Origin of the sequence: Methanococcus maripaludis (assembly GCF_013760955.1) — an archaeon.
Classification (GTDB): Archaea; AGJL01; Methanococci; order Methanococcales; family Methanococcaceae; genus Methanococcus; species Methanococcus maripaludis_A.
Genome location: NZ_JACDUL010000001.1, coordinates 252,340 through 307,208, shown reverse-complemented (window position 1 = coordinate 307,208; position 54,869 = coordinate 252,340). Strand labels below are relative to the sequence as shown.

At 34.2% G+C, this 54,869-nt stretch carries 68 protein-coding genes, 1 tRNA gene and 1 other RNA gene (1 of these 70 running past the window's edge); 18 read left to right on the top strand and 52 right to left on the bottom strand.

All coding sequences use genetic code 11. From position 1 onward, the window contains the following. The 4 genes in view from porA to HNP90_RS01680 are tightly spaced (at most 24 nt apart) and all read left to right on the top strand, a layout consistent with a single transcriptional unit that may run on beyond the window. Positions 1-66, top strand: partial view of a pyruvate synthase subunit PorA gene (gene porA / locus HNP90_RS01695; protein ID WP_011977136.1) — the 3' end only. The gene continues 1,098 nt to the left of window position 1, outside the view; only the last 66 of its 1,164 coding nucleotides appear in the window; the start codon falls outside the window, past its left edge; the stop codon is at positions 64-66. Positions 67-82: 16 nt separating this feature from the next. Then, a complete protein-coding gene (gene porB, locus HNP90_RS01690) occupies positions 83-979 on the top strand; it encodes a pyruvate synthase subunit PorB (protein WP_011977135.1) in 897 nt (298 codons plus the stop codon). 24 nt (positions 980-1,003) lie between these two features. Continuing rightward, positions 1,004-1,507 carry a 4Fe-4S dicluster domain-containing protein gene (locus HNP90_RS01685; protein WP_011977134.1) on the top strand — a complete coding sequence of 168 codons (504 nt, stop codon included), beginning with the start codon at positions 1,004-1,006 and terminating at the stop codon, positions 1,505-1,507. Between the two features lie 17 nt (positions 1,508-1,524). After that, a complete protein-coding gene (locus HNP90_RS01680; RefSeq protein WP_011977133.1) occupies positions 1,525-1,941 on the top strand; it encodes a 4Fe-4S dicluster domain-containing protein in 417 nt (138 codons plus the stop codon). Positions 1,942-1,951: 10 nt separating this feature from the next. Here HNP90_RS01680 and HNP90_RS01675 read toward each other — a convergent pair whose 3' ends face one another. Further along, a complete protein-coding gene (locus HNP90_RS01675; protein ID WP_011977132.1) occupies positions 1,952-2,443 on the bottom strand; it encodes a YfcE family phosphodiesterase in 492 nt (163 codons plus the stop codon). Between the two features lie 55 nt (positions 2,444-2,498). After that, positions 2,499-2,813, bottom strand: an RNA gene (gene ffs / locus HNP90_RS01670) — signal recognition particle sRNA. Positions 2,814-3,005: 192 nt separating this feature from the next. On the opposite strand from ffs, the gene ftsZ reads away from it, so the two are divergent. Continuing rightward, positions 3,006-4,103, top strand: a complete 1,098-nt coding sequence (ftsZ, locus tag HNP90_RS01665) for a cell division protein FtsZ (RefSeq protein WP_011977131.1) — start codon at positions 3,006-3,008, stop codon at positions 4,101-4,103. A gap of 39 nt (positions 4,104-4,142) precedes the next feature. Then, positions 4,143-4,655, top strand: coding sequence for a transcriptional regulator (locus tag HNP90_RS01660; RefSeq protein ID WP_011977130.1), 513 nt, complete (start codon positions 4,143-4,145; stop codon positions 4,653-4,655). 7 nt (positions 4,656-4,662) lie between these two features. Here the strand turns inward: HNP90_RS01660 and HNP90_RS01655 are convergent, their stop codons facing one another. The 3 genes from HNP90_RS01655 to pheS are packed head-to-tail and all read right to left on the bottom strand — an operon-like array spanning position 4,663 to position 7,451. Beyond that, positions 4,663-5,445 (bottom strand): DUF1188 domain-containing protein, encoded by a 783-nt coding sequence (locus HNP90_RS01655; RefSeq protein WP_011977129.1) that lies wholly within the window; start codon positions 5,443-5,445, stop codon positions 4,663-4,665. Then, a complete protein-coding gene (locus tag HNP90_RS01650) occupies positions 5,442-5,921 on the bottom strand; it encodes a DUF3236 domain-containing protein (RefSeq protein ID WP_011977128.1) in 480 nt (159 codons plus the stop codon). Before HNP90_RS01650 ends, HNP90_RS01655 begins: the two co-directional genes overlap by 4 nt. A 24-nt stretch (positions 5,922-5,945) precedes the next feature. Next, positions 5,946-7,451, bottom strand: coding sequence for a phenylalanine--tRNA ligase subunit alpha (gene pheS / locus HNP90_RS01645; RefSeq protein WP_011977127.1), 1,506 nt, complete (start codon positions 7,449-7,451; stop codon positions 5,946-5,948). A gap of 79 nt (positions 7,452-7,530) precedes the next feature. Here pheS and mnmL point away from each other — a divergent pair, with 79 nt between their 5' ends. Beyond that, entirely contained in the window at positions 7,531-8,529 is a 999-nt protein-coding gene (mnmL, locus tag HNP90_RS01640; RefSeq protein WP_011977126.1) for a tRNA modification radical SAM protein MnmL/YtqA, read from the top strand. A gap of 17 nt (positions 8,530-8,546) precedes the next feature. Here the strand turns inward: mnmL and HNP90_RS01635 are convergent, their stop codons facing one another. Beyond that, positions 8,547-9,149 (bottom strand): DUF366 family protein, encoded by a 603-nt coding sequence (locus tag HNP90_RS01635; protein ID WP_011977125.1) that lies wholly within the window; start codon positions 9,147-9,149, stop codon positions 8,547-8,549. 97 nt (positions 9,150-9,246) lie between these two features. Then, the gene (locus HNP90_RS01630; RefSeq protein ID WP_011977124.1) at positions 9,247-10,590 is read right to left on the bottom strand and encodes an S-layer protein; all 1,344 of its coding nucleotides are present in this window, start codon (positions 10,588-10,590) and stop codon (positions 9,247-9,249) included. A gap of 106 nt (positions 10,591-10,696) precedes the next feature. Here HNP90_RS01630 and pyrE point away from each other — a divergent pair, with 106 nt between their 5' ends. Together pyrE and HNP90_RS01620 are read left to right on the top strand one after the other, a co-directional pair. Further along, entirely contained in the window at positions 10,697-11,254 is a 558-nt protein-coding gene (gene pyrE / locus HNP90_RS01625) for an orotate phosphoribosyltransferase (RefSeq protein ID WP_011977123.1), read from the top strand. Between the two features lie 35 nt (positions 11,255-11,289). Beyond that, positions 11,290-12,558 carry an amidohydrolase gene (locus HNP90_RS01620; protein WP_011977122.1) on the top strand — a complete coding sequence of 423 codons (1,269 nt, stop codon included), beginning with the start codon at positions 11,290-11,292 and terminating at the stop codon, positions 12,556-12,558. 8 nt (positions 12,559-12,566) lie between these two features. Here the strand turns inward: HNP90_RS01620 and pstK are convergent, their stop codons facing one another. Continuing rightward, positions 12,567-13,340, bottom strand: a complete 774-nt coding sequence (pstK, locus tag HNP90_RS01615; protein ID WP_011977121.1) for an L-seryl-tRNA(Sec) kinase — start codon at positions 13,338-13,340, stop codon at positions 12,567-12,569. An 88-nt stretch (positions 13,341-13,428) separates the two neighbouring features. On the opposite strand from pstK, the gene HNP90_RS01610 reads away from it, so the two are divergent. After that, complete coding sequence (locus HNP90_RS01610) at positions 13,429-15,129, top strand: bifunctional NADP phosphatase/NAD kinase (protein WP_011977120.1); 1,701 nt, start codon at positions 13,429-13,431, stop codon at positions 15,127-15,129. 20 nt (positions 15,130-15,149) lie between these two features. Here the strand turns inward: HNP90_RS01610 and HNP90_RS01605 are convergent, their stop codons facing one another. Genes HNP90_RS01605 through HNP90_RS01595 form a run of 3 tightly spaced genes read right to left on the bottom strand, consistent with a single transcriptional unit; the run spans position 15,150 to position 18,139 of the window. Next, positions 15,150-15,308, bottom strand: coding sequence for a hypothetical protein (locus HNP90_RS01605; RefSeq protein WP_155810740.1), 159 nt, complete (start codon positions 15,306-15,308; stop codon positions 15,150-15,152). Between the two features lie 12 nt (positions 15,309-15,320). Beyond that, positions 15,321-16,697 carry a TldD/PmbA family protein gene (locus HNP90_RS01600; RefSeq protein WP_011977119.1) on the bottom strand — a complete coding sequence of 459 codons (1,377 nt, stop codon included), beginning with the start codon at positions 16,695-16,697 and terminating at the stop codon, positions 15,321-15,323. Positions 16,698-16,741: 44 nt separating this feature from the next. Continuing rightward, positions 16,742-18,139 (bottom strand): lactaldehyde dehydrogenase, encoded by a 1,398-nt coding sequence (locus tag HNP90_RS01595; protein ID WP_011977118.1) that lies wholly within the window; start codon positions 18,137-18,139, stop codon positions 16,742-16,744. A gap of 136 nt (positions 18,140-18,275) precedes the next feature. Here HNP90_RS01595 and HNP90_RS01590 point away from each other — a divergent pair, with 136 nt between their 5' ends. After that, positions 18,276-19,079 (top strand): mechanosensitive ion channel family protein, encoded by an 804-nt coding sequence (locus HNP90_RS01590; RefSeq protein WP_011977117.1) that lies wholly within the window; start codon positions 18,276-18,278, stop codon positions 19,077-19,079. 21 nt (positions 19,080-19,100) lie between these two features. On the opposite strand, the gene HNP90_RS01585 is transcribed toward HNP90_RS01590, so the two are convergent. The 8 genes from HNP90_RS01585 to cfbB form a co-directional block, all read right to left on the bottom strand. Then, positions 19,101-19,586, bottom strand: a complete 486-nt coding sequence (locus HNP90_RS01585) for a MogA/MoaB family molybdenum cofactor biosynthesis protein (RefSeq protein ID WP_011977116.1) — start codon at positions 19,584-19,586, stop codon at positions 19,101-19,103. Further along, complete coding sequence (locus HNP90_RS01580; RefSeq protein WP_011977115.1) at positions 19,579-20,424, bottom strand: ATP-binding cassette domain-containing protein; 846 nt, start codon at positions 20,422-20,424, stop codon at positions 19,579-19,581. The genes HNP90_RS01585 and HNP90_RS01580 overlap by 8 nt, the downstream gene beginning before the upstream one ends. Positions 20,425-20,486: 62 nt before the next feature. Continuing rightward, complete coding sequence (gene cbiQ / locus HNP90_RS01575) at positions 20,487-21,260, bottom strand: cobalt ECF transporter T component CbiQ (protein ID WP_011977114.1); 774 nt, start codon at positions 21,258-21,260, stop codon at positions 20,487-20,489. Positions 21,261-21,273: 13 nt separating this feature from the next. Then, a complete protein-coding gene (locus HNP90_RS01570) occupies positions 21,274-21,567 on the bottom strand; it encodes an energy-coupling factor ABC transporter substrate-binding protein (protein ID WP_011977113.1) in 294 nt (97 codons plus the stop codon). After that, on the bottom strand, positions 21,567-22,244 hold the full coding sequence (locus HNP90_RS01565) for an energy-coupling factor ABC transporter permease (RefSeq protein ID WP_011977112.1): 678 nt from the start codon (positions 22,242-22,244) through the stop codon (positions 21,567-21,569). The genes HNP90_RS01570 and HNP90_RS01565 overlap by 1 nt, the downstream gene beginning before the upstream one ends. 192 nt (positions 22,245-22,436) lie before the next feature. After that, positions 22,437-23,693, bottom strand: coding sequence for a homoaconitase large subunit (hacA, locus tag HNP90_RS01560; protein ID WP_011977111.1), 1,257 nt, complete (start codon positions 23,691-23,693; stop codon positions 22,437-22,439). Positions 23,694-23,803: 110 nt separating this feature from the next. Further along, positions 23,804-24,736 carry a diadenylate cyclase gene (locus HNP90_RS01555; RefSeq protein WP_011977110.1) on the bottom strand — a complete coding sequence of 311 codons (933 nt, stop codon included), beginning with the start codon at positions 24,734-24,736 and terminating at the stop codon, positions 23,804-23,806. Positions 24,737-24,750: 14 nt separating this feature from the next. Next, on the bottom strand, positions 24,751-26,094 hold the full coding sequence (gene cfbB / locus HNP90_RS01550; protein WP_011977109.1) for a Ni-sirohydrochlorin a,c-diamide synthase: 1,344 nt from the start codon (positions 26,092-26,094) through the stop codon (positions 24,751-24,753). A gap of 115 nt (positions 26,095-26,209) precedes the next feature. Between cfbB and HNP90_RS01545 the strand changes: the two genes are divergently transcribed. Both HNP90_RS01545 and HNP90_RS01540 read left to right on the top strand, forming a co-directional pair. Beyond that, entirely contained in the window at positions 26,210-26,947 is a 738-nt protein-coding gene (locus HNP90_RS01545; RefSeq protein ID WP_011977108.1) for a hypothetical protein, read from the top strand. Between the two features lie 108 nt (positions 26,948-27,055). After that, complete coding sequence (locus HNP90_RS01540) at positions 27,056-27,886, top strand: hypothetical protein (RefSeq protein WP_011977107.1); 831 nt, start codon at positions 27,056-27,058, stop codon at positions 27,884-27,886. Positions 27,887-27,921: 35 nt separating this feature from the next. Here HNP90_RS01540 and ileS read toward each other — a convergent pair whose 3' ends face one another. Genes ileS through HNP90_RS01520 form a run of 4 tightly spaced genes read right to left on the bottom strand, consistent with a single transcriptional unit; the run spans position 27,922 to position 33,242 of the window. Further along, a complete protein-coding gene (ileS, locus tag HNP90_RS01535) occupies positions 27,922-31,026 on the bottom strand; it encodes an isoleucine--tRNA ligase (RefSeq protein ID WP_011977106.1) in 3,105 nt (1,034 codons plus the stop codon). Positions 31,027-31,065: 39 nt separating this feature from the next. Then, positions 31,066-31,449, bottom strand: coding sequence for a DUF356 domain-containing protein (locus tag HNP90_RS01530; RefSeq protein WP_011977105.1), 384 nt, complete (start codon positions 31,447-31,449; stop codon positions 31,066-31,068). A 56-nt stretch (positions 31,450-31,505) separates the two neighbouring features. Further along, the gene (locus HNP90_RS01525) at positions 31,506-32,177 is read right to left on the bottom strand and encodes an RNA ligase partner protein (RefSeq protein WP_011977104.1); all 672 of its coding nucleotides are present in this window, start codon (positions 32,175-32,177) and stop codon (positions 31,506-31,508) included. Between the two features lie 15 nt (positions 32,178-32,192). After that, the gene (locus HNP90_RS01520) at positions 32,193-33,242 is read right to left on the bottom strand and encodes a nucleotidyltransferase family protein (RefSeq protein WP_011977103.1); all 1,050 of its coding nucleotides are present in this window, start codon (positions 33,240-33,242) and stop codon (positions 32,193-32,195) included. Between the two features lie 101 nt (positions 33,243-33,343). Here HNP90_RS01520 and HNP90_RS01515 point away from each other — a divergent pair. Further along, a tRNA-Val gene (locus HNP90_RS01515) sits at positions 33,344-33,420 on the top strand. Positions 33,421-33,548: 128 nt separating this feature from the next. Here HNP90_RS01515 and pfdA read toward each other — a convergent pair. Beyond that, positions 33,549-33,983 carry a prefoldin subunit alpha gene (gene pfdA / locus HNP90_RS01510; protein ID WP_011977102.1) on the bottom strand — a complete coding sequence of 145 codons (435 nt, stop codon included), beginning with the start codon at positions 33,981-33,983 and terminating at the stop codon, positions 33,549-33,551. Positions 33,984-34,047: 64 nt separating this feature from the next. On the opposite strand from pfdA, the gene HNP90_RS01505 reads away from it, so the two are divergent. Further along, positions 34,048-34,479, top strand: a complete 432-nt coding sequence (locus HNP90_RS01505) for a monovalent cation/H+ antiporter subunit E (protein ID WP_309500980.1) — start codon at positions 34,048-34,050, stop codon at positions 34,477-34,479. A 50-nt stretch (positions 34,480-34,529) separates the two neighbouring features. Further along, complete coding sequence (locus tag HNP90_RS01500; RefSeq protein WP_011977100.1) at positions 34,530-35,723, top strand: L-serine ammonia-lyase, iron-sulfur-dependent, subunit alpha; 1,194 nt, start codon at positions 34,530-34,532, stop codon at positions 35,721-35,723. 11 nt (positions 35,724-35,734) lie between these two features. Here HNP90_RS01500 and HNP90_RS01495 read toward each other — a convergent pair whose 3' ends face one another. From HNP90_RS01495 to HNP90_RS01395, 21 genes are read right to left on the bottom strand one after another with little or no spacing between them, the layout of a single operon-like run. Then, positions 35,735-36,130 carry an HTH domain-containing protein gene (locus HNP90_RS01495; protein ID WP_011977099.1) on the bottom strand — a complete coding sequence of 132 codons (396 nt, stop codon included), beginning with the start codon at positions 36,128-36,130 and terminating at the stop codon, positions 35,735-35,737. A 20-nt stretch (positions 36,131-36,150) separates the two neighbouring features. Beyond that, positions 36,151-36,792, bottom strand: coding sequence for a CBS domain-containing protein (locus HNP90_RS01490; protein ID WP_011977098.1), 642 nt, complete (start codon positions 36,790-36,792; stop codon positions 36,151-36,153). 15 nt (positions 36,793-36,807) lie between these two features. Further along, on the bottom strand, positions 36,808-37,566 hold the full coding sequence (locus HNP90_RS01485) for a 4Fe-4S binding protein (RefSeq protein ID WP_011977097.1): 759 nt from the start codon (positions 37,564-37,566) through the stop codon (positions 36,808-36,810). A 20-nt stretch (positions 37,567-37,586) separates the two neighbouring features. Further along, positions 37,587-38,072 (bottom strand): 4Fe-4S binding protein, encoded by a 486-nt coding sequence (locus HNP90_RS01480; protein ID WP_011977096.1) that lies wholly within the window; start codon positions 38,070-38,072, stop codon positions 37,587-37,589. Then, positions 38,065-39,246 carry a 4Fe-4S binding protein gene (locus tag HNP90_RS01475; protein WP_011977095.1) on the bottom strand — a complete coding sequence of 394 codons (1,182 nt, stop codon included), beginning with the start codon at positions 39,244-39,246 and terminating at the stop codon, positions 38,065-38,067. The genes HNP90_RS01480 and HNP90_RS01475 overlap by 8 nt, the downstream gene beginning before the upstream one ends. Before the next feature lie 28 nt (positions 39,247-39,274). Next, entirely contained in the window at positions 39,275-40,402 is a 1,128-nt protein-coding gene (locus tag HNP90_RS01470) for a hydrogenase large subunit (protein ID WP_011977094.1), read from the bottom strand. A 14-nt stretch (positions 40,403-40,416) separates the two neighbouring features. Continuing rightward, positions 40,417-40,887, bottom strand: coding sequence for an NADH-quinone oxidoreductase subunit B family protein (locus HNP90_RS01465; protein ID WP_011977093.1), 471 nt, complete (start codon positions 40,885-40,887; stop codon positions 40,417-40,419). Between the two features lie 21 nt (positions 40,888-40,908). Further along, positions 40,909-41,319 (bottom strand): DUF1959 domain-containing protein, encoded by a 411-nt coding sequence (locus tag HNP90_RS01460; protein WP_011977092.1) that lies wholly within the window; start codon positions 41,317-41,319, stop codon positions 40,909-40,911. 15 nt (positions 41,320-41,334) lie between these two features. Next, positions 41,335-41,634 (bottom strand): DUF2104 domain-containing protein, encoded by a 300-nt coding sequence (locus HNP90_RS01455; RefSeq protein ID WP_011977091.1) that lies wholly within the window; start codon positions 41,632-41,634, stop codon positions 41,335-41,337. A gap of 4 nt (positions 41,635-41,638) precedes the next feature. Continuing rightward, a complete protein-coding gene (locus HNP90_RS01450; RefSeq protein ID WP_011977090.1) occupies positions 41,639-41,890 on the bottom strand; it encodes a hypothetical protein in 252 nt (83 codons plus the stop codon). An 8-nt stretch (positions 41,891-41,898) separates the two neighbouring features. Further along, complete coding sequence (locus tag HNP90_RS01445) at positions 41,899-42,759, bottom strand: respiratory chain complex I subunit 1 family protein (protein ID WP_011977089.1); 861 nt, start codon at positions 42,757-42,759, stop codon at positions 41,899-41,901. 19 nt (positions 42,760-42,778) lie between these two features. Further along, complete coding sequence (locus tag HNP90_RS01440; RefSeq protein WP_011867899.1) at positions 42,779-42,988, bottom strand: hypothetical protein; 210 nt, start codon at positions 42,986-42,988, stop codon at positions 42,779-42,781. A 9-nt stretch (positions 42,989-42,997) separates the two neighbouring features. Further along, positions 42,998-43,660, bottom strand: coding sequence for a proton-conducting transporter transmembrane domain-containing protein (locus tag HNP90_RS01435; RefSeq protein WP_011977088.1), 663 nt, complete (start codon positions 43,658-43,660; stop codon positions 42,998-43,000). Positions 43,661-43,681: 21 nt separating this feature from the next. Continuing rightward, complete coding sequence (locus HNP90_RS01430) at positions 43,682-44,368, bottom strand: EhaG family protein (RefSeq protein ID WP_011977087.1); 687 nt, start codon at positions 44,366-44,368, stop codon at positions 43,682-43,684. Further along, positions 44,368-44,838: an EhaF family protein gene (locus HNP90_RS01425; RefSeq protein ID WP_011977086.1), complete on the bottom strand. Its 471-nt coding sequence runs from the start codon at positions 44,836-44,838 to the stop codon at positions 44,368-44,370. Before HNP90_RS01425 ends, HNP90_RS01430 begins: the two co-directional genes overlap by 1 nt. Position 44,839: 1 nt before the next feature. Further along, the gene (locus HNP90_RS01420; protein ID WP_011977085.1) at positions 44,840-45,094 is read right to left on the bottom strand and encodes an EhaE family protein; all 255 of its coding nucleotides are present in this window, start codon (positions 45,092-45,094) and stop codon (positions 44,840-44,842) included. 8 nt (positions 45,095-45,102) lie between these two features. Continuing rightward, entirely contained in the window at positions 45,103-45,381 is a 279-nt protein-coding gene (locus HNP90_RS01415; RefSeq protein ID WP_011977084.1) for an EhaD family protein, read from the bottom strand. Between the two features lie 5 nt (positions 45,382-45,386). Further along, entirely contained in the window at positions 45,387-45,656 is a 270-nt protein-coding gene (locus tag HNP90_RS01410; RefSeq protein WP_011977083.1) for a DUF2109 domain-containing protein, read from the bottom strand. Then, positions 45,656-46,147, bottom strand: a complete 492-nt coding sequence (locus HNP90_RS01405) for a hypothetical protein (protein ID WP_011977082.1) — start codon at positions 46,145-46,147, stop codon at positions 45,656-45,658. Before HNP90_RS01405 ends, HNP90_RS01410 begins: the two co-directional genes overlap by 1 nt. Continuing rightward, the gene (ehaA, locus tag HNP90_RS01400) at positions 46,134-46,400 is read right to left on the bottom strand and encodes an energy-converting NiFe hydrogenase A subunit EhaA (protein WP_011977081.1); all 267 of its coding nucleotides are present in this window, start codon (positions 46,398-46,400) and stop codon (positions 46,134-46,136) included. The genes HNP90_RS01405 and ehaA overlap by 14 nt, the downstream gene beginning before the upstream one ends. A 6-nt stretch (positions 46,401-46,406) precedes the next feature. After that, the gene (locus HNP90_RS01395) at positions 46,407-47,045 is read right to left on the bottom strand and encodes a helix-turn-helix domain-containing protein (protein ID WP_048060418.1); all 639 of its coding nucleotides are present in this window, start codon (positions 47,043-47,045) and stop codon (positions 46,407-46,409) included. A 346-nt stretch (positions 47,046-47,391) separates the two neighbouring features. On the opposite strand from HNP90_RS01395, the gene HNP90_RS01390 reads away from it, so the two are divergent. Then, positions 47,392-47,964 carry a ZPR1 zinc finger domain-containing protein gene (locus HNP90_RS01390; RefSeq protein WP_011977079.1) on the top strand — a complete coding sequence of 191 codons (573 nt, stop codon included), beginning with the start codon at positions 47,392-47,394 and terminating at the stop codon, positions 47,962-47,964. 31 nt (positions 47,965-47,995) lie between these two features. Here HNP90_RS01390 and HNP90_RS01385 read toward each other — a convergent pair whose 3' ends face one another. From HNP90_RS01385 to HNP90_RS01365, 5 genes are all read right to left on the bottom strand, one after another. Beyond that, positions 47,996-48,565 (bottom strand): GMP synthase subunit A, encoded by a 570-nt coding sequence (locus HNP90_RS01385; RefSeq protein ID WP_011977078.1) that lies wholly within the window; start codon positions 48,563-48,565, stop codon positions 47,996-47,998. A 21-nt stretch (positions 48,566-48,586) separates the two neighbouring features. After that, entirely contained in the window at positions 48,587-49,489 is a 903-nt protein-coding gene (gene map / locus HNP90_RS01380) for a type II methionyl aminopeptidase (RefSeq protein ID WP_011977077.1), read from the bottom strand. Further along, complete coding sequence (locus tag HNP90_RS01375) at positions 49,489-50,598, bottom strand: OBG GTPase family GTP-binding protein (RefSeq protein WP_011977076.1); 1,110 nt, start codon at positions 50,596-50,598, stop codon at positions 49,489-49,491. Before HNP90_RS01375 ends, map begins: the two co-directional genes overlap by 1 nt. A 194-nt stretch (positions 50,599-50,792) precedes the next feature. Beyond that, on the bottom strand, positions 50,793-51,080 hold the full coding sequence (locus tag HNP90_RS01370; protein ID WP_011867913.1) for an ArsR/SmtB family transcription factor: 288 nt from the start codon (positions 51,078-51,080) through the stop codon (positions 50,793-50,795). Positions 51,081-51,193: 113 nt separating this feature from the next. After that, positions 51,194-51,883, bottom strand: coding sequence for a molybdopterin-guanine dinucleotide biosynthesis protein MobB (locus HNP90_RS01365; protein ID WP_011977075.1), 690 nt, complete (start codon positions 51,881-51,883; stop codon positions 51,194-51,196). Positions 51,884-51,988: 105 nt separating this feature from the next. Here HNP90_RS01365 and twy1 point away from each other — a divergent pair, with 105 nt between their 5' ends. Further along, positions 51,989-52,930, top strand: a complete 942-nt coding sequence (gene twy1 / locus HNP90_RS01360) for a 4-demethylwyosine synthase TYW1 (RefSeq protein ID WP_011977074.1) — start codon at positions 51,989-51,991, stop codon at positions 52,928-52,930. Between the two features lies 1 nt (position 52,931). Here the strand turns inward: twy1 and HNP90_RS01355 are convergent, their stop codons facing one another. Next, positions 52,932-54,152, bottom strand: coding sequence for a 2,3-bisphosphoglycerate-independent phosphoglycerate mutase (locus HNP90_RS01355; RefSeq protein ID WP_011977073.1), 1,221 nt, complete (start codon positions 54,150-54,152; stop codon positions 52,932-52,934). A gap of 148 nt (positions 54,153-54,300) precedes the next feature. Then, positions 54,301-54,780: a CAP domain-containing protein gene (locus HNP90_RS01350; RefSeq protein ID WP_309500979.1), complete on the bottom strand. Its 480-nt coding sequence runs from the start codon at positions 54,778-54,780 to the stop codon at positions 54,301-54,303. Positions 54,781-54,869: the final 89 nt, after the last annotated feature.

Below are 54,869 nucleotides of genomic sequence, written 5' to 3'. Positions count from 1 at the left end.
ATTTATGCGGATGTAGAAACATCTGAAGACGGAAAAACAAACTGGGTCGGATTGAAGGAAGAATAATTTATTTGGTGATATTATGACTGGAAGCCAATTTCCAAGAGAAGAATTATTTGCTCCAGGACACAGGGGCTGTGCAGGTTGTGGTGCAGCAATTGTCGCAAGACTCGCTTTAAAAGCTGCTGGAAAAAATACCATCGTTGCAAATGCTACAGGCTGTCTTGAGGTTATGACAACGCCCTATCCTGAAACTGCGTGGAGAGTTCCTTGGGTTCACGTTGCATTTGAAAATGCTGCTGCAGTAGCAAGCGGTATTGAAGGAGCTGTGGCTGCTTTAAAAAGAAAGAAAGGAAAATACGGTGAAGAAAAAGTAAACGTCATTGCATTTGGTGGTGACGGCGGTACTGCAGATATCGGCTTTCAAGCACTCAGTGGTGCAATGGAAAGGGGACACGATATGGTCTACATAATGTATGATAACGAAGCTTACATGAACACGGGGGTTCAAAGAAGTGGTTCAACACCGTTCATGGCTTCAACAACGACTTCGCCTGCTGGAAGCCATATCCGTGGAGAAAACAGACCTAAAAAAGACATGCCAATGATCATGGCTGCTCACGGAATTCCTTACGTTGCAACAGCATCAATAAGCTACCCAGAAGACTTCATGAAGAAAGTTAAAAAAGCATGTGAAGTAAATGGTCCAGCATTTATACAGGTACTTCAGCCGTGTACTACCGGTTGGGGATACCCTGCTGAAAACACAATTGAAATGGGCAGACTTGCAGTTGAAACTGGTGTTTGGCCACTTTTCGAGATTGAAAATGGCGAATTTAAGTTAAACTACAGGCCATTGAAAAGAAAACCAATTGAAGAATATTTAAAAGTTCAGAAAAGATATAGACACTTAAAACCCGAAGATATTTCAGTAATTCAAAAGACCATCGACATGAAATGCGACGAATACGGTCTTTAATAATATATTTTTTAAGGTGCGATCATGAAGAAAGTAATGATGGTTAACGAAGCTTGTGATAACTGCGGGGATTGTGTTAAAGCATGTTCTGAAGTTCACGAAGTTAGTGGAATCAGCATTTGGGAGCACGAAGGAAGATACTTGCCAGTAGTATGCCAGCACTGTACCTCATCACCATGCATGGAAGTATGTCCTGTTTCTGCCATCGAATCAAAAGATGGCGTAATTTACCTCGATAAAGAATCCTGCATTGGATGTGGACTCTGTGCAATGGCATGTCCTTTTGGTGCAATATATATCAGCGGAAAGACTGCACACAAGTGCGATTTGTGTTATGGTAGAGATGAACAGGCATGTGTTAAAGCATGCAGTAAAAGATGTCTCGAAGTTGTAAATGTTGATGAATTAGTAATGGATAAGAAATTGAAAAATATTGAAAATTTAACAGTTTTAGGTCCTAAAGGAAAATCCAAAAATAAAAAAGGACTTCTTTCTTTAGTTACTGCATCATCAAGATGTAATCCTTAAAATAATCTGGTGAAGTTATGAAGGTAATGCCAAATATTGACTTATGCGTAGATTGCAAAAAGTGTGAAAGGGCATGTCCTATAAATGCAATTCATGTGTTTGATGGAATTCCAATTAGATGCATGCATTGTGAAGACGCGCCATGTCTTAATGCATGTCCTGAAGATGCAATCAAAAAAATAGACGATAAGGTTATAATAGAACCTGAAAAATGTATTGGATGTGCATTATGTGCTGAAGTATGCCCTGTTGGAGCAATACAAATTGATAAATGCACAAAAGTTGCAGTAAAATGTGATGGTTGTATTGAAAGAGGCAGTGAGATATGCCTTGAAGTATGCCCTACAAAGGCACTCGATTACTACGAAAATACAATTGAAAACAAAAGAGCGGAACTTGTTTCAAAACTTAAGAAATTAACTTCAAGAAAATAAATTTATTTTTTTATTTTATGGGAATTAACTCTGCATCAACTTTTTTATCTTCTATTTTTAATTTCATAATGGTTTTTAACGGATATCGTGGAACAGTTGGGCTTCCAGGATTTAAAAGCAGTATTTTTTTATTTTCAACAGTTATTTCTTTGATCATTGGAACGTGAGTATGTCCAGAAATTAAAATATCCCAATTTTTTTCAAGGCACAGATATTTCATTTTTAAAGTATCGCCTCTTGGATGGATCTGGTTTCCATGTATTATTCCTATTTTAAAGTTTTCAATGATTAATTCACGTTCTTTTGGATAATTCATAGAATCCATATTGCCAGAAACAACTGAAATTTTACTAATTTTTTCTAAATCTTTTAAAACAGATTCAGACGTTACATCACCGCAGTGTATTATCAAATCTACATCTGAAAAATGTTCAAAAATTTCTTTTGGAAGTTTTTTAGCTCTTTCTGGAATGTGCGTATCTGAAATGAGTCCGATAATCATTGTGTACCTTAAAAAAACTTGAAAAATTGAATAATTATAAAAATCTCTTAAAATAAAAGTGGCTTCCTTGAGGTGGGTAATAAACCCTGAAACCCATTTTACCCCAAGTCCTGCTCGATTCCGCAACCCTCTGAGCGTTGAAGTTCTCTCTACCGCTGCTCCCTTCCGGGCCTGACGGGGTTCGAAAGATAAGGGAGGTTTGTCTTTTTCTTCCAAAAAAGGTTCCTCCTCCATCTTACCCCAAAGGACGAAATGTCTACACAAAACTTGAGAATGAATGACAGAATTTAAAACCGCCCTCAAGTTTTCGGCTCTCGCAAAGGCGATTTCGAGTTACAGGAAACGCCTAACTTCCCAGCCTAGCCACATCAAGGTTTAAGTGTTTAGGTTTATATACCTTACGATAATATTTAATAATATTAATAATGAGAGGGATGTAAAAACCATATAAAAACTATTATATAGCATAAAAGAGGGTATATATTTAGTAAAAACAATTTTTTGACTGTTAATATACTAAAAGTAATTTACACAACCATCTTCACCGCTTTGGAGGATTAATATGAGACTTGTTAAAGAAGCTTTGGCCAAAAATAATGATGAACTTTACAATACCCAAATGTCAAAAGACGATTTTGGAAATGCAAAAATTCTTGTTGTTGGATGTGGTGGTGCTGGAAACAATACAATTCACAGGTTAAGTGAGATTGGTATTGAGGGTGCGGAAACCATTGCAATTAACACGGATAAACAGCATTTAGAGCACATAAATGCTGACAAAAAAATATTAATTGGTTCAACCCTTACAAGAGGTCTCGGTGCAGGTGGATATCCAGAAATCGGAAAAAAATCCGCTGAACTAGCTAAAAACGTTCTTGAAGATGTTATAAAAAGTGCAGATTTAATATTCGTTTCAGCAGGAATGGGTGGTGGAACAGGTACGGGTTCCGCTCCAGTTGTAGCTGAAATTGCAAAAGAAAATGGTGCTGTAGTTATCGGAGTTGTAACTTATCCATTCAAAATTGAAAGAGCAAGACTTAAAAAAGCTGATGAAGGTCTCAGAAGACTTACCGAAAGCTGTGATACTGTTATCGTAATTGACAACAACAGACTTGTTGATTTTGTTCCAAACTTACCTATGAACGAGGCTTTCAGGGTAGCTGATGAAATCATTGCTCAAGCGGTCAAAGGAATTACTGAAACAATTTCATTAAAGAGCTTGATTAATATTGACTACGCAGATGTCAAAGCGGTTATGACAAACGGTGGGGTCGCAATGATTGGTGTTGGTGAAGTTGACTTTGATACCAAAGGTGACAGGGTAGACAAAGTTGTAAAAGACACATTACAGTGCCCACTTTTAGATATCGACTACAAAGGAGCAACCGGTGCGTTAATACACATAACGGGTGGCCCCGATTTAACTCTTGGTGAAGCTAACAGAATCGGTGAAGGAATCACAAGCAGCATGGATATAAATGCTAACGTTATCTGGGGTGCAAGACTTGATCCTTCAATGGATGGTGCAATAAGAGTAATGGCAATCATTACAGGAGTTAGATCTCCAAATATAATTGGCGGTGGAAGATCCCCTCAAAAAATAATTCCAAGTTCGGCCAATAGGTCCAAAGGATCCCTTGGAATTGATTACATAGTATAATTTTAAAAATTTTTCTTTTTTATTTTTTAGGTGGGACCTATGCGGGCGCATGAACGACTTTTATTGAGTGTGGGTTCAGATAAGTTTACGGATGAATTTAAAAAGGTTCTTCTTGAACTGGATGTTCCATTAAAGGAATTTTCTGAAATATCTGATATACCTTACAGTACACTTTATAAAATCACGAATGAAAAGGATTTTCGAGTATCAACTCTTAAAAAAATTATAAATACTGTAAAAAGCTTTGAAGAAGAAGATTCTTCGGAAGATAAAATAGCCCTGATTGCAGCAAGGCCATCACTTAATAAAATAAGCACAAAAAGGATAGCAGTAAATGGAAAAACCTATCTTTTAAAAGAATACCCTGCAAGCACGCTCGAAGAATGTATAGTTTCGGCAATATATGCAGAAAGAGAGGGTGTAAAAGCAATAGTTTGTGCCCCAATTGTAAGTACGAGCATTGAAAAGGTTGTAAGAATTCCGGTTGCAGTTATCATTGCAGAAAAAAATGCATTTATGGAAGCGCTAGAAATTGTTGTGTCAAAGATTTAAAAAAGAATTAAATTTCTTTTACAAAAGAGTTTACTCTTGAAATATTTTTGGAAAGTGTTTCTTCAAGTTCGTATTCGACGTGGTCTATCGAGCTTACTGTTATTGCAGGCATGTTCAATTCAGTTAAAAACTTTTTTACGTTTTTTTCATGGAAAACGGTTCCTTCAAAGTATTTTAAATTTGGAATCGTGTACAAAACACCATCTATTTCATTAATTTCCCTGCAAGAATCCATAATTATATCGACAACAAGTGTCATGGTTCCAGAAGTTTTTGAAAATTTAGATGACCTGTAAGTTTTTAGAATTCCCTTTTTAGTTCCAACACAGAGTCTTTTATTGGTATTGTCTATTTTTGAGATTCCTTTATCGTGGTTTCCTTTTGGATCTTCAACGATCAATACTTTTGGATTGAATTTTGAAAGTAAATCTGGAGATAATCCTCCAAGTCCGGTTAAATCAATTACTAAATCTGGATTTATTGAATTTCCGTTTCTCAATTCAAGCTGTAATTTGTTTAAGTCCATAAATTTTATTCCTTCGTTAATCAATATATCTTTTAAATGGGGCTGGATATCAACAATAATTACTTCATCACAGTCTTTTAAAAGGGTGTATGCAATATAACTTCCTGAAAGATAAGCACCGAAAACAATGGCCTTTTTAAACTCTTCTCCTTCTAAGAAGTATTTAATTGCATTTGCCTTTTTTTCAACAACATCTGAAACAATATCTTTTATCTTTATTTTTGATCTAGTGGTTTTTACGCTTTCGGTAATTCCGTAATTCATTTTTTCACCATAATACCGATTCTTTCAAGAGCATTAATTAATTCCAACTCGACTGTTTTTTCTATCGGATTTTTATGAATAATAGATGAAGGGGAAACAGATCCTGTTAAAATTCTTCCCTTTTTATCCAGGATAATAAGAAGAGATCCAGAACCTGGAATTCCAAGCCTTCCTCTTGATACTACAATGTCTGCATTTGAAGAATCTACAGCAATTAGTCCCTTGTTTAATGCAGGCATTCTGGTTAAATCTGCAGAATTTGTTGGAATTTCAATCATTGATATATCTGCATCTGTAATCTTTGAGATAATATCGGATACTACTTTAAATTTCTTTTCATTTCGCGTTGCAACAACAACGCTTTTTGCACTTTTGATGGTGCTTTGTATGGCTTCAATTTCTTCAAATTTATCTCCAAAGCGTGCATTGTTTATGGATTCATCATAAGCACATTTAATTGTTTTTTCTATATTCATGGAGATCCTCTTAAAATATTATAACTATTTTTCACTAACTGCAGTTTTTTTAAGCCATTCTATGTCGTTTTTGTGAAGTTCACGAATATCTGTAAGGCCAAGTCTTAACATTGCAAGCCTGCTTAGCCCAATTCCCCATGCAAGAACTGGTTTTTTAATTCCAAAGGGCTCTAAAACCTCAGGTCTGAATACTCCCGCACCTAAAAGTTCAAGCCAGCCTTTCCCTTCCATGTAAACTTCAGCTTCAAGCGAAGGTTCCGTAAATGGGAAGTATGCAGGCCTTATTCTTACTTTTTCAAATCCTAATTTTCTCAAAAATTCTTTTAAAACTCCAACAAGGTTGTCAAAGTTAACATCCTCTGCCATTACGATTCCTTCGCACTGATAAAATTCAGGCAAGTGTTTGTAGTCGATTGTTTCGTTTCTAAATACTCTATCGATACAGAATACTTTTTGAGGGTTTTCTCTTTCAGTTTCAGAAAGTGACGCTAGATATTTTATTGATGAAACAGTCGTGTGGGTTCTTAAAACTGTTCTTTCAGAAACTTTTTCATCAAATTTGTAGCACCAGCCCTTTGAAATTTTTTCGCTGCCAATGGTTCCACATTCGTGAATTCCTTTTACCTTTTCAAGCAGATCTTTTGGAACAATGCCTGTGTTTGGGTATTTTACAAAGAATGTATCTTGCATATCTCTTGCAGGGTGGTCTTGAGGTTCAAACAAGGTATCAAAGTTCCAAAATTCCGTTTGGACAATCTGGCTTTTTACTTCTTTAAAACCCATTGATATCAAAACTTCATTCACTTCCTGAATTATTTTTGACATCGGGTGCGCTTTTACAGGATAAATTTCTTCAGTTGGAATTTTTGCATCATATGGCCTAATTGTATAGTCATTCCATTTTCCACTTACAATCATTTCTCTTGTAAGCTGGGTGATTTCTTCTTTTATTTCGATTGGATTTTTAATAAAATCAATTCCTGCACTTTTAAGTTCAAAACTTCTATCGACTACTTCGTTTATTTTTAAAAAACCTCTTTTTTTCAGGTTTTCAATTATTTTAACTTCATCTTCAGAATAATTTGATAAATTGAAATCTTCTGAAACTTTTTTCAATACTTCTTCTTCATTATCTTTGTAATCTAAATTTTTAAATACGATATTTCCTTTATCGATTGTAACTAATTCCTTTTTCTTTAAATTACCAAGTGCGGCCCCTGTTTCATCCTTTTCTAAAATTTTTGAAAGGTCTTTTATTGGGATTGATTCTAAATTATTTTCTTTGATATAATTTGCAACTTTTCTCTCAGGAATTTCAGAATCTAGGGAATTTTTACCAAGTTCGGTTAATTCACACACTCTGGTTTTATTTTCAATAATTTCAAGAAAATCTCGTCCAGAAAGCCAAAACGCTGCTCTCATGACTTTTTCTTTTTCAATATATTCTGAAAGCTCTTCTAAATTCATTATTTTTTTATTCGAGTCCTGAAATGCTTTTAATAATCTTTTCTCATCATTGTGAAGTTCCATAATTTTCACCCTTATAAACATATAACAATATAAACACCAATTATTTAATATATCCTATAATTTAGTTTTCGGTGGTTTCATGAACACGGGCGCTCAAATCTACAGAAATAGTAGTGGTTCAATAGATAAAAATATTGTAGATAGAATTTACGAAGAGGGTTTTTTAATAGCCCAGTACGGACTTTACATGAAAAGAGAAAGAGATTATAAAACATTCAAAGTTCCAGTTGATGCAGGATTTTCGTGCCCAAATAAAGATGGTACAATCGATACAAGGGGATGTATTTTCTGTCCAAAAATGGGTCGTTCGATAAGTGTTGAATATTGCAATGTTAAATATTCGTTAAAAGATCAGATTGAGGCCCAGATAAAACAAAATAAGGAAAAGGGAATTGGAAAATTTTATGTTTATTTTTACCCTGGAACCAATACTCACGGAACGCCTGAAAAACTAAAAGAACTTTGGGATTTTGCACTTTCTTTTGAAGATGTTATTGGAATTTCAATTGGAACAAGACCTGACTGTCTCGAAGACGAAAAACTCGATATTTTAGAAAATTATGTAAAACAGGGATATGAAATCTGGATAGATCTTGGAGTCCAGACTATGCATGATAAAACTCTTGATTTTTTAAATAGAAAACATTCTTCAGATGATATAAGGCGAGCTGTTATAGAATGTAAAAAAAGGGGGATTTTGGTGTGCGGACATATTATTTTGGCGCTTCCAAATGAGAATTGGGATATGATGATGGAAACAGCAAAAGTTTTATCTGATTTAGAAATAGATGCACTAAAAATATACCCGTTAGTGGTTATTGAAAATACGGAACTCGAAAAAATATACTGGAAAGGGGAATACAAATCACTTGATGAAAAACAGTATATTCATTTAGTTGCAGATTTTTTAGAACATTTATCCCCTTATGTAATTATTCAGAGAGTTTCAAAAGATAAAGTACCTGATGAAATAAAAATATCTCCGGAATGGTCTTTAAAGAGACTCAGAATCTTAAATGAAGTTTCAAAAGAGCTCGCAAGAAGAAATTCAAAACAGGGTTCAAAATACAAAAAATAAAAACAATCAAATTTAAATTAAAACAAAGGAAGCGTTTTTCGAATATCTTTTTCAATTTTTGACATTTCTTTTGCATATTCTTTGGCAATTTCTTCCATAACTTCAAAAGCATTTTCAATTCCAATATCATTCAACCCAACTGCAGAAACGTGGGGTGGAACACCATCACTTTTTACATTTATTCCAAGGTGGATTTTTCCAGAACTAATTCCCCTACATGCAATACATACAGATAACTTTTTTTCGTTAAAATAAAGGTCGTCTCCAGATTTTTTCAGTTTTAAATTGGATTTATTTTCAATTATGTCTTTTGCAATTGATACGAGAATCCGCTGTCTTAAATAAGTCATTTTCAAATCCGGATTATCAAAATGTTCGACAATAAAGTTGATGGCTTCTGATGATTGTATCGGAGTTTCTATATCTTTTTCTTCTTTAACATCTTTTAAATCTTTCATATTTTCTATTTTAACATTCATTGGACCAATAAATCCAACAATGCTATCTTTTTGAACATCAAATGTTTTAAATGCCCAGAGAGGTTCAATTTCTTCTCCAGTATAGGTTTTAAATTCTTCTAAAATAATTGCAGAAATTGTATCAAAATCGATTTTTTTCATAAAACCACCGCGAAATCTTTCTTTTGAGATTTATTTAAGAAAGAATAAAAAATAATAGTTATGTTAAGGGAAGTCAAGAAACCGTTAGGTTTTTGGATTAGATAACACTCACGCTATCGTCACCAGTTAATTTCACAACTAAATTGCCAGATCCAGAATAAAGACCTTGATTAAGTGCTAAAACACAGGCTTTTGTTCCATCCCTATCAGATCCTGCAAGAACGAGAATTGTACTTTCTGAGTTATCTGGATTGGTAATAGTTTGAATTACTCCTTTTCCTTCTCCGGGATAGTCATTTGAAACTTCAACATTTAAACTATCTTGGATGCTTTCTGTAACTTTGTTTGAAAGAGGTCCACCAATTAAAATTAAGTCTGATGAAGCACTTAAAAGATCATCCTGGTCAACTAACTGGACTGAACCTTGGTAATCGACAATTTCACTATATTTTTTATTATTTTTGTAAAGATATAGTTCATCATCCCAGTCATCATCTTCGTCGTTTTCTAATTTTACGGCAAATATGTTATTTCCGAAGTATTTTGTACCTTCATCCATATCAAATTCGTAGTTTAAATTCTGTGTGACTGTAAAAAATACTGTTAAATCTTCTTCACCTACATCTGTAAGTTCCACGTTATAATTTAATAATTCAAAGTTTTTTGATAAACTTTTAGGACTTTCGTATTCTAAAGTTATTGTTTTGCCATCGAGGTCCGTATCGAAGTCATTGTATCCTGATATAGTTTCTCCATCTTCAAGTTCGAGGGAATCATAGATTTCAAAGAAAAAATACGGTGTATTTCCATTTTCAAGATATTCATCATAATAAATCGAAACTGTTGAGCCCTCTACAAAGTAGGTATCATCAGGATACATTTTGACATTTTCAATTCTATCGTTGCCCTCGTAAACGCTCATTAAAATTTCTCCAGTACTGTCTTTACCGATTATTTTAAATGTGTATGCGTCGTAGCTAAATTCTTCGGTAGTTTCAGTATCTTCAACTTTATTTCCGAGAACTATTTTTTCATCTTCATCGTATTCTATCAGTTTATACGTTTTTCCCATAAATGTTACTTCGTCTCCTTCATCATCTGATTCGAGGTCTTCTTCATATTCGAAGGTTTTGTATGTAACTGTTTCGCCAGATTTTGTAAATTCTACTAATAAGTTACCTTTACCGTCATTAATTTCAAATTCATCAAGTGCAGGAACGTTATATATTATGTTTTCAGTAACAACAATTTCATTATCAGAGTTTACTTCTAAAGTTCTTTTAGTGTAGTATTTATCCATTAAAAGCTCTGCGTATTCTTTATCAACTTTTTCGCTGTTTACTACGATTAGGGGGTCGTCTACAACCATACCGTAATTTATTGGTATAGTGCAGAGTGCTGTTAAAACAAACAGTGCTATTAATTTATTGGGGGCACTCATTCAATCACCATGTACTGTTTTGAGAAAAGATATATCTACTACCTTAATATAATATTCAAATAGCATTTATACTTTACTTTTTTGTTTGGATTATAAGGTGATATTTTTGGTAACAGCGGAAGAACTCAGTTTAAAAAATGAATTGATAAGTTTATTGAAAGATGTAAATTGCGTGAAGTTTGGTGACTTTACATTGGCCTCCGGAAAGCAGAGTAAATATTACGTAGATATTAAAAAGGCTACAACAAACCCGAAAGTTTTAAAAGCAGCTGCAAAACTTGTAAATTATTATGTTTCAAATGAAAATGTTGAAAATTTAAAAATTGCAGGGGTAGAACTTGGGTCAGTTTCAATTGCAACAGCAGTTTCCTTAGAAACAGAAAAAGACCTTTTAATAATTAGAAAAAAGGCAAAAGAATACGGAACAAAAAATAAAATCGAAGGGGAATTAAATCCTGGCGATAATGTAATTGTAATGGAGGACGTTACAACAACAGGTGGAAGCGTTTCAAAGGCAGTGGATGAGATAAGGGCAGCTTCTGGAAACGTTAAAAAAATTTACGTAATTGTTGATAGACAAGAAGGCGCAAAAGAAAATTTAGCTCAAAATAATGTTGAATTAGTTCCTCTGGTTACAATCGAAGAACTAGGACTTAATAAATAATTTATAACTAATCTTTAAATTTTAGGTAGGTTTTCATGATTTTAGTAAAAGATGCAATTATAAATGGAAAAAAGCAGGATTTACTTGTTGAAGGAAATATTATTAAAAAAATTGGAAATATTTCAATTTCAGAAGTTTCAAAAGACGAAACCGAAATAATCGATGGAAAAAACTGTGTTTTAATTCCTGGACTTGTAAATACACACACTCACGTTCCAATGTCTCTTTTCAGGGGAGTTGCAGACGATATCCCTTTAATGGAATGGTTGAGTGGACACATCTGGCCAATGGAATCAAAATTGAATGAAAAAATCGTTTACGCGGGAACTCTTCTTGGAACTGTTGAAATGATTAAAAGCGGAACAACTGCATTTAATGATATGTATTTTTTCCTCGATTCGATAATTAAAGCAGTTGACGAAACAGGAATTCGATCAACAATTGCATACGGAATGATTGATTTATTTGACGAAGAAAAAAGGGAAAAAGAATTAAAAACTGCAAGAAAATCCCTTGAAACAATTAAAAACTTAAATAATTCGAGAATTACGGGAGCACTTGGGCCTCATGCGCCATATACATGTTCAAAAGAGCTTTTAGAAAGTACGAATACACTTGCAAGAGAATACAACGTTCCAATTCATATTCACATGAATGAAACATTAGACGAAATAAATCAAGTAGTCGAAAAAACAGGAATGAGGCCTTTTGAATATTTGAATTCATTTGGATTTTTCAATGACGTAAATACGATCTGTGCGCACTGCGTTCATTTGAGCGATTCAGAAATTCAAATAATGAAAGAAAAGAATATTTTTGCAGCACACAATCCAGTAAGTAACTTGAAGCTTGCATCCGGAGTTTCACCGGTTTTAAAATTACTTGAAAACAACGTTCCAGTAACTCTTGGAACTGACGGCTGTGGAAGTAACAACAATATGAATTTGTTCGAAGAGATAAAAGCAGCAGCTTTGATACATAAAGGCGTAAACTTAAATCCTGTAGCAGTAACTGCAAAAGAAGCGTTTGAATTTGCAACTTTAAACGGTGCAAAAGCATTGAATATTAATTCCGGAGAAATAAAAGAAGGAAAGCTTGCAGATTTCGTGATTATAAATATGAAAAAGCCTTATTTAACACCTAAAGAAAATATCGAATCACATCTGGTGTATTCCTTCAACGGTGTAGTCGATACAGTTGTAATTGATGGTAAAATTGTGTTAAATGATGGAAAAATGGTTACTATCGATGAAGAAAAAGTTTATGAGCTAGCAGAAGAAGCATACCTTGAATTAACCAAATAAAAAATTTTTTAGTTTATTTTTAAATTCTTATTCAAGTAATCTAAAAAATCCTTTTCAATTTTTTTCAAATCCATTTTTTTGGATTCAATTTTCTTACAGTCCTTTAAAAACGATTTTCTAATTTCAGAAACTAATTTTATATCTTTTTTATTAATTTTTTCAGTTTTTATTAACTCTCCAACAATATTTCTTGTAATATTGTCGATTTTTTGCAAATCACTTTCAACGGAGTTTGAATTTGAAATTTTATCTTCTTCAATTTTTGAGCTTTTATTTTCGGCTATTTTCAAAATTTTACTTAGAATTTCGTTATGATCTATTTTTTCAGTAGTATCCACTGTAATATCTGGCAAATCCCATGCATATTTGGTTCCAGGAGTATCGAACTTTTCATACATATTTTTTATGACTTCGTTTGGGATTTTCTGTCCTCTTTCAATATTTCGTTTCAAAAGTAAGTCCAAAGGCGCTTTAAGATATATTGTAACGTAATTATTATCGCATTCCTTTGCGATGTTCATTAAATCCCGTCTTTTTGAATTGTAATAATTTGTATCATCTACAATAACACTAAAATTGTTTTCAAGTGCGTTTTTTATCAAATAACTGTTTGAATCCCTTATAAATTCTTCATAAGATTCTTTCCAAACTGGAAAACTTTCCCTAACTAAATCTGTTCCAAGTATGATGTTGTCGATATTTTTTTCAGCCATCTTTTTTGATATTGCTTTTGAAAACGTCGATTTTCCAACTGAAGGAAGTCCAGTTAAGATAATTAGCATCTGTTCACCGTAATTTTAGTTTCCATTTTATTTTTGTGTTTTGTTATTTATTTATAATAATTAATAGTTATGTACTATTGGTGAAAAAATGGACATGTTGGACATGGCTTTGAATATTGCCAAGGACATCGAGAAAAGTGTTAAACCTTTAATCGGATGGGAAAAATCTAACGAAGTCGTCAAAATCGGGGCAGATGGTACTCCGACAAAAAGAATTGATTTAATTGCGGAAAATGTTGCTATAAACTCGATAGAAAAGGTTTGTTCGGCAATTTTAATAAGCGAAGAAATCGGATTTAAAAAAATAGGCAAAAATAAGCCAGAATACGTTATAGTCTTGGATCCTGTTGATGGGACCTACAATTCATTAAAAGATATTCCTTTTTATTCTGCAGCAGTTGCAATCGGGCGAATTGATAAATTTGCAGATAATTTTGAAGAAATGCTAAAAAATCTTAAAATGAGCGATCTAGAAGTTGGGGTAGTTCGAAATATCGCAACAGGGGATACTTATTACGCTGAAAAAGGAAAAGGTGCGTATCTTTTAAAGAAAGGCGAGAAAAAATCAATTTCCATTTCAAATTCTTCTAATTTAAAAGATTCTTCAATAGGGCTTTTTGCACACGATATTTCTTTAGATACTCTTAAATTTATAAAAGATAGAAGATTTAGGAGAATCAGACTTTTTGGATCTATTGCCCTTGAGATGTGCTATGTTGCAAAGGGTGCACTCGATGCATTTATTAATGTAAATGAAACAACCCGGCTTTGCGATATTGCAGCAGGATATGTTATAATTAAAGAAGCTGGGGGGATTGTAACCGATAAGAATGGTCAGGAAGTAAATCTTGATCTCGATGTCAATTCGAAAGTTTCAGTGATATGTTCAAATGAAATACTCCATAAAAAGCTTGTAGGGATATTTGGAAACCGCTGGAGAATTAAACCAACAAACTTTGGAATAATTTCAAGAATAGATAATGAAGAATCGATCGCGGTTGCTCTTGATGTCATAAATTATTTGGATTCAAAAGGGATAAAATACGAGCTCGATAGTGGAACGTATAATGCGTTAAAGGATCGTTTAGTTAAAGAATGCAATGTTATCTCAAATATTGAAGAGATATCCCATATGATTTCCATCGGAGGGGATGGAACAGTACTTCGGGCATCTAAAATGATTCGTGGAAACGAAATCCCAATAATATGTATAAACATGGGTACAGTTGGGTTTTTAACTGAATTTAGCAAAGACGAGATATTTTCTGCAATCGATTCAATAATCTGCGGATGTTATAAAGTCGAGAAAAGAACGAAATTAATGGGTTTTGCAAAGCTTTCCGATGGTAACCAACAAATTTTAAGCGACTCTTTAAATGAAGTCGTGATTACAACTAAAAATCCTGCAAAAATGCTTCATTTTGAAGTATATATCGATGGAAATCTTGTAGAGGACGTAAGGGCTGATGGGATAATCGTTTCAACTCCAAATGGCTCTACAGCATATTCTTTGAGTTCTGGTGGTCCGATAATTGAGCCAACGGTTGAAGGATTTGTAATTGTTCCAATATGTCCGTTTAAACTTTCATCAAGGCCTTTAGTGGTAAATGCAAATTCTGAAATAAAGATAAAACTTTTGAAAAAATCCACGTATGTTGTAATTGATGGAAACACAGAATTTGAAGCAAAAAAAGGCGATGAAATAGTTTTGAGAAAATCTGAATCAAATGCTTACTTTGTAAAAGGAGATAATTTCTACAACAAGTTAAAAAAATTAAGTTTAATGTAAAACTAATTTTCTATTCTTTTTTATTTTCTTCTAAAAACTAGATTTTTTAGGAAGTACTTCATTTTAAACGCTAAAATTATGAGAATTAATAATGCAATAATTAGGTAGATTAAATCTAGCGTGATATCAAATATGTCCTGAAATAGTGCATTTATTAAATTACTGGCTAATTCATCCATATTTTCACGAATTTATGAAAGTGTAGTTTTCGTTCTAACACTTCCTCCTCCGTCCCCTACTGGAACGCTCTGGCCCCCTTTTCCACAGTATCCTACACTTAATTCGAATTCATCAGATATTGCATCTATGTGGTGTAAAATATCTAAAATTTCACCACTGAGTCCTGCATCCCTTAATGTTTTTGTCAAAACTCCATCTTCAATTAAAAATGCTTCAACAGCGTTAAACTGGAATAGTCCTTTTCCAGTATCGACCTGTCCCCCTCTTGATCCTTTTAAAAATATTCCTGTTTTCGTATCTTCCAAAAGTTCGTCAAATTTCCAAGATCCAGGCTTAATGTATGTGTTACTCATTCTGACAATTGGTCGACTAAGCCCATCAGCTCTTGCATTTCCTGTAACATCCATATTAAGTCTTCCAGCAGTTTCTCTTGAATGCAAGTATCCTTTTAATACCCCATCTTCAATTAAGGTAGTTTTTTCCCCCTTAACTCCTTCGTGGTCGTATTTATACTGCCCAAACGATTTTTCAATCGTGGCATCATCAATTACAGTTACTTCTTCACTACCGACAGAAGTACCAATTCTATCTAAAAATACGCTATCGTTCTGTAACACAAGGTCTGCTTCAGCAGCGTGACCAACAGCTTCGTGAATGAATACTCCTGCAAGTTCTGGATCTAATATTACATCAAAAGTTCCTTTTGGACAGCTTTCAGCAGTTAGTAGTCGTATTGCCCTATCCTTTGTATTTTTAGCCATTTCTTCTATTTTCGCATTTTTAATTATTTCAAATCCGTTTCCACCGATTCTATCAAATGCAAATTGCAATGTTCCATCTTTTGCAATAGCAGTCATTCTTAAAAGGGCCTTAACACTTTCATTTTCTATTTTGGTTCCTTCACTAGTCATTAAAATAGAATGTCCTTCCCCGTCACTGTAACTTACAGAAGTGCTAACTATTTTTTCTCCAGACATGTTTTCGTGTGCCGATTTTAAATATTCCTTTTTTTCTTCGATTGAGACGTTTTCAGGATGAATTTTTACATCAGCTTTTATATTGTCGCAAATTACAGGAACATCTTTTAATTCAATTGATTTTTTGGTGTGAGTATTTGATATTTTTGCCATGTTGTGTGCTTTTTTTATTATTTCTTCAATATTTTTCAAAGAAACATTATTTGAGGTTGCAAAACCCCATCCGTTTTTTTCAAGTACCCTTATAATCACGCCAGAAGCTATTCCCGAAGAAATTTCATCGATTATTCCGTCTTTTTGGATAATATTGTTTGATTCACCAGATACAATTCTTAAATCCGCATAAGTTCCAATTTCGAGTAATTTTTCAAGTTTTTCAATGTTTAAATCAAGTTCGTTTAAAAAACTCACAATTTCACCAGTTTAATAATGACATAAATCTGCTTTTCTTTTAATTAAATGTTATGAATTACAACCGTTTTAGTCTCGCACATTTCTTCTACAGTATATTTTATGCCTTCTCTTCCAAGACCACTTTTTTTGACCCCTCCAAAAGGCATATTGTCTTTTCTAAATGTGGGGCTGCTATTTATCATTATTCCGCCGTATTCAAGTGAATCCGCTATTTTCATGGCTTTATTTATATCATTGGTGAATACACCTGCTTGAAGTCCATATTTAGAATTATTTGCAATAGATACTGCTTCTTCACTATTCTTTACTTTTAATATCGGTAAAACCGGGCCAAAAGTTTCAATTTTTGATAAAAGATTGTCTTCATCAATATTGATTACAGCGGGAAAAATTAAGCTGTTTTGCCTATTTCCTCCAATTAATAATTCTCCGCCTTCGTTTACGGATTCTTTTATCAAATTTTCAATCCTTAGCGCACTTTCGGGGCTTATGAGTGGGCCGATATCGGTTTTAGTATCAAGCGGATTTCCTAAAACGAGGTTTTTGGTTTCATCGATAATATATTTTGTAAAAGTTTCTAAAACTTCTTCTTCAACGAGTACCTGTCCAACCGAGATACAGACCTGTCCTGCATTTAAAAATTTACTTTTAACTGCGGATTTAGCAGCTAATTTGATGTCGGAATCTTTTAAGACTATCATCGGGTTATTTCCACCGAGTTCAAGTGTAACTTTTTTCATTTTCGCATTTTTTGATATGGATTCCCCAATTTCAACGCTTCCAGTAAAAGAAACCATATTTATTTTGTCGTTTTTTGAGATTTCATCGCCTACAATATCCCCGTTTCCGGTTGCAAGGTTAAATACTCCTCTTGGAATGTCCATCTGTTTTAAAACATGTTCTATAATTTTCGTAAGGTATATTGCAGCAATCGGTGCTTTTGACGAAGGATGTAATATAACAGAGTTTCCAGTGGCAATTGCAGGGCCAATTTTGTGTGTTATTAAATTCAATGGAAAATTGAATGGAGTTATTGCCCCAACTACTCCCAAAGGTTCCTTTTTTGTAAATATGAGACCATTTTCCGAATTGATTGTTTCTCCACGAAGTTCCTTTGCATAGAATGCAGAAAGCCTAAATGCAGTCAACGTTCTATCAACTTCTATTTTGGACTGTTTTATTGGTTTTCCAACATCAATTGAAATTGTTTTTGCAAATAGATCTTTTTTTAAGCTAATCTGTTCTGCAATTTTCATTAAAATACTGTATCGTTTCGAAGGGCTTAAATTTTTCATTACTTCTTTATTTTTTTCCGTAATTTCAATTGCATTTTTTGTTTCTTCCCTATCAAGAGCAGTTATTTTTTCGATATTTTTGAGTGTGTACGGGTCAAAAACATCGATATCATCTCTTATAATCCATTTTCCATCGATAAACATAAAAGTTACACCTGCAATTTCAGTTGAATAATACTACTGTGTAATCGGTTATAAATTTTAGCGACTTAAGTAATATATTTAAAAATATATATTTGAAAATCAATAATTTATGGTATCCATGTCGGAGGGGATACAAATGCCTATTTCATTAATGGGTTATACAATATCTATAGATCTGTTTTTAATTGTTAAGGCCATTTTAGTACTTGTTTTAGGGTATTTGGCTGTAAAAATTGTATCTGGGATATTAGAAAAAGGGGCTAAAAAAAGTAAGATTCCAGAACTTGTTTCTGAATTTGTTATTAAACTATTTAGCGCAATACTCTATGTATTTGTGATACTGCTTGCAGTAGGTCTTTTTGGTGTTGAAACCGGACCAATAATTTTGGGACTTTCTGCATCACTTGGTCTAATTTTGGGTTTTGGCCTACAAGATACACTTACAAATTTAACATCTGGGCTTTGGATTGCAGTTATGAGGCCACTTGATAAGGCAGAAACTGTCCAAATCGGCGGAATGACTGGAACCGTTGTCGAAGTTGGAATTATGGCAACCAAACTTTTAACTCCAGACAACGTAGTTATTACAATTCCAAATAAGTTGGTTTGGGGAAGTCCAATAACCAATTACACTAGAATGGACATAAGAAGAGTAGACGTTGCTGTCGGAGTTAGCTACGGTGAAAATTTAGACAATGCAGTATCTAAAGCACTCGAACTTATTTCCGGACATCCTTTAGTATTAAAAGACCCTGCACCAGCAGTAGCTATAACAGGTCTTGGTAGTTCGTCAGTAGATTTACAGCTTAGGGCATGGACAAAAACCAGTGACTACTGGACTGTAAAAGGAGATCTTACAAAAGGAATCTATGAAAAATACGGAAAAGAAGGTATCGAAATTCCATTCCCGCAGATGGATATACATCTCCACAAATATTAAAAAATAATTTTTATATCTTTTTTATTTAATATGGCCAATAATGTGGCTGGTTTCGGTTTTAATAATATCAAGCGCTGTTTTACAGGCATTAATCGATCCAGGAATGGAATATATAATTTTTTCTTTGTAAATTCCAGCAGATGCTCTTGAAAGAACTGTTGAATATTTTACTTCACCGTAGCTTAAATTATGGAATATTATTTTAAATCCATCCAGTTCTTTTTCATACATGCCTTTTACAACATCGGCAGTATTGTCTCTTTTAGAAAGTCCTGTTCCACCTGTAATTACAATGGAATTAACATCTGTAAACTCGACGATATGTTCGATTAAGCCTTCTAACATCATTTTATTATCTGGAATTAAATGGTATATTTTTGCATTCAATTCATCCCTTAAAAAATCCCCCGATTTATCGGTTATTTCAGTTCCTGCAATTTTTTCATTAAATCGGCTGTCACTTACAGTAATTACTGCATATTTTATATCTGAAATTCTTTCATGCATGATTAATTCCCCCGATAAATTCTTTGATATTTCTTCTTGCTTCCCCTATGGTGTAACCCATTTTTATCCCTAAATGGTCTTCATTTTCTAAAAGTTCTATCAAATGTGCAACTCTCGGGAGCCTTAAATGTGCACCCCTAACCGTTTCGGAGTCACTGAAAACTTCTTTAGGGGTTCCTCCTTTGATAATTTTTCCTTTATTTAGTAAATAAACTTTATTTGCATATATTGGAACTAAATCTACGTCGTGAGTGGATATGACAATTGTTATTCCCTTTTTATTTAAATCATATAGTAACTTCATGATCTGGGATGCCCCCATCGGATCAAGTCCCGAAGTTGGTTCATCAAGAACAATAATTTCTGGATTCATTGCTAAAATTCCTGCGATAGCGATTCTCTTTTTCTGGCCACCACTTAAATGATGTGGAGGTTTTCTCTCAGAACCTTCCATTGAAACGGCTTTTAATGAATCTTTTACTCTTTTTTCAATTTCTTCTTTCGAAAGTCCGAGATTCATCGGTCCAAATGCAACGTCCTGTTCAACAGTGGGGGCAAAAAGCTGGTCGTCAGGGTTTTGAAATACAATTCCAACAGTTTTTCTAACATTTAAAAGCGATTTGTTGTCATATTTTATAGGTTCGCCTTTTAAAATTACGCTACCGCTACTTGGTTTTAAAATTCCGTTAAAATGGAGAAACGTAGTAGATTTTCCAGCCCCATTTGGACCTAAAATTGCTATCATTTCCCCTTCTTCAGCTTTAAAATTAATTCCGTTAAGTGCGACAGTTCCGTCTGGATAAGAATACTTTAAATCTCTCGTTTCCAAAATCGCCATTAAATCACCTTAGATGAATATATTCATAAAAGTATAAAAAAGTTAAATTTGAAATTGCGGCTTTAATATATTTTAATGTAATTTAAAGACAGTAACAGTAATTCAAATATGCCTATAAGCACAATATAGCCTGGGTTCGGATAGGACATATTTCCAAAAAACATTAAATCTCCATCGTAGCCTCTTGAATTGAGCGAGTTATAGATTACATCGCCTTTATCGAGTGCTTTTATGAATAAACTTCCCGCAAGTAATCCAAGGGAGTGGTATGACGTTTTGAGAGTTTTGTAGCCGAGTCTTGTTTTCTGCGCATTTTCCATTGTAAAAGCTTCTTCTAACAACACAAATATGCAACGGTACATCATCATCGCAATTTCTAGCATGTTTTTTGGTATTTTGGACTTTTTCAAAATGCAGAAAATTTCCGTGAACGGGGTCGTCAGCGCTAAAAATAGTGTGCAAGATACTCCACCAAGCATCTTAAAAAATGTTAAAAGTCCAAGACTAAATCCGTCTTTTAGTAAATTAATTGTAATTCCGAAAAAATCGAATGTCATGTAAATTTCGGTTCCAAATAAAAAAGTCATCATTACGAAAGTAATAATTCCAAAAATAACAGGTATTGCTAATAATTTTAAATAAACATTTTTTGGTACTTTTGCAGCAAAAATAACTACAAAACCCATTATAATTGTGATTAAAAGAGGTACGATGAAAGTTTTAGAAAAAACACTGACGAGCAGTGATGAGATTGCAAAAATAACCTTCAAGGTAGGATTAACTGACCCCAAATTGTTACAATTTGCAATGCTATCAATCAAGAAACTGTTCGTCATATTTTAACCAATTTTAGTTTTGATCATCATATTTAGCTTTGTTGTATCCAAAGAAGTATCCGATGATTAAAGCACCTATTGCAGCTTGAAGCGCAAATAAGAGACTTTCAATTTCCCCACTTGGAGGTTCCCAGAATGGTTCAAACCAAGGTTCGTAATTTGGACTGATTTCCATGATCAAATCTCCAGCAGCGCCATCTGCACCACCGAAGTATCCTTCATCTTCACCAAGACCTGAGTACATGATCAAAGGTGCTAATGTAAGAATTATAACTCCGAGAATCATTAAAACGTGTTTAAATTCCATTATTCAGCACCTCCTTCAGCTTTTGCAGGCTCAATAAGACCAAGTTTTGCAAGGAGATCTGGTCTCAATTTCATAATGTAGTCCCAGATAAGTCCTGTTAACAAACCTTCCATAATTGCAAGTGGAATTTGTGTTACTGCAAATACGGTTCCAAAGTTTGCAAGAGCAGTTCCAAAATCTGGTAATGGGTATGCTAAAGCAAGTTGGATTGATGTTGTAACGTATGTTCCCCAGTCTGCAAATATTGCAGCGAGTACAACAACCCATGTAATATTTAATTTTCCTTTTAACAATTTAAACACTAAAAAACCAATTGCTGGGCCCATAATTCCCATTGAGAATATATTAGCTCCTAATGTGGTCAATCCACCGTGTGCAAGTAAGATTGCCTGGAACAATAATACAATTGTCGCAAGTACTGCTGTAATTGCTGGACCGAACATAACTGCACCAAGTCCACCACCAGTTGGGTGTGAACAACTTCCAGTAACTGAAGGAAGTTTTAACGAACTTAATATGAACATGAATGCTCCTGCGAGCGCCAATGTAGGTTTAACTTCAGGTTTGTCTTTTATTAATTTATTTAACTGGATTATTCCATATATTACGACAATACCGGAAAGTAAAAACCAGATTGCAGCCCACATCGGAGGCAAAAAACCTTCCATAATGTGCACTTTATCACCTATTAAAGATAAGTTATATTAATTTACAGTTATCTTTAACAAAAGATGTTATATATTGATTTCGGTTTAGTCTATTTTATTTTAGTAACTTTAACCTATCTTTAATAGGGGTATTGATACTATATAAATATGCATTAAAAGAGAAAAAAATGATTATTATTACTTTTTTATTAATTTTATTACTTATTCGTTTGTGATGTATCCTTTAACTGCAGATTTTGCAGCTATTTTGGGAGATGAGAGGTAAACTTCCGCTTTAGTGTTACCCATTCTGCCTTTAAAATTCCTGTTAGTTGTAGCAAGACATACTTCTCCATCACCTAAAACACCCTGGTGGGCTCCAAGACAGGGTCCGCAGCCTGGAGTGCAGATTAACGCTCCAGATTCTACAAAAATATCGATTAAGCCTTCTTTTAACGCTCCTGCAAAGATTGATTTTGATGCAGGAATTACAATTAATCTAGTATTTTCATTAACTTTCTTTCCTTTCAAATATTTTGCAGCAATTCTTAAATCATTTAATCTTCCGTTGGTGCATGAACCAATGAATACTTGATCCAATTCTGTTCCCGATACTTCTGAAACTCCTTTTACATTGTCTGGATTGTGTGGGCATGCAATCTGTTCTTCCATATCGGTTATATCAAATTCAATGGTTTTGTAATAGTTTTCTTCGGATTCATTAACCGTTATTTTATTCTTTTTTAAATTAAGAATTTCTTCACGTGAAACTCCTGCATTTTCGAGGTATTTGTATGTGGTGTCATCGGCTTCGATAATTCCGGCTTTTCCACCCATTTCGATTGCCATGTTTGATAAAACCATTCTTTCGTTCATTTCTAGATTTTGAACCGCGTTTCCACCGTATTCCAGGGACATGTATGTGGCGCCACTCCTTCCAACTTCCTTACAAGTTTTTAAGATAATGTCTTTTCCAGAAATATTTTCGTTTTCTCCAGTTACATTTACACGAATGGTTTCAGGAACTCTGAGCCATGTTTTTCCAGTCGCATAGACAAAACCCATGTCAGTTGCACCAAAACCTGTCGCAAAAGCACCAAAAGCACCATGCGTACACGTGTGGCTGTCAGCCCCTGCAATTATCATGTTTGGCTTTACATGACCTTTTTCAGGAAGTACTTGATGGCATATCCCTTCTCCATCAAGGTAGTAATTTTTAATGCCATGTTTTTTAATAAATTCTCTCGTTATAACCTGCATGTTCGCAGCTTTTGACGTGTTTGCAGGGATATTGTGGTCAAAAATAATAACTATCTTTTCGTTATCCCATACTTTATCAGAAATCTGTTCAAAAGCTTTTACTGTAAGTGGTGTAGTCCCGTCATGAGTCATTGCAATATCGACGTCTATTTCAACGCTATCTCCAGCATAAACATTTTTTCCAACATTTTTAGAAATGATTTTCTCAGCAAGTGTCATAGATTCTCACCATAAATTCATAAGATTAAAAAGCGTACTTCATAGGTTAGGTGTTATTGATTTATAAATATGGGGGTTTAAATTAAATTTTAAAAAAGAATTATTTAGGATTAATATGAGTATTCGGTATCATTACTTATTTTTTTAGGTTTTATTTCAGATAGTATTTCTCCGTTTTTAAAAATTCTTATAACCCCGCCGCTTTCTGAAATAGTAATTGCAAGGGCATTAGTATATTTTGAGATAGTTGCAGCAGCGTGATGTCTTGCACCAAGGCCCAGTGGAAGTTCTATATTTCCACCGCTACAGCTTATATAACGACCAGCACAGAGTACTTCCCCTTTCTCACCAATTATAAATGCACCATCTATTGTGGATAATTCTTTAACTGTTCCTTTAACCTGTTTATCAAATATAAAAGATTCATGACCTTCAAAAGGATTTAAAATCAATTGTGATGACATTTTTAGAACTCTTTCTGAATCACCGATTACAAATATTGAACCAACAGGGGTTCCCTCCCTCCCTTCAACTGCAAGTTCCATACAAAGGTTTAAAACTTCATTGATAACTTTTCCTTTCGTTTTTTCAATTGTAGATATGTATTCATAATATTTGAGGATCTGAGGGTATTCGTTTACTTCAAAGATAGATATTGTGTCCGTTCCACCCGTAACTTTTGGAATACCAAGTATTGATACAACAATATCTCCTTTTTTAACAATATTATTTGAAAAAAGATTTGTTACAGCTTGTTTTATCATCGAAGACCTATCATCATTCCGATATGTCATCAAAAGCGGTATAATTTTGGGTTCATTTTTTAACTTCAAAAAAGTTTCTTCATTTGGTGTAGTTACAACTACTTTTAAACTTTTGAAGTCTTTTGATGACCTGTTTTTACGGGCCCTTTTGTAGATTGCTTCCTGATCTTTGTAATATTCGTAAGTTCGTCCGGTTTCAGTAAATATCAATAGAATATCTGCACTAATATCTATTGCAAGATTGAAACCATGTTTTAATAAACTTTTGACTTTATCCATTTGGTGCACCGGTTTTAGATTTTAGAAAGGCTCGCTGCAAAGTAGGGATTTCCAATGCAGTGCTGGTGAGCATAACCTCCAACGATGTCGCCACCTTTTGAAGTTATTCCATCCATGGAGTTTATTATTCCTTTTCCCCTATTTATCCTATATGAAAAGTCGTTTTCATTAATATTTATTAGTTTTGAATAGTGGAATTCATGTGCTTTAAATTCTTTAGATTTTTCACCGATGATACAATCTTTTTCAAAAGTTCCTTTGACATAACTTAAGCCCTGAACGTTTGGGGTCATTACCGCATTTGCATCTATCAATTTCAACATTTCTTTACCATCAATGGAGTTTGTAAGGTACATCAGCCCCCCACATTCGCCGTAAATTTTTCCATCAAAATTCCTAATTGAATCAATCATAGATTTATTTTCTGAAAGTTTTTCTGAAAATATTTCTGGATAACCTCCACCAAGATATATGGTGTCACAATCTGGAACTTCAGAGTCATTTAACGGGCTAAAAAATTTTAGTTTTGCACCGTTTTCTTCCATTGCATCGAAATTATCCCAGTAATAAAAATTAAATGATTCATCAAACGCAACAGCAATTTTTGAATTATTTTTTTCAACTTTCCAGAGAGTTTCATCCTTATTTTTTTCATCAACGCAAAAATCGAAACTTTTATCACTTAATTCCACTATTTTTTCAATATCGAGACATTCTTCAACAGTATTTCCCCATAAATCTATTCTTTCAAGTAATCCTTGCTTATTTTCCGGGGTGGGAACAAGTCCAAGATGCCTTTGGGAAACAGATAACCCTTCATCCCGCGGAATTGCACCAATTATTTCGATTTCATTGTCATAATATTTTACAGCTTCTTTTAATTTATTTAAGTGTCCTTCACCCCTAATTTTATTGAAAATAACACCTTTAATGTTTAATTCAGTATCAAAAGATTTAAAACCTTTAATTATTGCAGCAGCGCTTCTCGTAAGGCTTCTTGCATCCATTAATAAAATTACCGGAGCATTCAATGTTTTTGCAACTGATGCAGTACTGCCAATATCGTTATATGGTGAAATTCCTTCGTATAATCCCCTCACACCTTCAATAACGCTTATATCTTTATTTTTAGAATGTTTTTTAAAAAGTGATCTAATCTGCAATTTATCCATAAAAAATGAATCTAAATTCCTCGATTTATTTTCAGTAGCTTCTGTATGATATGTGGGGTCTATGTAGTCAGGCCCGATTTTATATGGTTGCACGTTATTTTTTTTAGAGAGTGCTTTCATTATTCCGGTCGATATGGTCGTTTTTCCAACCATTGAAGAAGTGCCTGCAATAACTATTCTTTTCATGTTTTTCACACAATTTTAAAATGAATAATAATTCCTAAAATTTATAAAATAATCATAAACTAAATATATTTTAAAAACATAAAAAATTTTTGATATTTTGTTGAGGGGATGAATTTTGAGTTTTGAATTTTTAAAAAAACAGTTTAGTAGTTTTTTAAACCTGAACTTCACAAATAAATTTATCCTAACTTATTTTTTGTCTTGGATCGGCTTATTTACAACTTTGATAATAAGTAAACTTTTAAAACCTCTAATAAACGTTGAATCTGCTGGAGTTCTTACAACTGCTAAATATGAAGTAATTTCAACAGCAGTATCCTCTCAAATAGGAATAAATTACTATTCGATCTGGTATTCGTACTTTATAAGCAATTCTCTTGCATGTATAACTATATTTTTAGTTTTTGTATTGCTTCCGTATATATATACAAGAGATATTTCAAAAGGAAAATCAACAATAAACGATTATTTCAATGTTTTGTTGTTTTTTTATGTACTAATCATATTAAATCCACTTACGGGGATTTTAGGGGCAAGTTTAAGTTTTTCAGATATGCTTGCAATAATTCCGCATGGAATTTTTGAGTATGCCGGATTTTCAATGGCAATAGTTCTTGGAATCGAATATTCAATTTACAAACTGCCATTGATCGAAAAAAAAGAAGTATGGACAAAAAAACAAAAACTGAAATTTTTACTGAAATTCCTTTCAATTCTAATTTTCATATTTATTGCAGGTGGCATGGAAACTTTGGACTGGATAATATTTAATCATGCAAAAGAAAACGATTTATCAATTCTTGGAACATTTTTTGAAGTCTATTATTCCATTTTAAAGTCTTTACTTTTTTAATCATTTTTTCAAGTTTTCCAAAATAATTGTTTTTTCAAAATCTTGATATATCCTCAATTTCATATTTTTAATGTATTTACCTAAAAAAGGTGAATTTTGGGGGATAACATGTTTAACAAAAAATTTTTTACATTTCAACTTATTTTTGCAATTTTAATCGCAGTTTCATTTGCAGGTTGTGCTGAGAATACCTCCGGTTCAGAATACGAATCTTCAGATGCAGTTGAATCTGAAAATTACGATTCACAAAGTTCTTCAAGTTTGAATACAAATAAAAACTCGGAAATTATGGACTTGATTGGAAATCAAAATGAAATTTGGATGTATTCATACGACTATACAATGAATTCTAAAATAAATGGTCGAAATATCGAGATGAGTGGGACTGGAAAAGTCGACACTAAAAATAAAAAGGCATATCTCTCGTTAGTATCTGAAAATGGTAGTATCGAATACTATTATTTTGAAGGTGCAATGTACATGGGAACCATCTTAAATGGGGGAAGCCAGTGGATGAAAGTTCCATCGGAATATGGGGATTTCGAAAGCAATTTTGATGTGTTGTCCCAATATAATGAAAGTATTTACAATTTAGAAAATAATAATTTTACATTAGATGGGGAAGAAACGGTAAATGGAATTCCATGTTATAAAGTAAGAATGGATGTAGATGATATGTATAATGCCATGGCATCTGAATACAATGTCGAAGAAGGCGAAGTTTCGGATTGGGATATGGCTGAGATTACATACTATGTTAGCAAATCATACGGGTATATTGTAAAAACAACCGCGAATATCAAAGGAACTGATAAATCCGGAGAATCTTTTGAGATTAACTACGTATTAAGCTTAAAAAATATCAATGAAGTTCAGGATATAGAACTTCCTGATGATGCAGAAAATGCAGTTGATATTTCAAGTTACTACTCAAATTAGCAGTAAATAATTATCAAAAAATATAAAAAAGAATTTTATTTCATTTTTTCAATATCGATTGAGATATTGTAAGTTTCTTCATTTGGCGTTTTTATTGTCCATTTTTGATTGTAATCTGACGTTAAACTATTAACGAAGTTTCCTCTGACTTCATTTGCGATATGTGATAAGTAATCGCTACTGAAATCGATTCCTTTTAGTTTAACATTGATTTTTTCATTAATATCTAAATCCATATCTTTTCTCATCGATTGGATTCTTCTAATAACTTCTCTAACCAATCCTTCTTTGATTACTTCATCGTTCATATCAATGTTGATGTAAACGTTTCCTTTTGAAAATTCTACACCGATGATATTTTCAGGAATTTCGACCCTGAATTCAACATATTCTGGTTTTAGAACATATTCGGAAACTTCAAATTCTCCAGATTTCAAGCTTTCTTTGAGTTCTTTTGGATCTACTGAGTTTATTGCAGCAACAACGTTTGGAACATCGCTTCTGAATATCTTTCCAAGTTCTTTGAAGTTTGGTTTTACTGTTACGTTTCCTTCAAATTCTTTTAATTCGATTTCTTTTACGTTACCCTGTTCTTTGATAATGTAGCCGTATTTTTCAATCGTTTCAGCAATATTTTCCGGAAGCGTTATTTTTGTAATCGGGTATCTTAAAGTGTATTTTGCTTTATCTCTTCCTTTGAGAATTGAATCTACAATTTCCCTGATAATTTCAGTGTCTTTTTCAAGTGTTTCATTGATAAATCCGGATTCAATTGTTAGCTTGTTCATAAAGATGCTTTCAAGCATATCTTCTGTTTTCAAGTTCTGGTAGATTTCTTCTGAAATGTGAGGGGTTACCGGAGCCATTATCGAAATTAACTTCATGATAACGTAGTATAATGTTTGGTATGCAGATAATTTCTGCACATCGTTTTTCTCCATCCAGGTTCTATCACGAATTAATTTAATGTACCATCTCGAGAAGTCGTTAAGAACGAAATCTCTAAGTGTCCACGTGTATGTATGTAAATGAGGTTTTTCTAAAGCTTCAACAGCTTCTTTAGCAACGGTATTTATTCTACTCAATATCCAAGCATCTTCATCTTTAACATGCTTGAAATATTCGTCATTTGGAATGAAATCATCGAGCACCATGTAGTTTGCAGAAAATGCGTACGAATTCCAGAGCGTATTTAACATGCTTCTGGTTTCATCCATTTCTGAGTATGAAAATCTTAAATCTTCCCAAGCTTTGTTTGCACTTAACAAATAGAACCTTAAAACGTCTGCACCGTACTGTTCTGTAACATCATCAGGGCTTACAATGTTTCCTAATGATTTACTCATTTTTTCCCCGGTTTCATCGAGTGTAAAGCCGTGCATCATACATTTTTCATAAGAAGTATCGTCAAATACAACTGCACTCAATGCATGTTGTGAGTAGAACCATTTTGTAACTTGGTCGTTTCCTTCAGTAATAAATTTAGCTTTTTTGAGGGTTTTGGATCCAATCGAAGCGTATGGTGCCAAACCGCTGTCGTACCAGACATCTAAAACATCTGGAGTTCTTTTCATTTTTCCGCCACAGGAACATGTAAGCGTAATTTTATCAACTGCAGGTTTGTGAATGTCGCTTAAATCTAAATCTTTTTCGTTAGCTCGCTCTGTTAATTCATCAACTGAACCGATTACTTCGTAATTTCCACATTCTTCACAGATCCAGATTGGGAGTGGAATTCCCCAGTATCTCTGTCTTGAGATGTTCCAGTCTCCAACAAAACTTACTCCGTTAACGTATCTTGTTTTAACCCAGTCTGGAACCCAGTCAACGGTTTTACCCTGTTCTATGATGGAGTCTTTTATTTTTGAGATTGAAAGGAACCACTGTTCAGTCGCTCTGAATAAAAGTGGTGTTTTACATCTCCAGCAGTGTGGGTAAGTGTGTTTTACTTTTCCAGAGTTTACGAGTAAATTTTTGGATACCAGTGTTTCAATAACTGATTCATCCATATCTTTTACGAAAGTTCCTTTCCATATGCTATCCGTATATCTTCCGTTATCATCAATTGGGGCGTATACTGGAATATTATGTTCTTTACCAATGTTAAAGTCGTCTTCACCAAATCCTGGTGCGGTGTGAACTAAACCAGTTCCTCCTTCAAGAGTTACGTGGTCTCCTGGAACAATTGTGTGCACATTTTCTATTTTTGCAAATTCTTGCTGTTTTTCGTTTTCTTCAAGGAGTGGGTGAATGTATTTTAAACCAATTAATGAATCTCCTTTGACTACTTTTGAAATGCCGAATTTTGAGATTTTATTATTCTTTTCAGCCTTTTTCATTACGTCATTTACCAATTTTTCAGCAATTACCCAAGTTTCAGATGTTCCATTTTCAAATTCAACATTAACATAAGCGTAATCGAATTCTGGATTTACACATACAAGCATGTTTGATGGAAGAGTCCATGGGGTTGTAGTCCAGATTGTAATGTATTCATCGCTTTTTTCAAGTTTGAATTTTACGTAAACTGAAGGGTCGAGTACTTCTTTGTATTCTCCTCTTACTTCGTGTTCTGCAAGCGAAGTTTCACATCTTGGGCACCAGTATCCTGATCTCAAGTCTTTTGTAAGTAATTCTTTTTCATGAGCTTTTTTAAGTGTCCACCAGCCCATTTCCATGTAGTCTCTTTTAATTGGCATGTATGCATTTTCAAAATCGAGCCATATACCTAAATTTTCAAACTGGCCTTGCATGAATTCGAGATTATTCAATGCAAATTCTTTACATTTGTTTATAAATCCTAAAGTTCCGATTTTTGTTTCAATATCCTTTTTAGAGCCGATATTAAATTCATTTTCTACTTTAACTTCGATAGGAAGCCCGTGCATATCCCATCCAGCTTTATCCAATACGTTGTATCCTTGAATTCTCTTAAATCTTAAAACAGTATCCTTTATAATTTTATTCCAAGCAGTTCCAAGGTGTATTGCACCAGAACAGTACGGAGGACCGTCAACAAAATAGTATTCAGGGCCGTGTTCGTTTAATTCCTTTACCTTTTTGTATGTATTTTCTTTTTTCCAGTATTCTTTTATTTTTTTGTCTAATTCTCTAAAATTTACTGATTTGACTTGTTTCATTTATTCACCCCGATAATTTTTAAAATAATTTAATTTATGTTAATGTTGTGATTCTTCGATTTCTTCGTCTGAATCAAGACTTTTACTTTTGTAGTAACCTTTTAAAAGCGGCATTTTGGGAAGGTCTTCTAAGAGATAAAAGTAAGGTTCGTGCCTCTCGCTAACAATTACAATATGTGCAGGAGGGTGAATTTTTCTAATCCTGTCGATTGCTCTTGGCGCATTTTCCTCAATCCTGACAAGGCAAGCTTTTTTACATGGTTTTTTAATGTCTCCAACAATATGCTCCAAAATTTCATCTGCAGCTTCTGGAACCATTATTCTTGGTTTTCCAAGTATTGTTAATTTAGCATGCCTATGAACATCAGCTATTGCATTTTTAATTTTTTCGTAGCTGTCGCCTCTAATAATCAAGAGTACCATGTTTCTCACCGTGTTTTAGTAGTTTTAAGTTTTAGAATTATGAAAATATTCTAAATTTACTTTTTATCCCATAAATCAAGATATTCTTGAAGTATGAATGGAAAATCTCTTGCGTTGACGAATCTAAGCCCGAGTCTTTGAGCCCATTTTTCAATACCTTCGTCATTTGCAACAACTGCTGCGTCGAGCTCTTTTGCTAACAAAAGAACATCTAAATCGGGGGCACTGTCAAGAGTACCTCCTCGAAGTGTATTTCGATATTTGTCTCTAAAACTGTTAACCGTTTTTGACAGGACCTCGTTTAACACGTCTTCCCTATCTTTTTCGTCAGGTTTTGAGAGTATGTATGCTTCCAAGGCTGTTTCATACATTGCGTTTTCACTTATTCTCATCCCTTTATTTATTCTTTCCCTTAAATCTTTTATATATTCATAAAATATTTCAGCAGGGATTTTTATTTCGTACCGATTTGGAGTTTTTTTGACAAGCCACGTGTCTACTTTTATCAATGTTTCAGGTGCGCACTCTTCCCTAATTAAAAAACCAACAAGTTCTTTATAAACAGTATTATATGGAATATGACATGAAATATCGAGCTGTACTCGTGCTTGCGCAATAATATCCATTATTTTTTCTGCGGATTCTGAAATATTTGAAACCCCTAATGATCTCCTAACGTCGCTATCTGTAATTGCAGTTGTATCGAGGCAAAATCTTTGTTTTTGCAAAATTACCTACCCCCTTTATTCATTATTATTTATCCCCTTTAAAATTCTTAAATTTGCCGGATAATTTTCGATGTATTTTGAGATAGTTTCCTTTTCTATTCTCGCTTCTAGTTTTGAGATTGTTCTTTCAATGTTATTTTTTGAAAAACCTCTCGGGATACATTCTTTTATTTCTTCAATTGATTCGTAATATTCTTTTTCATTTAATTTTTCTGAAATATTTTCTGGCAAATATTTATTCGAATCAAAATTATTAACAGTATCAAGGACAATTTCTTCATTTCTTTTCAGAATAATTTTAGATAAATCATTTCCAAAAGATTTAAAGACATTAATCGTGGTTTCTGGAAGCATATGTTTTATTGATTCGAAATTATTATTAAAAACTCCTTCTCGTATTTTTGTTCCACTTATTCCTTCAATCCTTTCGATAAATTTGAATTTAGGGTTCCATTTCGGGAATTTTTCTTTTAATTTATATATTGTGTAAGACATCGAAGCAATTACGTAGTTATCGATTTCCAATTTTTCCCCGAGTTTTTCACCAGTTTCAATGCAGGAAATATTGTATGGTTTTACTTTTATGTGGCATCCATTATTTATCGAATTAATTACTTTTTCCATCGTTTCTTCTTCGATATATCCACGAGGTATAATGTCTCCATTCAATGCGGAAAAAATCTTTATCAAACACTGCATGTACTGGCCCGACCCCATAATTCCCATTGGAGGCCCTTCAACTACGAGGTCTGCACCAGCAAGCAATGCCATCTCTGCTCGAATATCCCTATTAACTAAATATGGAACTCCTCTTCCACTTCTTTCAAGGGGTCCAGGAATAATACTGATAAAAAGACCTTCACTTTTACCAAAATCCATGCAGTATTTGTGCCCGTTATGAAGTGGATTGTATTCTGTAAAGTCTACCACAACGTTTTTTGCATTTTTTTCATCTTTCAGAGTTTCAATGATTTTTTGAACGTCTTTAATATTATTTTTTGAATTTTTCGAGTCTTCAATTATCAAATTCCTATCTTGTTCAAATGACTTTATTTGATCTTTCATCTTACCACAAATCTCATGTTTTCAAAGCTTACCGAAAAATTTATATATTATGAATGCAATGTTTATTTTGCTCTCAGAACGAGAGCCAAGAGAAGCAGAAGGGACCTATGGTCTAGTTGGCTATGACATCGCCCTTACAAGGCGAGGGTCGCCGGTTCGAATCCGGCTAGGTCCACCATTTTTATTTTAGGCAGATATATCGATAAATTCAAATATATTTGCAAGGGTTAAATTGTAACTCGTTTTAGATTAAATATTTTAATTATGTTTTTAAAATTTAATTTAAAAGTTAAAAATTAGGCAAAATTAGTTTGTTTTTGGTCTCATTTGAGCGTTTCTTTGTTCAATTGCAGCAGCTCTTTTTTCGAGTTCAGATCTTAATTTTACAATTTCCTGATTTGTTTTTTGGATTTGGGTGTTTACGAGTTCTTTGGTTTCCTCAAGTTCTTTGACACTTTTTTGGAAGTCAACTATCACTTCATCAACGTCTTTTTCAAGTAAAACATCTACCCCTACTGAAAGGATGATTTTTTCAGGGTTTTGAGCTTCTGCTTTTACGAATGCACCTGCACCAAGGGGCAACAAGATTTCTTTAGAAACTTTCATGCTTTCCATAGATTCAATGGATCTTATAAGCTCCATTATCATCATATCAATGTTTGAAAGCTCTTCTTTAAGTTTATCCACCTGTTGGTTGTAAACATCGAGCGCCATGAATTGATTTTGAAGTTCTTCGTTCATTCTTATCACCATTAATAACAATTTTGGATTGGAATTAGAACACCATAAACTCTGAAAGTAAATCGTGTTTTGTTTTCAAATCTCTAAAACAATAAGCCTTCTTTTTAATATTTTTATAGTTACGATAATTATATATAGCTATTTATCATTATTGATAATTACGAATTGTTTTCTTATGGACAAAGGTGTTAAAATGAAGCTTTTTGGATTTTTCGGGTATTTAATTGTTTTTTTGAAGGCTTTAGGCGAAGCATGGATCGATGTAGTTAAAAGAAGTTTCGATGGCAAAATCGACCCGGAAGTTATCGAAATTAATACAAATATAAACAGTTTGATGGGTCAGGTTTTACTCGCATCAAGCATTACATTAACTCCAGGAACCCTTACAATCGATTTAGATTCAGAAAACAAAATCTTGAAAGTAGCTTCAATAAGTCCGAGAACAAAAGATGAGATAGTTCCTTTTGAACCATACATAAAAAAGATTTTTGATTAAATTAATTTTTTTAAAATATTTTTTTATTTTCTAAAGATTTAGCTGATATTATGGATGATTCTAAACGCATTTTAATCACAAAAGTATTAAAAAACGAGGTAACCGAAGCTTTAGGGTGCACTGAAGTTGGATTAATCGGTTATGCAATTTCACTATGTAATATTTCGTACCCATTTTCAATCGAAAAAATCGAAGTTACTCTAAATAACGGCTCTTTTAAAAATGCTTATGCCGTTGGAGTTCCAAATACTAAAAAATACGGAATACTTCCTGCAGTAGTTGGGGGACTTCTGGGAAACTCCAAAAACAAACTTTTAATTTTTAACGATATAAAATATGATCAAAAATTAGAAGATTTTATCAAAAAAAGACTCGAAGTAAAAGTTTTAGATGGACCATTATATTGTGGTGTGAAAATTAAAGATACTTCTGGGAAATTTTTTGAATCGCTAATTAAAGACAATCACTTAAATGTTGTAATTCCGAAAATTGAAAAAGAAAAAATAAGTTTGGAAATAACTGATTTTGAAAAAGAAGAATATAAAAGTCTTGAATTAACTGATTTTTTAAATTATCTGGATGAAATCCCGGAAGAAATCATCAACTTGGTTGAAAAAACGATTTATACAAACAAAAATTTAATTAAAGGTGACTTTTTAAATTACGGAAACGATATCTTGTCAAACATGGTAAATAAAACAACTTCAGCCTGTAACACCAGAATGACTGGAGAAAATATGCCTGCAATGAGTGTTGCAAAAAGCGGCAATATGGGACTCATGGCAACACTTCCAATAATTTCCTACGATAATTTAACTGAAAATAATTTTGAAAAACTTAAAAAATCACTCCTTCTTGCAATGCTCGTTACAATCTATTCGACGTATAATTCTTCTTATCTTTCATCAATGTGCGGATGCGTAAGTAAAGGTGGAATGGGGGCAGTTATTGGACTTTGCTACTATAAAAATGGTAAAAATCTTAAAAAACTCAATAGCGCCGCAAGGGCGTTTACTGCAAACTTACCCGGAATAATATGTGACGGTGGAAAAGTTGGATGCGCGTTAAAACTTGCATCAGGATGTTTTGCAGCTTATTCTTCTCTTTATGTTGAAATATCTCATGAAAATGGAATTGTTGGCAAAAATTTTAAAGAATGTGTTCAAAACATCTCAAAAATCAGTAAGGCAATGGGGGACCTCGATTGTGATATTGTAAAAATCATGTCAAAAAAAGAAATGTAACTTTAAAAATTTTATTCTCCGTTTAAAAACCAGTCCGGAGTTTTTAATAATTTATATCCGCCAAGTGGTCCAGGTTTGGTTTCAATAATAAATTCAAGTTTTCTTAAGTCATTAATTCTGTTATGAACTGCAACTCGACTGTCCCTATCAATATGCTTTTTTAAATATTCTCCTGAAATGTATTCTGAATTTTTTGAAAATATTCCTTCTTTTTCAAGAATTTTTCTTGCTTCTTTTTTGGAAGTATCCTTACTCAAAGTTTCGTAGAACTCCATGACATCAAGAAACATACAAATGATTTTAAAGTGCCCAATATCTATTTTAACATTTTTTTCAAATGCTTTTTCAAGGCAGATCCAGAAATTAATTTTCCTGCCGTATTTAGGGATATTTATAAGTTCAGACATAAAGACACCTAAATTTTTAGTTATTTTTTTATTACATTTTTGCAGCTTACTTTCCTTGCAAGTGCAACTTCACCTATCTTTATAAGGCCGGTAAAGAATTTTTCAAGTCCGCCACATGCCCAGATCGCCTGTCCAAATGTAGAGTCTTTTATTCTTCTTTCGTAATCTTCACCGGTGATAGTTTCACCAGTAGTTTGTTTTGTAACAATTGCCGCAGCATTCATTAATTCTTCCCAGGAAATTCCTTTTAATTCGCCCATTAATGATTTAAAAATGCCGTGTACTGGAATATCGTAAAGTTTAGAAAGAGTTTTAGTAATGTCACAGTTTCTAACGATTCCAACAACCTGGCCTCTGTCATTTAAAACTGGAATGCTTATAACTTTGTATTCAACGATTTTTGTAACTGCTTCCCTTGCAGGTTCGTTTTTATTTACAACGATTACATCTTCTATGGGACTCATAATGTCCTTTATTGGAATATTTTTATCAGTAACAACCATCAAATCAATAGCAGTCGTCCATCCAACCATTTTGTCATCATTATCAATAATTGGTGTGCTAAATTTCTTATTTTTATACATTAAGTCAATAACCGTCTGCACAGTAAAATCAGGATATATTTTAATAAATTTTTTATCCATCAAGCTTTTTACTTTCATATTACCCCTCCCCGACTACATATTTTTTGGTTTAATCTCTATCGCAGATACAGGACAATTTTTCTCACATTTTCCGCAGAATATGCACTTTTTATCATCCAGTTTCATCGATCCATCCTCGTAAACTATCGCACCAACAGGACAGATTTCACTGCATACCATACAGTTAATGCAGGTGTCATTATTTAAAGATATTACATTTTCAGCCGGTATTTCCCCCATTTCATTTTCAACTTTTATCGAGGATTTGGGGCATACTTTTTCACAAGCAGTGCATCCCATGCAGAGATCGAGATTTATATCAATGCTGTTCCTTTTTTCAACTTTTATCGCAGAAGTTGGGCAGAATCTTTCGCAAATTCCGCATTTTATGCAGGATTCTTCATCGAGTTCGTGTTTCTTAAGTCTTATTTTTCTGTGAGTTACATCTATTTCTTTTAATTCGTAAATTACATCATCATTTTTTAATTCTGCACGACCTTCCAATACATTAATTGCACCAACCGGGCAGGTTTTAGCACATATTTCACATTTTACACATTTTTCAGGAATTATTTCAGCAGGGTTTTTGACACTCGGTTCGGTTATCGCCTGAACAGGACATACTTCGTAACAAAGTTCACATCTAACGCATTTGTTAGTTTCTACGTATAAATTCCTTTCAACCGGTACGATAATATCTTTTAATTTCTTTTTTACGGATTCTTCATCAATTCCGAGCTTTTCCGAAATATCTGAGATGATTTTCTGGACTGGTTTTTTTACGGTTATCATCTAAAACACCTTTTTAGGTATTATTCAAGTTTAATCGCTTTTGCAGGACATATTTTTTCACAATGCCCACAGAGCACGCATTTTTCCATATCGAAAGAAATTTTATCATCCGATTCAGATATTGCACCAAATGGGCAGTTTTTGGAACAAACTAAACACATTACACATTTCTGTCGATTGTATTCTAAATTTTCACTTTTTAATCGATTTTCAATTATTAAATTTCCATTTTCTACTTTTACCCTTGTTTTAGTAATTTTTATCGCATCAACAGGGCAAGTTTCTACGCAGGTGTTGCAGTAAACACATTTATCATCAATATACGGAACTTCTGGAAAAGTTGAGCTGATTGCATTTACAGGACATATTTCAAGGCATCTATCGCACAAAATGCAAATTTCAGGATTTATTTCGATTTTATTATTGATGTACTGGCGATCGAGTTCGAATTGTATATCTAATTCACCAAAATATTTTTTAAGAATTTCCGATACCATATCAATCATCCTTCCCCTTTTCACCAATATTTTCATCTAAAACTGACTGCCTTCCGAGAGTTTTGATTTCTTCTTTCAATAATACGTAATTTTTGGTGAATTCTTCAAGGTCGTTATGCAAGATATTTTGAAATTCATCTCTTACTTTTCTTTCAGAATACAAATTTTCGGATATTTCGGTTTTAAGATAATCTATCGCATCAACAGGGCATGCATTCTGACAGAGCCCGCATCTTACACAGTATTCTGGATTAATGTATGGTAAATTAGTTTCTTTAGATATTAATATCGCTTCAGGAACATTACATGCTCTGTAACAAATTCTGCATCCGATACATTTTTCTTCATCGACAATGTAGCATTCAGCAGTTCTTTTAGTAATTTTTTTAGGAATTCCAATTCTTATTGCAGTTGTGGGACATACTTCAAGGCATTTTCCAGATTTTACACAGGATGTGACTTCTAATCTTTCAAGATCGATTGAACCTGGACACACATCAACACAATTTCCACAACCAATGCAAAGACTTGGGACAATTCTCGGAATTTCTGAAATTACATCCCTATCTTCTTCAAAGTCACTTCCAAGTCTTTCCATATTAAATTTGATGTTTTGTGCAATTTCAATCTGTTCTGAAAGTTTTGGTTCATCATAAGTAACTATTGCATTTTCGACGGGACAGGCTTCAACACAGTTTTTACAGCTTACGCAAAGATTAACGTCTATTTCATAGAGTCCATTATTATTGTGTGAAATTGCATTAACAGGGCATGCATTTTCACATGAACCACAACTTACGCAGATTTCTTCATCAATTAAAAGATTGACGAGTTTTGGAACATTCCATAAAAGTTCAGAAGCTTCTTTTCGAAGGGTTCCCATTTCTAAAACATTTGTAGGACATGATTCAACACAGTTTCCGCAGTTTATACAGGAACCTGCATCAAATACGGGCATATTTTTTTTAAATTCTTCGTTATATTCCATTTTAATCGCATCAGATGGGCAGGATTCTGCACACGCACTGCAACTTATACATTTTTCAGGCAAATCAAAAATTACCGGAATTCTTCTAAATCTTTCCGGTGGGATAAAACTTCCCTTTTCAGATTTGGCGTTTGTAAATCTCATAAACCATTTTTTTCTTACGAACTCGTAAAGATACCAAATAGATGATGACATGAATACCACCTGCAATCAGGTTTATTTATTAGAATTTGTAGTCGCTCAATTTTCCGTTATTTAAGTCTTTTAATTGGATAGTTCGTTCTGTGCATGACACACAAGGGTCTATTGAGGTGTATGTGGCAACTGCATCTGCAATTGTTGGACAGTCTTTTATCATGTATTTATAGGCTTCAAGGTTCATTACTGTTGGAGTTCGAATAATAATTCTTTTTATGAGTCCGCCATCAGTAATTGCAATTTTATAGTAAACTTCGCCTCTATGGGCTTCATTATACCATTCTCCTTCAGTTGCCCTAATTTCAGCTTTATTTCTGACGATTCCCGAACATTCTGTATACTGTTCAAGGGCCCGCCTTATAAGTTCAACACTCGTTAGCACTTCGTCATGCCTTACCATCATTCTTGCGTAGTTGTCGCCTTCATCTCTCCAATCTGGCTTGAAATTCAATGCTTGGTAAGTTTCATGTCTTATTCTCCAGTCACTTTCGGGAATTCCTGAAGCTCTTGCAACAGGCCCTGCTGCACGTGTTTTCATGATTTCCTTGTACCCGATTTTTCCAATATGTTTACTTCTCATTGCAATCAAAGGCCCAGTTTCGAATGCTTCAATAATGTTTTTCACATCTTCTTCAAATTCATCAATTTTTTTGTGAATTGTATCTAAAATTTCTTTGTTTAAATCGAGTCTCACTCCACCAACAACGTTAAAACCCATGTTTACTCTGTTTCCAGTAATTAATTCGAGTAAATCCATGGCAGTTTCCCTTACATTTAACAGCCATATTCCCATAGTTTCATGCTCGATTGTAAGGTTGTAAACTGCTGCTGCAATTAAGTGGCTGTGAATTCTCTCAAGTTCACAGGTAATTACTCTTAAATATTTTGCTTTATCTGGAACTTCAATTTTACACATATTTTCGATACATTCCGCAAAGGATTGGGTGTGAATGTACGAACAAATTCCACAAACTCTTTCTGAAAGGTGTATGCATTTTAAATAATGTTTTCCTTCCATAATCCGTTCAATACCCCTGTGAACGTAACCCATGTCTATTTCAGCACCTTTTACGTTTTCTCCTTCAACGAGGAGTTTTATTCGCAAAGGTTCTTTCAATATCGGGTGAATGGGTCCAATCGGTACTACATTCATACTATCATCTCAAATTATACTTTAGCTTTATTTTTTTCTTCTTTTAATTTTTGATTAAGCAATTTTTCTTTGGCAGCAAGTGCATCTGGGGCAATTGCGACTACTGCAGAAATTATTTCTGAGGGCCTTGGAGGGCATCCTGGAAGTTTTGCATCAACTGGAATTACACTGTCAACAGGCCCGTGAATATGCCCTTCTTTAAATATTCCGCCACTAAGTGCGCATGCACCAACCGCGATAACTATTTTCGGTTCTGGGGTCTTTTCGTAAATTTCAAGAAGTCTTTTTTCCCAAGCTCCAGTTACAGGGCCCGTTACAACTAAAACATCAGCTTCTCTTGGATTGTTGTGTACATAAATTCCGTACTGTTCGATATCATATTTTGGGGCAAGGCAAGATACTACTTCGATATCACAACCATTGCAACCGCCGGTATTCACCAGACAGACGTTAATTGATCGTTTTCTTACAAAATCTTTAATCATCGAGATCATCTCCAACTTAATCTATTCCTCGCCTTTCAGGATTTTGACTGTAAGTGCACGGCCTTCTTCAAGCGCTTCTTTGTATGGCCTTTTTCTAATAATTGTATCTTCAACAACCCTTTTTCTTATCAAATCGGCATCTTGTTTCGATATCAATCCGAAAAAGTCCGCTATCCAGCATAAACCTAAATCAATATCTACCTTTCTTCCAAGACATCCCATTTTAGCCTGTTCAACGTATGCGTGAGATTCATAAAGTGCTACTCCATCACAAGTCTTTACAAATACATCGACAACTTCTTCCATTGACATTTTGAGAGCTTTTGAAATTGGAACAATCGCTTCTTCCATGATATAACGATTACCCTTTATTATGTTGTATTTTTGTTCTAAACTTGAATTTTCGTAATTTTTATCAATTTCTTCTAGCATATTTTCACCTTTTTGCTAGATTAGCCCAATCGTTAGTAAAATGTAGCCAATAAGTGCAATTAGTAGTCCAAGACAGAATTCAGAATGCCCATATCCCGGCCTCATTCCAAGAGGAAATGCAAGGAAGAGTGCCGATATGGGTGCATTTACTGTAAATGCAAGCCCTCCAATAACTGCTAAAATAAGTGCAACACCGTCGAGGGTTTTTTCTACGTATGGTTTTCCATATTTTTTGTAGCTGTAAGACAATCCAAGGGCCGATCCGACAACAAATGTAATTGCACAATAAAGTAGCATGAATGGAACTTCGTTCATAAAATCACCCTGCGATAAATGCGAAATATCCTAAGTAGATAAACGCAATTAATACAGCTAGCATCATTAAATGCTCTGTAGTTTCTATTAAATGGGTTATTTTTTTATTTTGAATAAGTAATACTAAGATTCCTATGAGAAGGACTACGAAAAGACCCAAAATTGGAGTTATGGGGTATTGTATTATGTTAATGAGCACTATCATTCCCAAAACCACAAATCCTGCAATTGAAAGTAATTGGATGTACTGTTTCATGATAACACCTAGTGGATGATTCTGTAAGCCAGATCAATTAGCGTAAGTGACGCAATGGTAATTTGAAGCATTACTGAATGATTTGGAGCAAGCAATGGGGTCAAAGCGCAGATGAATGAAATAACAACTGTTAATACAAACATTCCAAGCAATGTCAAAACTGGACTTGCAATGACCAAAGGACCCAAAAATAATGCCATAAATAGCCATAGTAATACAAACCATGCCATCGCATCTCCAATCATGATAATTGCTTCAAGGGGCCCGTAGTGTTCGGTAATGTATCCGCTTACGATATCTTTTCCTTTTACTATCGCAAATGGGCTGAAAGGAGCTTTTGAAAGAACCAGTACAAACACCGCAAAAGCACATATTGGAAGTTGGAACAATAATGGCCCGTTTATGGCCTGATAGTTGATAATATCTCCAATCATCAACGAATCGGTTACAGTATAGACTATTCCAGCAGCAGCAAAGAGCGGAACTTCTGCAGCAGCTGAGAAAACACTTCTAACACCACCAACTTTTCCATATGGGGATCCGCTACTCAGTCCACAACCGTGTTCAACAATCTTTTGCATGATGTAGAGTCCGATTAATATCAACAATGACGATTCAAAGACAACTGCAATCGATAGTGCACTCATCCAGACCATAATATCCATTAAAGCTACAAATACGTACAATGGATTTCCTGCTGAAATTGGGAACGTTAGTTCTTTAAAGTAAAATTTGAATGTATGTATTAAATACTGGATAATTGGGGGTCCTGGTCGACATTGGATCCTAGCCATAATTTTTCTATGCAAACCAAGTAAAATTCCGCCAACTAAAAAGGCATAAAATGCATACATAAGTCCGTTAAACATACTAACTGCTGCGCTCAAATTACCACCCTCTGAACGGAATTTGGCCTATTTTTTCTCTTCTTGATTTTGGATTAAGGAACATTGCAATACCAAAAATTAAAAATGGCGTAAATACTGCCGTTAGCAAATACGTTACCATTTCATTCTGGGAATTCAGGTAAAGCGTTCCGATATATCCCAAGATTCCAATTATAAGTGCTATAAACCCACTTTTCGTTTCTGGACTCATTTTTTCACCTTAAGATATTGTAAGCAGAATTTCTACGGTTCTTACGATAACCAAAAGGGATGAAAGGTGTATCATCAGAATGTAAGGTGCCCCTGGAGCCCTGAACATTTCCGCTTTTGCTGCATAAAACGGTGCAACACCAGTTTCTCCAATCATTCCAACTGCGTAGAGTAGTTTTTGATAGAATAATTCATGACCGTTTTTCGCAAGTTCAAATATTGAAAGAGTTCCTGTTTTTCCCAAAATCAGTGCAGCAGCACCAAATAATGGAAGTGACGAAATTATTGCGATAATTCCGTAATGGAATGCTGCATTCAAGACCCATTCTTTTTTAACTGCTGAAACAATTCCGATGTTTGTAATACCTATTACTGCAAGGAATAATGCAAAGTCGAAGAGGTCACCAGTTAGCATTGAAAATGCAGTGGCAATACCACAGACAATTGACATGAATCTCCTTATTTTAAGTTCTTCAACTGTCACGTAATTAAATTTGTCACCAAATTCATGTACCTGAGCTTCCAGCTGTTTTTCAGGTTTTGTAACGTATACTATAGCAGTGAAAAGCATTGCTATAATGAATGCTATAAGCGAGAAGTCTGTTAGGTAGAATACAATATCTCCCAAAGGAATTATTCCGTGAAAGTTTCCTGCGATATATTCAACGAGCATATTAATCACCTTTGGTCGAATTTATTCGAACAACTCTCCAATTAGTCCGAGTTTAGAGCCCACTTTTATTGCAAGTCCAAATCCGGCTATAATTAGGAAATATGGCCATTTTGAAGGGAATAAGAAAAATCCAATAAACCCGAGTATCCAAACTGCCCATGCAATTCCTGAAAATGCTGAAATTCCTTCCCAAGATACTTTTAAATCTTCTGGAAGTATTTTCTGACCAAGTACTCTTTTTGCCAGCACGTAAAACAAAAGACCGCTCGCCATAACGGCCCCACCTGTAAATCCACTCAATATTGCACCGTAAACAACGAGAACAAATGCGAAGAATTTTGGAGCTGTATATAGCACTTCCATTTTACTAAAGTTTATGTCCATGTCTGGAATTTCTTTAACTGTAAACTCTTCTAAGAGTTTTGATTTTTTCTTTTGACCCTGTTTTCTTAAGTCATTTCTTGAAACAAATATTTCTGCAACTGCCAATAATTCGGCCATACCTACAACCAATCCTGGAAGGATAAGTGCTTCTGCAAGGTCTGAACCAATTGCTGCAATAATTACGAGCATTCCATATTCTACAAGGTCAGTTAACAAAATCATGTTAAGATCTGTTTTTTGGCGAGAAATAGAATAAAGCGAAATTATTCCAACTATTAATCCGACAGTAACGGTTCTACTGAATAATAAACTTACATAGTCCATTATTTCACCCGATTCCTATTTAGGAATAGCCATCCAAATATTGTGAACGAGAGGAGCAAGGTTAATGACTCTAAAACTGTGTCAAATCCTCTTGTATAGTATAATATTTCGTCCAGTATTCCACCAGGGGTTGAAACGATCGTTGTACCAAAGTACATGGTATTTTCACTTATTGCAATAGCAACAGGGGATAGATAAGCAGTAATTTGGCCCCTGATACTCTGATATTCCGGATACTGAGATTTTATATCTGCAGATTCGGTTAAAGGAATTCCGCCTCTGTCGTATGGTGCAAGAGGGGTTTTTAAAACCTGATTTTGTATTGCATCTTTTGGATATAGCTGGTCGCTTGTAAATTCTGTAGGTAAGAATATACCGATGAATAAAACTATACAAATAAATCCTGCAAACAATCTGGAGACTGCACTGGGTTTTGAAATATAATTCCAGGCTTCATTTAGCTTTTTCATATTATTCCTCCAGTTCCTCATTTTTGATGATCGCTCTCACGAGTACAAGTGTAAGGATAGCATTTACCCCGAGGAAGGTCATAAGTGCAAGAGTCTGGTTATATGCTAGAAATATTAAACAAACGCCAACTGAGGGAACTTCGATGTTTAAAAATCTTTTAAATGGATCTTTTGTTAATGGTCCAATAACTGCACCGACTGTACCCAATATGAGTAAGAAGTAGCCCACATACATTGCCAAGGTAACTAAATCCATATTATCACCTATTTGGTAAGTACAGGGACTTCTGTACTGTATTTTTTCTTATTTTTAATTATAAATTCATATTTTAACACACCCAAAAGCAAAATCAGTGTAGCAACTGGTTCTAACACTGAGGAAATAATTGCAACATCTAGATAGTAAAATGAAGCAATTAATCCGATAAGTCCGCTTTCAAGAAGTGCAAACATGATGATCTTGTTAATATTGTGCGTATGAATGATGGTACCTATTCCTCCAAGAATACAGCACCCTGCAGCAACGATAGGTAGAATTTCCATCACAATCACCTTTTCTTCTCAAATTCATCCATTTTGTTGAGTTCTCCAAGCGTATGGGCTATCGCATTACTGGATACTGTTGATGATATGAAGTATACAACTGCGGCAATTGCACCCATCGGACTTTTTATGTAGAGTGCAATTAGTGCGGCAATGCAGAAGTTAATGCAGCAAAGTATAGGGAGTTTCAATGCTCTGCTTTTTGTCAGAAACACTTTTAAAACTGAAATTATCCCTACAATTCCAATAACAAATGTTACAAGAGACGATTCCATTATATCCTCCCCATTTTTCGTGCAATACTGCCGAGAAGTCTTGATGCAGCACCGTGATGTACGCCCTGAATTGAGAATATTGCGAGAACCATTCCTGCAATAAAGTATTCAGCGCTTATAAATCCGCTAAGTAAGTAAATCAATATTGTAGCAGTAATTGCCCCAATTGTTCCTGCATAACCTGTATCATTACACAATCTGTTTCCGATGTATATGAACAGTGCAGCAATTAATCCGCCTTCGAATCCGATTAAGTAGTAGAATATCGAAGCCATCAATGTTCCTGCCGATGCATCAGGGGAACATACAATATTTCCCATGAAATAACCACCGTTGATATTTCCACCGACATTTTCTATCTTTTCACCGATTACTTTGGCACCAAGCACTCCAGGTTTTTTTGGAAGTCCAAAGTAGGTATCAACAATAACAAAATTTAACCAGCAAACTGCAAACGCAGCCAATATCTTTCCAGTTTCAATTAATATCATTAGTAACACCTGGGAATATTTTGTTTGCAAATTTTGAGAAAACACTCGCAAAAATTCCGATTATTGCACTGGAAACTAAGTCTAGGGTTATTAAGTAGCCGATTAACGCAGTCAAACCAAGTGCTACAAATGGGGTTGGAAATAGTACGGACCCCTCAAAGGAATCCATATCAAATGACAGTTTCATTCCAAGAATTGTTCCAATCACAACTGAAGAAACAAGGGCTACTGCGTAGTTAGTTAATAAAACCATGAAAAATCACCAGCAGTGTACAATCATGCAGTCTTTTTTTATAGAATATATTGGGGGAACTTCCTCTTTTGGGAATATCTGAATTATTGTCTTGTTATTCAATACATTTGATACCTTATGTTCGAGTCTTCGAATATCTGAACAGTCTAATTGGATTAGTACGGTTTTTTTATCGAGGTGCAATCCTCTGATATTCATTCTGCCCCTGAAAAAATCAACTTCATTAATATCTACAACACCGAGGCGTTTTTTGATTTCTTCAGTAAAATATTTTATATCTATTATATACACAGGATGTCCTTCAATATATCTTTTACAGAAGATATCGTTTTTTGACGTTAAATCCTGGATAAAATCGACAATAGCACCTTCAAGTTTAGTCAGCGAAAGTACGTCTAATAAATATAAAACAGGATTCTCTTTATCCCAAAAATTACTGCATTTAAGCATTCCAAGAGTTATTGCGGCAGCATGTGCTTCCCCAATTTCCCGTTTTCCTTTTTCAAGCATACTCAGGTGAGATTGACTGACCCCACTTTCTTCAGCAAGTTTGGACTGGGTTATCTTGAGCTTTTCACGAAAAACTTTTATATTTTCGGGATTGAGCAGAATTGCCCTTTCTATGATTTTTAATTTGTCGTACATATTACCACTTTTAGACACACTCTTGGACCTAAAAATTATTTCCTAAGAATAATATTATTCTAGTAGGATTATATATATATAATTTTTCACTTGGATTTTTGGATATATCGATACTATATTTATTCCAAATTTACAGGTTTAAAATGCTAGAAACGTGTATTTTGGATATTATTGTTGTGTATTTTTGTATGGTTTATTTGTATTTATCATGATTAATCATTATAAATTCACTTATATATACATAATGGGGGCATACTTACCAAAAATTATCACAGATTTTTTTTAGAAATATTTTTTTATTCTAGAAGCATGTAACTGTATTTGCTAGTAAATCTAGGTGAGAAACATGGAAAAACAATGCAATGTTATGGACTGTCCAATATGTGGAAAAGAGGATTCTTTAAAAATTATAACTCAGGAACTCGAAATACCTTACTTTGGAAAAGTTATTGAAACCACTATTTTTTGTGAAGCATGTAAGTATAAAAAAAGCGATATATTCCCTATAGATGTAAAAGAGCCCAAAAGATACACTTTAAAAGTTGAAGACGAATATGATCTGAATAAGCGGGTCATAAGGGGGTCATCAGGCCACATTTCAATACCGGAATTTGGATTTGAGGTTTTCCCAGGTCCTGCATCAGAAGCATACGTTTCAAATGTTGAAGGAGTTTTAACTCGAATGGAAGGTGCGATTAAAACTTTAATTTCTTGGGTGGAAAGTGAAGACGAAAAGAAAAAAGCAGAAGAATTAATTGAAAAGTTAGAACAAGTAAAACTTGGAAAAGAAAAAATAACTTTAATTATCGAAGATCCACTTGGACACAGCGCAATAATTGGAGATGGCGTAAAAGAAGAAGTTTTAAGTGAAGAAGAGATAAATTTGTTGAGTGACAATACGATAATAATGGATAAATAATTTTAAAAAAATAAAACTTTTTTTATTTAAGTTATTCTTCGAATTCAAATCCGCATTTTTTACAGAAGTTTTTCAAAAGTACATCCCCGTATTCAGTGTGCGACACTTCAGGGTGGAATTGAACTCCATAAAGCGATTTTTCTTTATGTTTTATTGATTCTACTCCGCAAATGTCGGAATAAGCTAAAATTTCAAAGCATTCCGGAGTTACTTTTACTTCATCCATGTGGGACGCCCATGCAGTAAATTCGCTTGGAACACCTTTGAAAAGATCGTTTTCTTCTTTTACATAAATTTTAATGCTTGCATATTCTTCTGAATCTGCCCTTGAAACATGTCCGCCATATGCTTTTGAAATTAACTGGTGGCCAAGGCAGATTCCAAGAACTGGAATCTCTGAATTTAATGCAATATTTTCGCAGTTTGTAGCTTTTGTAATATCTGGTCCGCCGCTTAATATAATTCCTTTTATTTCGGGATTTACAGTAATTTCTTCAAGAGTAGTCGAATTTGGAACTATTTTTGCAGGTACTCCAAGATATTTCAAGCTTCTCTGGATCCTGTGTACGTACTGTCCACCGTTGTTTAAAATGACGATCATAATTCCACCTTTAATTTTAAATTATTTTGTGGTGACTTCAACACCATTTTCGGTAATTAAGACGGTATGTTCACTTTGGGATACTATACCATGTTCTCTTTCGACCAGTGTCGGGTATCCGTATAGCACGCCTGCCATCATCAAAGCTTTTAGGCCGGCTTTATAATGCGCATCAATTTTTGCCATGTCTCTTTCTGAAAATGGTAAATATGCATGATTTTGTTCAACGTTTCTTAATAGGTTTCTAGCAGCAGGGAGTCTTACAGGTCTTGATCTTAAATATTTAAAAATGTATACGTCTTTTCCATCTGTAACTTGTCCAAATCCGTCTGTTGCAAAAGGTTCGATTGCAACGAGGTCGCCAACATCGATAGTATCTTTCGTATTCTCATAAACATTTGGAATACTTACTCCGGAGTGGAGTGAATACTGGTGCATAACGTGTCCGGAAAGATTTGAAATTGGCCTGTAACCGTAACTTTCAATTACTTCCTGAATTATTTTGCCCATTTCACCAACATTTATTCCTGGAACAATTTCTTTAATTACTGTATTTAATGCATCTTCTGAAGCTTTTTTCAAGTCAGAATATTTTCCTGATAAATCGATAGTTACAGCAGTGTCTGAAATAAATCCATCAACATGAGCTCCAAGATCTAACTTTACAACATCTTCTTCGGAAAAGACGGTTTCATCCCCGTGTGAAGGGCTGTAGTGTGCGGCAATATCGTTTAATGAAATATTGCAAGGGAATCCAACGCCTGCTCCAAGTTCTATTATTCGATTTTCTACAAATTCTGCAACATCATAGAGTTTTGCACCGGGTTTTACTAATTTTAAAGCTTCCCCCCGAACTTGTGATGCAATTTTTCCAGCTTCAATAATTTTATTATATTCTTCACTATTATCCATTTTATCTACCATTAAAGTGATCTTTTAACAACGATCGTCAATATATCTCCATCTTTTAAGATGTGGTCTAATCCTACTCTTTGGCCAGGGTGTTTTGCAGAATCTCCCCAGACGAGAGCGTATCTGAAATTTTTAACAAAATCCCTGTGAAGTCTGTTACAAACATCTTCAACACTGGAATTTTTTAAGATAATTAATGGTTCTTCAAGGTCTGCTTTTCCGCCTTGAGGTTTTAAGTATAATTTTATAAATCCTAATGTTTCAAAGATTTTGTCTTTTAATTCTTCAAGGTTAATTTCTTTATGTCCTGAAACAAATACGTGTGGTCTATCTCCAATTGCAGCTTCAGTCTTTTTTAAGTTTGCTTCATCTGCAAGATCGATCTTGTTTACAATAACGAGTGTTGGGATGTATGACCGGCTATCCAAAACAACATCGATTAGCTGGTCTGCACTAATATCTTCCCTTATCAGAATAGCCGCATTGTGGATTCTGTGTTCCCCAACTATTGCAGCTATTGTGGCTTCGTCCATTTTTGTTAAGTTAACAGTTTTATTGATTGCAAGCCCACCACGATCGTGTTTCTCAATTTTTACATCGGGTTTTTCCTGGTCGAGCCTGATACCAACATTCGAAAGCTCTTTTTCAAGGATTGGAATATGTTCTGGTGAAAATACATCCACAACGAGCATTACAAGGTCTACGTTCCTAACCGCAGCTAAAACCTCGCTACCCCTACCCCTACCAAAAGAAGCTCCAGAGATAATTCCTGGTGCATCCAGTACCTGAATTTTAGCACCTTTGTGTTCCATTAATCCAGGAATAATTGTAAGTGTTGTAAATGCATATGCTCCAACTTCTGAATTTGCATTTGTAAGTTTATTCAAAAGTGTCGACTTACCAACTGATGGAAATCCAACGAAAGCAACTGTTGCATCTCCCGTTTTTCTAATTGCATATGAAGGTCCACTCGATCCGCCTGCTCCTTTTGGGTTTTGCTGTTCATCCCTTAATTTGGCAAGTTTTGCTTTTAATATTCCAACGTGTTTTTGGGTGGCTTTGTTATACTGAGTATGTAATAATTCGTCTTCCAATTTCTTGATATCTTCTTGTATTCCCATATTCTCACAACGCATAAACTGTAAATTGAATAAATCGATGAAAAATGTTTTAATTACAAAATTAAAAAAGAAAATTATGTTTTATTTATCCTCAAGTCTCAAAATATCACTTTAATTATTCACTAATAGTGATATTTGATATATAAAATTAACTATGATGGTCAAAAACCAATTTATCACGGTTAATACAATGATTAATCTACAATTCCGCCCATAATAGATATCATTTCCCTTACCTTAGGATTTACAATATAGTAGTGGTTCCATGTACCTTCTTTTCTGGCTTTAATGATTCCAGACTTCTTTAATATGTTCAGGTGATGGGAAATTGTTGGCTGAGGTTTTTTTAATTCATCAATAATTTTACATACGCACATGCTTTCATTTTCACTTAAAAGCTCTAAAATCATCAATCTAGTAGGATCAGCAAACGCCTTAAAAACTTCAGCCATATATTCGTATTTGTATTCTTCCATAGCCATAGTATCACCAAATAACCGTAATATAGTTTATTTATTACAATATTTAAATATTTTGAGATACGAAAAAAGTCCATAATGCACGGTATGGGATCTTTATTCAAAAAATAAGAGTGTTATTTCTTTTCAATTTTGATTGAAATGGTTTCAGGGTTTTCCGTACCCTTCAGTGTTCCTACAATCCCTTTTAGTGTATTTTTAATAATGTCGGAAACAAATGGATTTACCGGGATTGTTCTGCCATCAACTATTAATTTCAATGCTGTTGACATAACGCACTTGTTCCAGTTAACTTCGCCCGAGGCTAACTTGTTCGCAAAACCCTTGCAGTTGTATCCGCAGTGACCGCAGTTTAGGTTATACGTTGGAACTATAGCTTTTTCAAGAACCTGAGCTGTAACTTCATCTATATCATATTTGAAGTCATCAATGACCATTATGGTCTGGCTATCTTTCAATTCAGCGCCCCGTCCCCCTTCAGTTACAAGTATTTTTGGAATATTTAATTCGATCAAATCTTCTTTAAAACCTTCCACAATAACAAGGTCGCAGTCTAGTTTTGCAAGGATTTCTTTTAAATGCATCCTGTCATAATAAAATGCAGAGCCCTTACTTGTAACAAAAACAGAGGTATCTGCAAACTGTTTTAGCTTGTATGAATCTGTATTTGGGGAATCAACGTCTAAATCCATGTGTGAATTCTTAACTGTCGCAACAGACATGCCATTCAAGTTCTTGAGGATATCGGCTATTAAACTTGTTTTTCCAGTATCCTTTCTTCCGATTACACCTATTACTCTTATCATACCCTAGTTATAATGAAATATCATATATTTAAATGTTGCCATATAAAACGCATAGTTTAAAAGATATAAGTAATTAAACAATGCTTGAATACAATGGTGATACGTATGATTCCAGAACAAATACACAATATTTTGAGAAAACAACACTACCAGTTAAAAGACCATAGCGGGGTAAAACTCTGCGGTTGGGTTAGGAAATCTTTTTTAGAAGGAAAAGAATGCTACAAATCGAAGTTTTATGGTATAAACACTCACAGGTGCGTTCAAAGCACTCCTTCAGTTGCATGGTGTCAGCAATCATGTATTTTTTGTTGGAGAGTTCTTCCAAAAGATTTGGGATTAGAATCTTTTGAATCTCCAGAATGGAAAGAGCCTGAAATCGTTGCAGAAGATATTTTAAACATGCACAAAACCATTATAACTGGTTACAAGGGAATTTTGGACAGGATTGGTGAAGAAAAATACCTCGAAGCAACAAAACCAAAACACGTTGCACTCTCTCTTTCAGGGGAACCTACAATGTATCCGTACATCGATGAATTAATCGAAGTATTCCACAAGAAAGGAATGTCCACATTTTTAGTTTCAAACGGGATTTTAACAGATGTAATCGAAAAGGTAAATCCAACACAGCTCTATATTTCCCTTGATGCATACGATCTGGAAAGCTACCAGAAAATATGTGGTGGAACAAAGGAAAACTGGGAATCCATATTAAATACTCTGGATATTTTGGACTCAAAAAAACGAACATGCATCAGAACCACGGTTATTCGAAATATCAATGATAATATTTTGAAATTTAAGGAATTATTCGAAAGAGCAAATTCAAACTTTATTGAATTAAAATCGTACATGAATGTAGGATATTCAAGAAACCGATTAAATCTTGATGACATGGTAAAGCAGTTTGAACTTTTGGATATGGGTAAACTCTTAGAAGAAAACAGCATATTTGAAATTGAAGACGATTCTCCAGAAAGCAGGGTTGTTTTACTTACCAACAAAAATAGAAAAATTAATCCAAAAATAGACTTTGGATTTTAATTTAAGCACCATATTTTTTTGCAATACTCATTAGGTCCATCAAAATGGGCATGATATTTGTTCCTTTTATCCAGTTCAATCCGCCTTTATGCGTGGAGAACTCATCGAATTTTTCAACATCGTCAACCCGAACGCTTTTTCCCCAGATTACTATTGGTAGCGGATCTGCGGAGTGGTCCATTTCTTCAATCGGGGTTGAATGGTCTCCCGAAATTACGAAGTAGACTTCATCCTTGCTAATATTTTTTGTAATGTAATCGAGCATTTCATCGATTCTTTCGATTATTTCTTTTTTAAGTTCGTAATTTCCATCATGCCCTGCTTCATCTGCGCCTTTTACGTTTACGAGTATAAAGTCGTAATTTTTAAGGGTTTCTACAATTGCACAGGCTTTTGCCATAAGGTCAGAATTTGGAGTTCCATCACATCCTTCAACATCGATAACATCGAGACCAACCATTTTTGCAATTCCTTTGATAAGTCCGGTTCCTGCAATACATGCTCCTTTAAGTCCGGTTTTTTCAGTGAACGGCATGATTTCAGGAACCTGTCCAACACCTCTTGGAACGATCATGTTTGCAACAGGCAAGTTTTGTTTTCTTCTTTCTTCATTTACAGGGTGTTTATCTAATTTTTCATAAGCAATTTTTAACAATCTGTTAACAATTTCGGCAGTTTTTTTAGCTTCTTTTGAATCATCAAGAGGATGTATTTCTTTTACTCTTTTTCCTTCTTTTTTAGGATCTGCATCGGAGATTCTGTCACTTAAACCAGGGCCCCTTAATACAAGTGCAGCCCTGTATCCACCGGATTCTTTAAAAATAATTTCTACATCATCAATTTTTAATCCATCAAGTTCTTTTTCAAGTTCTGATGTATTTTCAATTCTTCCAGCTCTCCTATCTGTTACAATGAAGTTTTCATCAACTGAAGAAAAGTTGCACCTAAATGCAATGTCTCCTGGTTTTACGGTAACTCCAACACCACACGCTTCAAATGGTCCCCTTCCAGTGTATGTTGTGTATGGGTCGTAGCCCAAAATTGCAAGGTGTGCAGTGTCACTTCCGGGCCTAACTCCAACATCAACAGCATTCATAAGTCCACAAATTCCGTCCTTAGCCATTTTATCCATTATTGGAGTTTTGGCTTCTTTTAACGGAGTGTTTCCATCTTTGTTAGGCCTATCTCCAAGCCCGTCCATAATAAAAATAACCGCTTTCATAGATTCACCCGTACGATAATTTTGAATGATATCTGCTATTACTTCGTTTTTATTAATATTTTTGGGTTTTAAATTCAAGAAAAATTGATAATTGGCTAAAAGCTTTAAATTTCGGTTGAAAAAAATAAAAAAAGATAGATTAAGATGATTAATAGAAATTTTGGGTTGCAACATAATACGTACCGTCAAAAGATACGCCGATACCCATGTTGGTGTATTGGGAATTCAGAATATTTGCCCGGTGGCCAGGACTGTCCATCCAAGCATCCACGATCGCTTCTGCAATACTTTCAGCATCATCTGAAACGTATCCAATTCCAAGTACGTTACCGGTAGGCATTTTTGCAATATTTTCGCCAATTCCTGTTGAGTAATACCCGTCTCCGAGATATTTTACAACATTGTAGCCAGCAGCAATTGCCCTATCTGTAGGGGTTTCACCATCTAAGTTTGTATGGGAAAAGTAATTGTTTTCTACCATATCATCACTGTGGGCTTGTGAAATTTGGCTTAATTTACTATCCAATATTAACTCATCGAGTCCGTATGAAGAGCGTTCCATATTGGTGTATTCTAATATATACTGTTCAATTAATGAGTTTTTATCTACCACTGGTTCTTCTACCACTGGTTCTTCTACCACTGGTTCTTCTACCACTGGTTCTTCTACCACTGGTTCTTCTACCACTGGTTCTTCTACCACTGGTTCTTCTACCA

Bases quoted from the DNA above. Each gene is read 5' to 3' on its own strand.
- HNP90_RS01465 (WP_011977093.1), bottom strand. From the start codon at position 40,887: ATGATTAAAGATTTTGTAAGAAAACGATCAATTAACGTCTGTCTGGTG.
- HNP90_RS01370 (WP_011867913.1), bottom strand. From the start codon at position 51,080: ATGGCTATGGAAGAATACAAATACGAATATATGGCTGAAGTTTTTAAG.
- HNP90_RS01355 (WP_011977073.1), bottom strand. From the start codon at position 54,152: ATGAAAGCGGTTATTTTTATTATGGACGGGCTTGGAGATAGGCCTAAC.
- HNP90_RS01595 (WP_011977118.1), bottom strand. From the start codon at position 18,139: ATGTTTATCGATGGAAAATGGATTATAAGAGATGATATCGATGTTTTT.
- HNP90_RS01410 (WP_011977083.1), bottom strand. From the start codon at position 45,656: ATGGAATCGTCTCTTGTAACATTTGTTATTGGAATTGTAGGGATAATT.
- HNP90_RS01420 (WP_011977085.1), bottom strand. From the start codon at position 45,094: ATGGATTTAGTTACCTTGGCAATGTATGTGGGCTACTTCTTACTCATA.
- pheS (WP_011977127.1), bottom strand. From the start codon at position 7,451: ATGGAACTTCACAATGATGAGAAAAGATTATTAAAAGCATTTCAGGAC.
- HNP90_RS01425 (WP_011977086.1), bottom strand. From the start codon at position 44,838: ATGAAAAAGCTAAATGAAGCCTGGAATTATATTTCAAAACCCAGTGCA.
- HNP90_RS01520 (WP_011977103.1), bottom strand. From the start codon at position 33,242: ATGAAAGATCAAATAAAGTCATTTGAACAAGATAGGAATTTGATAATT.
- HNP90_RS01405 (WP_011977082.1), bottom strand. From the start codon at position 46,147: ATGATATTAATTGAAACTGGAAAGATATTGGCTGCGTTTGCAGTTTGC.
- HNP90_RS01555 (WP_011977110.1), bottom strand. From the start codon at position 24,736: ATGGATAAAGTCAAAAGTTTATTAAAACATGGTTTCAATCTTGCAATA.
- HNP90_RS01395 (WP_048060418.1), bottom strand. From the start codon at position 47,045: ATGTACGACAAATTAAAAATCATAGAAAGGGCAATTCTGCTCAATCCC.
- ehaA (WP_011977081.1), bottom strand. From the start codon at position 46,400: ATGGTTTTATTAACTAACTACGCAGTAGCCCTTGTTTCTTCAGTTGTG.
- HNP90_RS01440 (WP_011867899.1), bottom strand. From the start codon at position 42,988: ATGAGTCCAGAAACGAAAAGTGGGTTTATAGCACTTATAATTGGAATC.
- HNP90_RS01435 (WP_011977088.1), bottom strand. From the start codon at position 43,660: ATGCTCGTTGAATATATCGCAGGAAACTTTCACGGAATAATTCCTTTG.
- HNP90_RS01490 (WP_011977098.1), bottom strand. From the start codon at position 36,792: ATGAAAGTAAAAAGCTTGATGGATAAAAAATTTATTAAAATATATCCT.
- map (WP_011977077.1), bottom strand. From the start codon at position 49,489: ATGGTAGATAAAATGGATAATAGTGAAGAATATAATAAAATTATTGAA.
- cfbB (WP_011977109.1), bottom strand. From the start codon at position 26,094: ATGAAAAGAATAGTTATTGCAGGCACTTCTTCAATGGTTGGAAAAACG.
- HNP90_RS01475 (WP_011977095.1), bottom strand. From the start codon at position 39,246: ATGTCATCATCTATTTGGTATCTTTACGAGTTCGTAAGAAAAAAATGG.
- HNP90_RS01480 (WP_011977096.1), bottom strand. From the start codon at position 38,072: ATGATTGATATGGTATCGGAAATTCTTAAAAAATATTTTGGTGAATTA.
- HNP90_RS01580 (WP_011977115.1), bottom strand. From the start codon at position 20,424: ATGGCGATTTTGGAAACGAGAGATTTAAAGTATTCTTATCCAGACGGA.
- HNP90_RS01430 (WP_011977087.1), bottom strand. From the start codon at position 44,368: ATGGACTATGTAAGTTTATTATTCAGTAGAACCGTTACTGTCGGATTA.
- HNP90_RS01620 (WP_011977122.1), top strand. From the start codon at position 11,290: ATGATTTTAGTAAAAGATGCAATTATAAATGGAAAAAAGCAGGATTTA.
- HNP90_RS01590 (WP_011977117.1), top strand. From the start codon at position 18,276: ATGCCTATTTCATTAATGGGTTATACAATATCTATAGATCTGTTTTTA.
- HNP90_RS01460 (WP_011977092.1), bottom strand. From the start codon at position 41,319: ATGCTAGAAGAAATTGATAAAAATTACGAAAATTCAAGTTTAGAACAA.
- HNP90_RS01570 (WP_011977113.1), bottom strand. From the start codon at position 21,567: ATGGAATTTAAACACGTTTTAATGATTCTCGGAGTTATAATTCTTACA.
- HNP90_RS01385 (WP_011977078.1), bottom strand. From the start codon at position 48,565: ATGATCGTCATTTTAAACAACGGTGGACAGTACGTACACAGGATCCAG.
- HNP90_RS01610 (WP_011977120.1), top strand. From the start codon at position 13,429: ATGGACATGTTGGACATGGCTTTGAATATTGCCAAGGACATCGAGAAA.
- ileS (WP_011977106.1), bottom strand. From the start codon at position 31,026: ATGAAACAAGTCAAATCAGTAAATTTTAGAGAATTAGACAAAAAAATA.
- HNP90_RS01495 (WP_011977099.1), bottom strand. From the start codon at position 36,130: ATGTCTGAACTTATAAATATCCCTAAATACGGCAGGAAAATTAATTTC.
- HNP90_RS01530 (WP_011977105.1), bottom strand. From the start codon at position 31,449: ATGGTACTCTTGATTATTAGAGGCGACAGCTACGAAAAAATTAAAAAT.
- HNP90_RS01450 (WP_011977090.1), bottom strand. From the start codon at position 41,890: ATGAAACAGTACATCCAATTACTTTCAATTGCAGGATTTGTGGTTTTG.
- HNP90_RS01470 (WP_011977094.1), bottom strand. From the start codon at position 40,402: ATGAATGTAGTACCGATTGGACCCATTCACCCGATATTGAAAGAACCT.
- HNP90_RS01630 (WP_011977124.1), bottom strand. From the start codon at position 10,590: ATGAGTGCCCCCAATAAATTAATAGCACTGTTTGTTTTAACAGCACTC.
- HNP90_RS01500 (WP_011977100.1), top strand. From the start codon at position 34,530: ATGGATGATTCTAAACGCATTTTAATCACAAAAGTATTAAAAAACGAG.
- HNP90_RS01655 (WP_011977129.1), bottom strand. From the start codon at position 5,445: ATGAATTACGGAATTACCGAAAGCGTAAAAACCACTAGATCAAAAATA.
- HNP90_RS01650 (WP_011977128.1), bottom strand. From the start codon at position 5,921: ATGAATATAGAAAAAACAATTAAATGTGCTTATGATGAATCCATAAAC.
- HNP90_RS01680 (WP_011977133.1), top strand. From the start codon at position 1,525: ATGAAGGTAATGCCAAATATTGACTTATGCGTAGATTGCAAAAAGTGT.
- HNP90_RS01540 (WP_011977107.1), top strand. From the start codon at position 27,056: ATGTTTAACAAAAAATTTTTTACATTTCAACTTATTTTTGCAATTTTA.
- HNP90_RS01635 (WP_011977125.1), bottom strand. From the start codon at position 9,149: ATGAAAAAAATCGATTTTGATACAATTTCTGCAATTATTTTAGAAGAA.
- HNP90_RS01445 (WP_011977089.1), bottom strand. From the start codon at position 42,759: ATGTTTAACGGACTTATGTATGCATTTTATGCCTTTTTAGTTGGCGGA.
- pstK (WP_011977121.1), bottom strand. From the start codon at position 13,340: ATGCTAATTATCTTAACTGGACTTCCTTCAGTTGGAAAATCGACGTTT.
- HNP90_RS01390 (WP_011977079.1), top strand. From the start codon at position 47,392: ATGGAAAAACAATGCAATGTTATGGACTGTCCAATATGTGGAAAAGAG.
- twy1 (WP_011977074.1), top strand. From the start codon at position 51,989: ATGATTCCAGAACAAATACACAATATTTTGAGAAAACAACACTACCAG.
- HNP90_RS01455 (WP_011977091.1), bottom strand. From the start codon at position 41,634: ATGAACGAAGTTCCATTCATGCTACTTTATTGTGCAATTACATTTGTT.
- hacA (WP_011977111.1), bottom strand. From the start codon at position 23,693: ATGACACTTGCTGAGAAAATCATTTCTAAAAATGTTGGAAAAAATGTT.
- HNP90_RS01365 (WP_011977075.1), bottom strand. From the start codon at position 51,883: ATGATAAGAGTAATAGGTGTAATCGGAAGAAAGGATACTGGAAAAACA.
- HNP90_RS01675 (WP_011977132.1), bottom strand. From the start codon at position 2,443: ATGATTATCGGACTCATTTCAGATACGCACATTCCAGAAAGAGCTAAA.
- HNP90_RS01485 (WP_011977097.1), bottom strand. From the start codon at position 37,566: ATGATAACCGTAAAAAAACCAGTCCAGAAAATCATCTCAGATATTTCG.
- HNP90_RS01605 (WP_155810740.1), bottom strand. From the start codon at position 15,308: ATGGATGAATTAGCCAGTAATTTAATAAATGCACTATTTCAGGACATA.
- porB (WP_011977135.1), top strand. From the start codon at position 83: ATGACTGGAAGCCAATTTCCAAGAGAAGAATTATTTGCTCCAGGACAC.
- HNP90_RS01660 (WP_011977130.1), top strand. From the start codon at position 4,143: ATGCGGGCGCATGAACGACTTTTATTGAGTGTGGGTTCAGATAAGTTT.
- HNP90_RS01585 (WP_011977116.1), bottom strand. From the start codon at position 19,586: ATGCATGAAAGAATTTCAGATATAAAATATGCAGTAATTACTGTAAGT.
- HNP90_RS01415 (WP_011977084.1), bottom strand. From the start codon at position 45,381: ATGGAAATTCTACCTATCGTTGCTGCAGGGTGCTGTATTCTTGGAGGA.
- ftsZ (WP_011977131.1), top strand. From the start codon at position 3,006: ATGAGACTTGTTAAAGAAGCTTTGGCCAAAAATAATGATGAACTTTAC.
- HNP90_RS01685 (WP_011977134.1), top strand. From the start codon at position 1,004: ATGAAGAAAGTAATGATGGTTAACGAAGCTTGTGATAACTGCGGGGAT.
- pfdA (WP_011977102.1), bottom strand. From the start codon at position 33,983: ATGAACGAAGAACTTCAAAATCAATTCATGGCGCTCGATGTTTACAAC.
- mnmL (WP_011977126.1), top strand. From the start codon at position 7,531: ATGAACACGGGCGCTCAAATCTACAGAAATAGTAGTGGTTCAATAGAT.
- HNP90_RS01375 (WP_011977076.1), bottom strand. From the start codon at position 50,598: ATGGGAATACAAGAAGATATCAAGAAATTGGAAGACGAATTATTACAT.
- cbiQ (WP_011977114.1), bottom strand. From the start codon at position 21,260: ATGACGAACAGTTTCTTGATTGATAGCATTGCAAATTGTAACAATTTG.